At 74.1% G+C, this 57,671-nt stretch carries 45 protein-coding genes (1 of these 45 running past the window's edge); 25 read left to right on the forward strand and 20 right to left on the reverse strand.

Annotation, left to right across the window (positions count from 1 at the left end; translation table 11 throughout):
* Positions 1-446 precede the first annotated feature (446 nt).
* The 3 genes from ACFYVJ_RS32295 to sucB all read left to right on the forward strand — a co-directional run bounded on the left by ACFYVJ_RS32295 (position 447) and on the right by sucB (position 5,499).
* Positions 447-2,030, forward strand: coding sequence for a leucyl aminopeptidase (locus ACFYVJ_RS32295; RefSeq protein WP_388899212.1), 1,584 nt, complete (start codon positions 447-449; stop codon positions 2,028-2,030).
* A 188-nt stretch (positions 2,031-2,218) separates the two neighbouring features.
* Positions 2,219-3,607, forward strand: a complete 1,389-nt coding sequence (gene lpdA / locus ACFYVJ_RS32300; RefSeq protein WP_388899214.1) for a dihydrolipoyl dehydrogenase — start codon at positions 2,219-2,221, stop codon at positions 3,605-3,607.
* 53 nt (positions 3,608-3,660) lie between these two features.
* Positions 3,661-5,499, forward strand: coding sequence for a 2-oxoglutarate dehydrogenase, E2 component, dihydrolipoamide succinyltransferase (sucB, locus tag ACFYVJ_RS32305; protein ID WP_388899217.1), 1,839 nt, complete (start codon positions 3,661-3,663; stop codon positions 5,497-5,499).
* A gap of 111 nt (positions 5,500-5,610) precedes the next feature.
* On the opposite strand, the gene ACFYVJ_RS32310 is transcribed toward sucB, so the two are convergent.
* Positions 5,611-9,519 carry a DNA-binding protein gene (locus tag ACFYVJ_RS32310; RefSeq protein ID WP_388899219.1) on the reverse strand — a complete coding sequence of 1,303 codons (3,909 nt, stop codon included), beginning with the start codon at positions 9,517-9,519 and terminating at the stop codon, positions 5,611-5,613.
* Between the two features lie 236 nt (positions 9,520-9,755).
* On the opposite strand from ACFYVJ_RS32310, the gene ACFYVJ_RS32315 reads away from it, so the two are divergent.
* The 4 genes from ACFYVJ_RS32315 (at position 9,756) to aceE (ending at position 15,835) form a co-directional block, all read left to right on the forward strand.
* Positions 9,756-10,508, forward strand: coding sequence for a hypothetical protein (locus ACFYVJ_RS32315; protein ID WP_388899357.1), 753 nt, complete (start codon positions 9,756-9,758; stop codon positions 10,506-10,508).
* The gene (locus tag ACFYVJ_RS32320) at positions 10,501-11,883 is read left to right on the forward strand and encodes a copper amine oxidase (RefSeq protein WP_388899221.1); all 1,383 of its coding nucleotides are present in this window, start codon (positions 10,501-10,503) and stop codon (positions 11,881-11,883) included. Before ACFYVJ_RS32315 ends, ACFYVJ_RS32320 begins: the two co-directional genes overlap by 8 nt.
* A 135-nt stretch (positions 11,884-12,018) precedes the next feature.
* Positions 12,019-12,642, forward strand: coding sequence for a GntR family transcriptional regulator (locus tag ACFYVJ_RS32325; RefSeq protein ID WP_388899224.1), 624 nt, complete (start codon positions 12,019-12,021; stop codon positions 12,640-12,642).
* Between the two features lie 466 nt (positions 12,643-13,108).
* Positions 13,109-15,835, forward strand: coding sequence for a pyruvate dehydrogenase (acetyl-transferring), homodimeric type (aceE, locus tag ACFYVJ_RS32330; RefSeq protein ID WP_388899227.1), 2,727 nt, complete (start codon positions 13,109-13,111; stop codon positions 15,833-15,835).
* 88 nt (positions 15,836-15,923) lie between these two features.
* Here the strand turns inward: aceE and ACFYVJ_RS32335 are convergent, their stop codons facing one another.
* Positions 15,924-16,031 (reverse strand): methionine/alanine import family NSS transporter small subunit, encoded by a 108-nt coding sequence (locus ACFYVJ_RS32335; protein WP_078563802.1) that lies wholly within the window; start codon positions 16,029-16,031, stop codon positions 15,924-15,926.
* Positions 16,031-17,578: a sodium-dependent transporter gene (locus tag ACFYVJ_RS32340; RefSeq protein ID WP_388899230.1), complete on the reverse strand. Its 1,548-nt coding sequence runs from the start codon at positions 17,576-17,578 to the stop codon at positions 16,031-16,033. The genes ACFYVJ_RS32335 and ACFYVJ_RS32340 overlap by 1 nt, the downstream gene beginning before the upstream one ends.
* Before the next feature lie 66 nt (positions 17,579-17,644).
* On the opposite strand from ACFYVJ_RS32340, the gene ACFYVJ_RS32345 reads away from it, so the two are divergent.
* Positions 17,645-18,724 carry a helix-turn-helix transcriptional regulator gene (locus tag ACFYVJ_RS32345; protein ID WP_388899233.1) on the forward strand — a complete coding sequence of 360 codons (1,080 nt, stop codon included), beginning with the start codon at positions 17,645-17,647 and terminating at the stop codon, positions 18,722-18,724.
* Here ACFYVJ_RS32345 and ACFYVJ_RS32350 read toward each other — a convergent pair.
* The 3 genes from ACFYVJ_RS32350 to ACFYVJ_RS32360 all read right to left on the reverse strand — a co-directional run bounded on the left by ACFYVJ_RS32350 (position 18,706) and on the right by ACFYVJ_RS32360 (position 20,949).
* Complete coding sequence (locus ACFYVJ_RS32350; RefSeq protein WP_388899236.1) at positions 18,706-19,671, reverse strand: SDR family oxidoreductase; 966 nt, start codon at positions 19,669-19,671, stop codon at positions 18,706-18,708. The genes ACFYVJ_RS32345 and ACFYVJ_RS32350 overlap by 19 nt on opposite strands.
* A gap of 90 nt (positions 19,672-19,761) precedes the next feature.
* Positions 19,762-20,283, reverse strand: a complete 522-nt coding sequence (locus ACFYVJ_RS32355; RefSeq protein ID WP_388899359.1) for a DUF4240 domain-containing protein — start codon at positions 20,281-20,283, stop codon at positions 19,762-19,764.
* Between the two features lie 123 nt (positions 20,284-20,406).
* Positions 20,407-20,949, reverse strand: a complete 543-nt coding sequence (locus tag ACFYVJ_RS32360) for a GNAT family N-acetyltransferase (RefSeq protein WP_388899239.1) — start codon at positions 20,947-20,949, stop codon at positions 20,407-20,409.
* A 55-nt stretch (positions 20,950-21,004) separates the two neighbouring features.
* Between ACFYVJ_RS32360 and ACFYVJ_RS32365 the strand changes: the two genes are divergently transcribed.
* Entirely contained in the window at positions 21,005-21,898 is an 894-nt protein-coding gene (locus ACFYVJ_RS32365; protein ID WP_388899242.1) for a TIGR01777 family oxidoreductase, read from the forward strand.
* Between the two features lie 286 nt (positions 21,899-22,184).
* Positions 22,185-23,621, forward strand: a complete 1,437-nt coding sequence (locus ACFYVJ_RS32370) for an NAD(P)/FAD-dependent oxidoreductase (protein WP_388899244.1) — start codon at positions 22,185-22,187, stop codon at positions 23,619-23,621.
* Positions 23,622-23,792: 171 nt separating this feature from the next.
* On the opposite strand, the gene ACFYVJ_RS32375 is transcribed toward ACFYVJ_RS32370, so the two are convergent.
* Positions 23,793-25,430: a regulator gene (locus tag ACFYVJ_RS32375; protein WP_388899246.1), complete on the reverse strand. Its 1,638-nt coding sequence runs from the start codon at positions 25,428-25,430 to the stop codon at positions 23,793-23,795.
* A gap of 237 nt (positions 25,431-25,667) precedes the next feature.
* Between ACFYVJ_RS32375 and lipB the strand changes: the two genes are divergently transcribed.
* From lipB to ACFYVJ_RS32395, 4 genes are all read left to right on the forward strand, one after another.
* Positions 25,668-26,450, forward strand: a complete 783-nt coding sequence (gene lipB, locus ACFYVJ_RS32380; protein WP_388899362.1) for a lipoyl(octanoyl) transferase LipB — start codon at positions 25,668-25,670, stop codon at positions 26,448-26,450.
* A gap of 61 nt (positions 26,451-26,511) precedes the next feature.
* Positions 26,512-27,450, forward strand: a complete 939-nt coding sequence (lipA, locus tag ACFYVJ_RS32385; protein ID WP_101424929.1) for a lipoyl synthase — start codon at positions 26,512-26,514, stop codon at positions 27,448-27,450.
* 206 nt (positions 27,451-27,656) lie between these two features.
* Complete coding sequence (locus ACFYVJ_RS32390; protein WP_199850541.1) at positions 27,657-27,830, forward strand: hypothetical protein; 174 nt, start codon at positions 27,657-27,659, stop codon at positions 27,828-27,830.
* A gap of 115 nt (positions 27,831-27,945) precedes the next feature.
* The gene (locus ACFYVJ_RS32395; RefSeq protein WP_388899248.1) at positions 27,946-28,641 is read left to right on the forward strand and encodes a DUF4191 domain-containing protein; all 696 of its coding nucleotides are present in this window, start codon (positions 27,946-27,948) and stop codon (positions 28,639-28,641) included.
* Between the two features lie 162 nt (positions 28,642-28,803).
* Here ACFYVJ_RS32395 and ACFYVJ_RS32400 read toward each other — a convergent pair whose 3' ends face one another.
* Entirely contained in the window at positions 28,804-29,280 is a 477-nt protein-coding gene (locus ACFYVJ_RS32400) for an RDD family protein (protein ID WP_388899250.1), read from the reverse strand.
* A 273-nt stretch (positions 29,281-29,553) separates the two neighbouring features.
* Between ACFYVJ_RS32400 and glnA the strand changes: the two genes are divergently transcribed.
* Positions 29,554-30,969 (forward strand): type I glutamate--ammonia ligase, encoded by a 1,416-nt coding sequence (glnA, locus tag ACFYVJ_RS32405; RefSeq protein ID WP_388899252.1) that lies wholly within the window; start codon positions 29,554-29,556, stop codon positions 30,967-30,969.
* A gap of 152 nt (positions 30,970-31,121) precedes the next feature.
* On the opposite strand, the gene ACFYVJ_RS32410 is transcribed toward glnA, so the two are convergent.
* Both ACFYVJ_RS32410 and ACFYVJ_RS32415 read right to left on the reverse strand, forming a co-directional pair.
* Positions 31,122-32,153: an alpha/beta hydrolase gene (locus ACFYVJ_RS32410; protein WP_388899365.1), complete on the reverse strand. Its 1,032-nt coding sequence runs from the start codon at positions 32,151-32,153 to the stop codon at positions 31,122-31,124.
* Positions 32,154-32,263: 110 nt separating this feature from the next.
* Complete coding sequence (locus ACFYVJ_RS32415) at positions 32,264-32,797, reverse strand: MarR family winged helix-turn-helix transcriptional regulator (protein ID WP_388899254.1); 534 nt, start codon at positions 32,795-32,797, stop codon at positions 32,264-32,266.
* Positions 32,798-32,913: 116 nt separating this feature from the next.
* Here ACFYVJ_RS32415 and ACFYVJ_RS32420 point away from each other — a divergent pair, with 116 nt between their 5' ends.
* Both ACFYVJ_RS32420 and ACFYVJ_RS32425 read left to right on the forward strand, forming a co-directional pair.
* Entirely contained in the window at positions 32,914-33,885 is a 972-nt protein-coding gene (locus tag ACFYVJ_RS32420) for an aldo/keto reductase (protein ID WP_388899257.1), read from the forward strand.
* 89 nt (positions 33,886-33,974) lie between these two features.
* Entirely contained in the window at positions 33,975-35,066 is a 1,092-nt protein-coding gene (locus tag ACFYVJ_RS32425; RefSeq protein ID WP_388899260.1) for a Gfo/Idh/MocA family protein, read from the forward strand.
* A gap of 3 nt (positions 35,067-35,069) precedes the next feature.
* On the opposite strand, the gene ACFYVJ_RS32430 is transcribed toward ACFYVJ_RS32425, so the two are convergent.
* A complete protein-coding gene (locus tag ACFYVJ_RS32430) occupies positions 35,070-36,458 on the reverse strand; it encodes an LVIVD repeat-containing protein (RefSeq protein WP_388899263.1) in 1,389 nt (462 codons plus the stop codon).
* Positions 36,459-36,566: 108 nt separating this feature from the next.
* Between ACFYVJ_RS32430 and ACFYVJ_RS32435 the strand changes: the two genes are divergently transcribed.
* Positions 36,567-37,496, forward strand: a complete 930-nt coding sequence (locus ACFYVJ_RS32435; RefSeq protein WP_388899266.1) for a LysR family transcriptional regulator — start codon at positions 36,567-36,569, stop codon at positions 37,494-37,496.
* A 142-nt stretch (positions 37,497-37,638) separates the two neighbouring features.
* Here ACFYVJ_RS32435 and ACFYVJ_RS32440 read toward each other — a convergent pair whose 3' ends face one another.
* A complete protein-coding gene (locus ACFYVJ_RS32440) occupies positions 37,639-38,538 on the reverse strand; it encodes an SGNH/GDSL hydrolase family protein (RefSeq protein ID WP_388899269.1) in 900 nt (299 codons plus the stop codon).
* A gap of 114 nt (positions 38,539-38,652) precedes the next feature.
* On the opposite strand from ACFYVJ_RS32440, the gene ACFYVJ_RS32445 reads away from it, so the two are divergent.
* A complete protein-coding gene (locus tag ACFYVJ_RS32445) occupies positions 38,653-39,876 on the forward strand; it encodes a PucR family transcriptional regulator (RefSeq protein ID WP_388899272.1) in 1,224 nt (407 codons plus the stop codon).
* Between the two features lie 110 nt (positions 39,877-39,986).
* On the opposite strand, the gene ACFYVJ_RS32450 is transcribed toward ACFYVJ_RS32445, so the two are convergent.
* The 4 genes from ACFYVJ_RS32450 to ACFYVJ_RS32465 form a co-directional block, all read right to left on the reverse strand.
* A complete protein-coding gene (locus ACFYVJ_RS32450) occupies positions 39,987-40,826 on the reverse strand; it encodes a class I SAM-dependent methyltransferase (protein WP_388899274.1) in 840 nt (279 codons plus the stop codon).
* Between the two features lie 88 nt (positions 40,827-40,914).
* Positions 40,915-42,840 (reverse strand): hypothetical protein, encoded by a 1,926-nt coding sequence (locus ACFYVJ_RS32455; protein WP_388899277.1) that lies wholly within the window; start codon positions 42,838-42,840, stop codon positions 40,915-40,917.
* Positions 42,837-43,898: an ATP-binding protein gene (locus ACFYVJ_RS32460; RefSeq protein WP_388899280.1), complete on the reverse strand. Its 1,062-nt coding sequence runs from the start codon at positions 43,896-43,898 to the stop codon at positions 42,837-42,839. Before ACFYVJ_RS32460 ends, ACFYVJ_RS32455 begins: the two co-directional genes overlap by 4 nt.
* A gap of 279 nt (positions 43,899-44,177) precedes the next feature.
* Positions 44,178-44,429 (reverse strand): hypothetical protein, encoded by a 252-nt coding sequence (locus ACFYVJ_RS32465; protein ID WP_047015375.1) that lies wholly within the window; start codon positions 44,427-44,429, stop codon positions 44,178-44,180.
* Between the two features lie 170 nt (positions 44,430-44,599).
* On the opposite strand from ACFYVJ_RS32465, the gene ACFYVJ_RS32470 reads away from it, so the two are divergent.
* Complete coding sequence (locus ACFYVJ_RS32470; RefSeq protein WP_388899283.1) at positions 44,600-45,346, forward strand: uracil-DNA glycosylase; 747 nt, start codon at positions 44,600-44,602, stop codon at positions 45,344-45,346.
* An 87-nt stretch (positions 45,347-45,433) separates the two neighbouring features.
* Positions 45,434-45,826: an MmcQ/YjbR family DNA-binding protein gene (locus tag ACFYVJ_RS32475; RefSeq protein ID WP_388899285.1), complete on the forward strand. Its 393-nt coding sequence runs from the start codon at positions 45,434-45,436 to the stop codon at positions 45,824-45,826.
* A gap of 36 nt (positions 45,827-45,862) precedes the next feature.
* Here ACFYVJ_RS32475 and ACFYVJ_RS32480 read toward each other — a convergent pair whose 3' ends face one another.
* Together ACFYVJ_RS32480 and ACFYVJ_RS32485 are read right to left on the reverse strand one after the other, a co-directional pair.
* The gene (locus tag ACFYVJ_RS32480; protein ID WP_388899288.1) at positions 45,863-47,302 is read right to left on the reverse strand and encodes an FG-GAP-like repeat-containing protein; all 1,440 of its coding nucleotides are present in this window, start codon (positions 47,300-47,302) and stop codon (positions 45,863-45,865) included.
* Positions 47,303-47,413: 111 nt separating this feature from the next.
* A complete protein-coding gene (locus ACFYVJ_RS32485; RefSeq protein ID WP_388899291.1) occupies positions 47,414-48,241 on the reverse strand; it encodes an ABC transporter ATP-binding protein in 828 nt (275 codons plus the stop codon).
* 110 nt (positions 48,242-48,351) lie between these two features.
* Between ACFYVJ_RS32485 and ACFYVJ_RS32490 the strand changes: the two genes are divergently transcribed.
* Entirely contained in the window at positions 48,352-50,034 is a 1,683-nt protein-coding gene (locus ACFYVJ_RS32490; RefSeq protein ID WP_388899294.1) for an alpha/beta hydrolase, read from the forward strand.
* Between the two features lie 52 nt (positions 50,035-50,086).
* Here the strand turns inward: ACFYVJ_RS32490 and ACFYVJ_RS32495 are convergent, their stop codons facing one another.
* Together ACFYVJ_RS32495 and glnII are read right to left on the reverse strand one after the other, a co-directional pair.
* Positions 50,087-52,849, reverse strand: a complete 2,763-nt coding sequence (locus ACFYVJ_RS32495; RefSeq protein ID WP_388899297.1) for a hypothetical protein — start codon at positions 52,847-52,849, stop codon at positions 50,087-50,089.
* Between the two features lie 161 nt (positions 52,850-53,010).
* The gene (gene glnII / locus ACFYVJ_RS32500; RefSeq protein WP_388899299.1) at positions 53,011-54,030 is read right to left on the reverse strand and encodes a glutamine synthetase; all 1,020 of its coding nucleotides are present in this window, start codon (positions 54,028-54,030) and stop codon (positions 53,011-53,013) included.
* Positions 54,031-54,337: 307 nt separating this feature from the next.
* On the opposite strand from glnII, the gene ACFYVJ_RS32505 reads away from it, so the two are divergent.
* The 3 genes from ACFYVJ_RS32505 to ACFYVJ_RS32515 form a co-directional block, all read left to right on the forward strand.
* Positions 54,338-55,630, forward strand: a complete 1,293-nt coding sequence (locus ACFYVJ_RS32505; protein WP_388899302.1) for a sensor histidine kinase — start codon at positions 54,338-54,340, stop codon at positions 55,628-55,630.
* Positions 55,594-56,244, forward strand: coding sequence for a LuxR C-terminal-related transcriptional regulator (locus ACFYVJ_RS32510; RefSeq protein WP_388899305.1), 651 nt, complete (start codon positions 55,594-55,596; stop codon positions 56,242-56,244). Before ACFYVJ_RS32505 ends, ACFYVJ_RS32510 begins: the two co-directional genes overlap by 37 nt.
* A gap of 156 nt (positions 56,245-56,400) precedes the next feature.
* Positions 56,401-57,671: the beginning of an alpha-N-acetylglucosaminidase gene (locus tag ACFYVJ_RS32515; protein WP_388899308.1), read on the forward strand. 1,849 nt of this gene lie beyond the right edge of the window; 1,271 of the gene's 3,120 nt are visible here — the first part of the coding sequence; its start codon is at positions 56,401-56,403; its stop codon lies beyond the right edge, outside the window.

The following is a 57,671-nucleotide window of genomic DNA, read 5'->3' on the forward strand; positions in this document are numbered from 1 at the left end:
ACAACTACAACCACCACCGATGCCACACCGCACTCGACGGCCAACCACCCATCACCCGCGTCAACAACGCTTCAGGGCAATACACCTAGGCCCTGTCCGGCACCGCCCGCCGCACCCGCGCCCCGTCCCCGCCGCCCGCCGCGCTTCCCAAGACCGCCGCGCGCACCCCCTGTTCACCGCCGTACCGCCCCCGGCGGGCACCCGGCGTCAACCTGCCGCCGTCCGCACTTCGGGCGAACGGCGGGGGCCGGCGCGGGATCCGCGCGGGAATCGGCGCCCGGCCCGCAGGCGCCCGCAGACCCGCCGTGGCGCCCCGCGGCGGGTCCCCGCCACCTGCCCGTACGCGGGGAAACCCGCCGTCAACCCGCCGCCCTGCACCGGCGCCGTACCGCATACGATGCCGCGTACACCCCCCGAAACCGCACCGAGAATGGATCACCACCACCGTGACTGCTCTGACTCTCAGTTCCTCGTCCGCCACCGGCCTGCGTGCGGACGCCGTCGTCGTGGGCGTGGCCAAGAGCCCCAAGGGGCCCGTGCCGGCCCCCGGCGCCGAGGCCGTCGACGAGGCGTACGGCGGGAAGCTGGGCGCCGTGCTGGAGGCCCTCGGGGCGTCCGGCGGCGAGGGCGAGATCACGAAGCTGCCCGCCCCCGACGGCCTCAAGGCACCCGTCGTCGTCGCCGTCGGCCTCGGCGCCGTACCCGAGAAGGGCACCGGCTACGACACGGAGACCCTGCGCCGCGCCGCGGGCAGCGCCGCCCGCGCGCTGGCCGGCGCGAAGAAGGCCGCGTTCGCGCTGCCGCTGGACGTCGCCGACGACACCGCCGCCGTGGCGGAGGGCGCGCTGCTGGGCGCGTACGCCTTCAACGCCTACCGCGACGGCGGCGCGGCCGCCGACGACAAGGACGACAAGGGTGCCAAGGGCACCAAGGCCGGCAAGGCCGCGAAGGGCAAGGCGAACGGCGGCGCCAAGGCGGCGCTCGGCGAGATCGCCCTCCTCGGCGGCAAGCGCGACAAGGCCCACCGCGCCGCCGTCGAGCGCGCCGTCGTCCTCGCCGACGAGGTCAACCGGGCCCGCGACCTGATCAACATCCCGTCCAACGACCTGGACCCCACCGGCTTCGCCGCCGCCGCCCAGCAGGCCGGCAAGGAGCACGGCTTCAAGGTCACGGTGACCGATGAGAAGGCGCTCGCCAAGGGTGGCTACGGCGGCCTGCTCGGCGTCGGCCAGGGCTCGCAGACCCCGCCCCGGCTGGTCCGCCTGGAGCACCGGCACCCGAAGGCCGAGCAGACGATCGCGCTGGTCGGCAAGGGCATCACGTACGACTCGGGCGGCATCTCGCTCAAGCCCGCGGGCCACAACGAGACGATGAAGTGCGACATGAGCGGCGCCGCCGCCGTGCTCGCCGCCGTCTCCGCGGCCGCCCGGCTGGAGCTGCCGGTGAACGTCACCGGCTGGCTGGCGCTCGCCGAGAACATGCCCTCCGGCTCCGCCACCCGCCCGGGCGACGTGCTGCGGATGTACAGCGGCAAGACCGTCGAGGTGCTGAACACCGACGCCGAGGGCCGGCTGGTCCTCGCCGACGCGCTGACGAAGGCGTCGGAGGAGAAGCCCGACTACATGATCGACGTGGCGACCCTCACCGGTGCCATGGTGCTGGCGCTGGGCAACCGCACCTTCGGGATCATGGCCAACGACGACGCCTTCAGGACCCGGATCCACGTCCTCGCCGAGGCGGCGGGCGAGCAGTCCTGGCCGATGCCGATGCCGCCGGAGCTGAAGAAGGGCATGGAGTCCCCGATCGCCGACATCGCCAACATGGGCGAGCGGATGGGCGGCGGGCTGGTGGCCGGGCTCTTCCTGGAGGAGTTCGTCGGCGACGGCATCACCTGGGCGCACCTGGACATCGCGGGCCCGGCCTTCAACACCTCGGGTCCTTTCGGCTACACCCCGAAGGGCGGCACCGGCTCCGCGGTCCGCACCCTGGTCGCGATCGCCGAGGAGGCGGCGCACGGCGACCTGGTCTGACGTGCACCGCAGCCCGCCGGTGACCGGTCCCGGGACCGGCGGGGTGCGGCCCGCGTCTCCGTCTTCCGTCGACAAGTGCGAAGATGGCTGGTGGCAGGACAGGGCCTCAGTAGTAGAGCGGCCGATAAGGAGCCGCCGCCCGGCCGCACCACGGCCGGCCACCGGCGCACATGCATGGAGGACGTGACGTGGCGAACGACGCCAGCACCGTTTTCGACCTGGTGATCCTCGGAGGCGGCAGCGGTGGCTATGCCGCCGCCCTGCGAGGCGCTCAGCTTGGTCTTGACGTCGCCCTGATCGAGAAGGACAAGGTGGGCGGCACCTGCCTGCACCGAGGATGCATCCCGACGAAGGCGCTGCTGCACGCCGGGGAGCTCGCCGACCAGGCGCGCGAAGGCGCATCCTTCGGGGTGAACACCTCGCTCGACGGCATCGACATGGCCGGCGTGCACAAGTACAAGGACGGCGTGGTCGCCGGCCTCTACAAGGGGCTCCAGGGACTCATCGCCTCCCGCAAGGTCACCGTCGTGGAGGGCGAGGGCCGGCTGTCCTCGCCGACCTCGGTGGACGTGAACGGCCAGCGGTACACCGGGCGGCACGTACTGCTCGCCACCGGTTCCTACTCGAAGTCCCTGCCGGGCCTGGAGATCGACGGCAACCGCATCATCGCCTCCGAGCACGCGCTGACCCTGGACCGGGTGCCGAAGTCGGCGATCGTGCTGGGCGGCGGCGTCATCGGCGTGGAGTTCGCCTCCGCGTGGAAGTCCTTCGGCGCCGACGTGACGATCATCGAGGGCCTCAAGCACCTGGTGCCGGCCGAGGACGAGAACAGCTCCAAGCTGCTGGAGCGGGCCTTCCGCAAGCGCGGCATCAAGTTCAACCTGGGCACCTTCTTCGAGAAGGCGGAGTACACCCAGGACGGCGTCAAGGTCACCCTCGCCGACGGCAAGGAGTTCGAGGCCGAGCTGCTGCTGGTCGCGGTCGGCCGCGGCCCGGTGTCGCAGGGCCTGGGCTACGAGGAGCAGGGCGTGGCCATGGACCGCGGCTTCGTCCTGACGGACCCGTACAAGCGCACCAACGTGCCCACGATCTCCGCCGTCGGCGACCTGACCCCGGTCCTCCAGCTCGCGCACGTCGGCTTCGGCGAGGGCATCCTCATCGCGGAGCGGCTGGCCGGGCTCGACGTGGTGCCGATCGACTACGACGGCGTGCCGCGGGTGACGTACTGCCACCCCGAGGTCGCGTCCGTGGGCATCACGGAGGAGAAGGCCAAGGAGAAGTACGGTGCCGACAAGGTCGTGGCGCTGAAGTACAACCTGGGGGGCAACGGCAAGAGCAAGATCCTCAAGACCTCGGGCGAGATCAAGCTCGTCCAGGTCAAGGACGGCCCCGTGGTCGGCGTGCACATGGTCGGCGACCGCATGGGCGAGCAGGTCGGCGAGGCGCAGCTCATCTACAACTGGGAGGCGCTGCCGGCCGAGGTGGCCCAGCTCGTCCACGCACACCCGACGCAGAACGAAGCGCTCGGCGAGGCCCATCTGGCGCTGGCCGGCAAGCCGCTCCACGCTCACGACTGAGCCACGGACACACGCCCACCATCCCCCAAAGATCGTTAGGAGCAACCGAAACCATGGCGGTTTCCGTAACCCTGCCGGCGCTCGGTGAGAGCGTCACCGAGGGCACCGTCACGCGCTGGCTCAAGGCCGAGGGCGAGAGCGTCGAGGCCGACGAGCCGTTGCTCGAGGTCTCCACCGACAAGGTCGACACCGAGATCCCCTCCCCCGCCGCCGGAGTGCTGTCCTCCATCAAGGTGGCCGAGGACGAGACCGTCGAGATCGGCGCTGAACTGGCCGTGATCGACGACGGCACCGGCGGTGCCGCGGCGGCGCCCGCGCCGGCCGCGGCGCAGGCCGCGGCCCCCCCGGCCCCGCCCGCCGCACCGGCCCAGGAGCCCGCCCCGGCTCCGGCGCAGGCTCAGGCTCCGGCTCCGGTCGAGGCCCCGCCCGCGCCCGCGGCGCCCCAGCAGCCCGCGCCCGCACAGGCCGGGGGTGCCCAGGGCACCGACGTCACGCTGCCCGAGCTGGGCGAGTCGGTCACGGAGGGCACCGTGACCCGCTGGCTGAAGCAGGTCGGCGAGCAGGTCGAGGCCGACGAGCCGCTGCTGGAGATCTCCACCGACAAGGTCGACACCGAGATCCCCTCCCCGGCGTCCGGCACGCTGCTGGAGATCGTGGTCCAGGAGGACGAGACGGCGGAGGTCGGCGCGAAGCTGGCGGTCATCGGCAGCGGCGCGGCCGCTCCGGCGGCTGCCGCGCCCGCCGCCCCGGCCCCGGCTCCGGCTCCTGCGCCCGCACCCGCCGCCGCGGCGCCCGCCCCGGCCGCGGCACCCGCCGCTCCGCCGGCTCCGGCTCCCGCGCCGGCACAGCCGGCCCCGCCCGCGCCGCCGGCGCAGCCCGCTCCGGCGCCCACCCCGGCGCCGGCCGCTCCGGCTCCCGCCGCCGCGGCTCCGGCGCCCGTACCCGCCGCCGAGGGCGCGTACGTCACCCCCCTGGTGCGCAAGCTCGCCGCCGAGTCCGGCGTCGACCTGGCCACCGTCAAGGGCTCCGGCGTCGGCGGCCGGATCCGCAAGCAGGACGTCGTCGCCGCCGCCGAGCAGGCCGCCCGCGCCGCCGCCTCCGCCCCGGCCGCCGCCACCGCGGCGCCCTCGGCGGGCCGGCCCGCGGCGCCCGTGCTGGAGGCGTCGCCGCTGCGCGGCCAGACCGTGAAGATGCCGCGCATCCGCAAGCTCATCGGCGACAACATGATGCGCGCCCTGCACGAGCAGGCCCAGTTGTCCACCGTGGTCGAGGTGGACGTCACCCGCATCATGCGGATGCGGGCCCGGGCCAAGGACGCGTTCGCCCAGCGCGAGGGCGTGAAGCTCTCGCCGATGCCGTTCTTCGTCAAGGCCGCCGTCCAGGCGCTGAAGGCCCACCCGGTCGTCAACGCCCGTATCAACGAGGACGAGGGCACGATCAGCTACTTCGACACCGAGAACGTCGGTATCGCGGTGGACACGGAGAAGGGCCTGATGACCCCGGTCATCAAGGGCGCGGGCGACCTCAACATCGCCGGCATCGCCAGGAAGACGGCGGAGCTGGCGGACAAGGTCCGCAGCAACAAGATCACCCCGGACGAGGTGTCCGGCGCGACCTTCACCATCAGCAACACCGGCTCGCGCGGCGCGCTGTTCGACACGATCATCGTGCCGCCGAACCAGGTCGCCATCCTGGGCCTCGGCGCCACCGTCAAGCGTCCGACGGTCGTCGACCACCCGGAGCTGGGCGAGACGATCGCCGTGCGGCACATGACGTATCTGACGCTCTCCTACGACCACCGCCTGGTGGACGGCGCCGACGCCGCCCGCTACCTGGGGGCGGTCAAGGGCCTGCTGGAGGCGGGCGAGTTCGAGAGCGAGATCGGCCTGTGAGGCGAGCGCTCCGGTAGTTCCGTACGCACCGGCCGCGCCCCCGTTCCGAGCAGCAGCCCGGGCGGGGGCGCGGTCGTGTTCCCGGTGGGTGGGGGCCTGGGCCGAGCCGGCTCAGCAGGTGTCCCGGTACGGCGTCCCCGGCAGGTACGCCTCCCAGTCCGCCCGTGACAGACCGCCGCCCGCGCGGGCGCACACCGCCTGCCGCGCCCGCTCCGGATCCGCCGGGTAGGCGCGCGGCGCGGTGTGCCGCCCGACCGCGTAGATCTCGCTGCCGTCGGGGCTGAAGGAGACCGCCAGCAGCTCGTCTCCCGCGGTCGGCAGATTGCCGCCCAGCGACTGGTTCGACGCGGTGTCCCACAGCCGCAGCGTCCCCGAGTGCCCCGCGACCGCCAGCGTCCGCCCGTCCGGCGAGAACGCCAGCGCCGTCGCCGGCTCCGCCGCACCCGTCTGCATCCCCCGGTACGTACCGGGCAGGACCCCGAGGCGGCGCCGGCCCTCGCCGTCCCACAGCGTGATGCGGCCGGAGTCGTCGCCCGCGGCGAGGAAGCGCCCGTCCGGGCTGAACTCCACGGAGCGCACCCCGTCCTGCGCCAGCGGCCGCGGCGTCACCCGCCCCCCGCGCAGCGCGACGAGCTGGTCGTCGCCCGTGGCGAGCAGCCTGCCGCCGGGGTGCAGGGCCAGCGGATCGCCGCCGGTGTCGCGCAGCCGCCGCACGCGCTCGCCGCGCGAGACGTCCCACACCTCCAGGGACTCCCGGTCGGGTATCCGGGAGAGGATCAGCTTGCCGCCCGCCCCGTACGCCAGGCTGTCGAGCGGGTTGGCCCGCGCCGGGTCCGGCGTGACGACCAGCGTCCGTACGATCCGGCCCTTCGCCGTGTCCCACACGTGCACCCGCTCCGGCTCGTCGCCCAGCACGCTCGGCAGCGCGTACGCCAGCCGCCGGCCGTCCGGGCTGAACGCCATCAGCGGAATGCAGAAGTCCGCGACCGGATCCAGCCCCTCCGGCACCCGGCAGGGCAGCGGGGGCGGCGTCTGCGGCGTCCGGCCGCCGCGCATGTCGCGTACCTCGAAGACGCCGCGCGCCCCCGAGCGGCGGGCGGTGACCAGCTTGCCGCCGTCCGGGCTGAACGCCGCGCCCTCCAGCCGCCGTTCGTGCCAGCCGGCGCCCGCGATGCCGTCCAGCCGCACGGTACGGACGACGTGCCCGGACAGGCCGCTGAGATACCGCAGCTCCCTGTTGCCCGGCGTCACCCGCAGCTCCGTCGCGTACTCGCTGACCAGCGGATGGCGCAGCACCGGCGCCGAGGCGTCGGCGGTGCGCCACACGATCAGCTCGTCCGGGCCCACGGCGGCGACCAGCGAGCCGTCCCTGCTGAACTCGATCTCCGACAGCCCCTCGCGCTCCACCTCCAGCCGCTTCCGCCCCGTGGCCACGTCCAGCACGCGGAAGCCGGAGTCGTTCATCACGACGATCCCGCGGCTGTCGGGCGTGAACTCCAGCGCCGTCGTGTCGGCGCCGCAGGCGTCGCGGGCGGCGGGGTACGCGCGCAGCACGCGCTGCCGCGCGCCCGTGTGCCACACCTCGGGCACGCCGCTGTCCGGGCACACGACGACGAGCCGGTCGTCGGGGCTGACGTGGCTGAACCAGCCGGTGTCGCCGGTGACCGCCTCATAGGAGAAGAGCTTCTTGCGGCTGCCGACGTCGTAGAGCGCGAGACGCGTCCGCTCGCCGTCGAAGGACCAGGTGTTCGACACGTACGTCCGGCCGCTGGGCCCGAACCAGCCCGTCGAGCCGGGGATTTCGCCGCGGCGGCCGGGGCGCAGCCGCACGCCGCCGTCGTCGTCGGCGACGGCGAGGGTGCGGCCGTCGGGCGAGACGTCGAAGTCGGACTCGTCGACGGGGTGGCCGAGGCCGGGCCCCGAGTCGAGCCGGCGGTGGGTGGCGACGTCCCAGCGCTCGGTACGGTCCTTGCCGACGCTGGTGACGGTGCGGCCGTCGGCGCTGAGGAAGCGCTGCGCGCGCGGCTCGCCGTCCTGGGGGAGCGCGAACGAGTCGGACTCGCGCTGGTGCAGCGCGCCGAGCAGGGCGCCGCGGGTCTCCGGGGTGTCGGCGAGCCGCCAGGCGGCGACGCTGAGCTGCATGGCCCGTACGGGATCGGTGAACCGCAGGCTCCCGGCGACGGCGGCGACGCGGCGGGCCTCGGCGCGGCGGTGCTCGGCGTCGGCGGCGCGGTCCTGCTGCCAGGCGAACGAGCCGGCGACCAGGGCGAGGACGACCAGCGCGACCAGCGTGGTGAGCAGGCCGCGGAACCGGCGCCGCTCCCGGCCGCGGGCGGCCCGGCTGGCGGCGAGGAACGCGGCCTCGCCGCCGGTCAGCTCCTGCGGCCGGTCCGCGAACAACTCCTCGGCCTGCGCGAGCCGGCTGCCCCGGTACAGCGCCCCGGGATCGCGGTCCAGCTCCTCCCAGCCGTGGGCTGCCTCGGTGAGCCGGCGCAGGGCGCGCATGCGCTCGCGGTCCTCCTCGATCCAGCCGCGCAGGCGGGGCCAGGCGGTGAGGAGGGCTTCGTGGGCGAGGTCGACGATGTCGTCGTCGAGGGTCAGCAGCCGGGCCTCGACCAGCCGTTCGAGCACGTACCCGACGTCGGCGGCGGCATCGTCCCGGGCGGGGCGGTGGTCGGCGCGGGGGGCGGGGTCGGTGCCGGGGTGAGCCGTGCCGGGGTCGGCGCGCGTATCCCGCCCGCTCCCGCCGGGGGCACCCGCGTGCGCCGCTATCTCCGCCAGCTCCGACCGCGGTGCCGGGCGGCGGGTGTCCTGGGAACCCTCGCCCGGCGAGACCAGGCGGAGCAGTGCCCGGCGGGCGACCTGCCGCTGCGGCGGCGTCAGCTCTCCGTAGACCCGCTCCGCCGTCCGCGCGATGGCGCCGCGGACGCCTCCCGCCGCCTCGTACGCCTCCTCCGTCAGCGACCGGCCGCGCCGCCGGTGCCACGTCTCCAGCAGGACGTGCGACATCAGCGGGAGCGCGCCGGGTTCGCCGTCGACGTCCTTGAGGATGCGCGCCGTCAGGGCGCGTTCGACGATCAGGCCCTCCGCCGCCGCGGGCTTGACCACCGCCTCGCGCAGCTCCGCGGGCGACATCGGGCCGACGAGCAACTGGGCGTCGCGCAGCGCCTCGGTGAGCGCGCGGTGCTCGGCGCAGCGGCCGTAGAAGTCGGCCCGTACGGCGATGACCACCCGCAGGCGGCGCGCCGGGTCGCGGGCGGCGAGGAGGCGGTCGAGGAAGGCGGCGCGCTCCCCGGGGTCCTGGCAGAGGGTGAAGACCTCCTCGAACTGGTCGACGAGGAGGTACGTGTCCCCCTCGCCCGGCGCCGCGTCGAGCACGTCCGCGTGCGCACGCGCGGGGTGCTCGCCGGGCGTGAGGATCCGCAGCGCGGCGGGCGGCGGACAGGCCGGCTCCCGGCCGCCCCCGTCCGGCTCCCCCGGCGTCTGCTCTCCGTGCTCGGCCTCCTCCGCGTCCTCGCCGTCCCGTCCCCGTACGCCCCCCGACTGCAGCGCCGGTACGAGCCCCGCGCGCAGCAGCGACGACTTCCCGCTCCCCGACGGGCCGAAGACCGCCGCGAAGCGGCGGGCGCGGACCAGCTCCACGAGGTCCGCCGTGAGCCGGTCGCGGCCGAAGAACCGGTCGCGGTCGCCCGGTTCGAAGCGCGCCAGGCCCCGGTACGGCGGCGCCGTGTCGCCGTACCGGAGCGGCTGCTCCGCGTCCTCCGCCGCCGCCTGCCGCCAGCGCCACTCCCACTCGCCGCGGTCGCCGCCGCAGGCTTCGGCGTACGCCAGCGCCACCGGCAGCGACGGCAGCCGGTCGCCGGCGGCGGCCTGCGACAGCGCCGTCACCGAGTACGGCCCGCGCGCGGCGAGCTGCCGGTAGGTCGGTCCCCCTGCTTCGGCCCGCAGCTTGCGCAGCTCGTACGCGAAACGCTGGACCGGGCCCGCGGACGGATCCACGGGCTTCTCGCGCCGCCCCATGGGCGGACCCCCCTTGCTGCCCTGCTCCCCTGCTCCCCCGGGTCGCTCCCCACGATAAACCGCGCCGCCGGCGCCGTACGACGGCCCTCGGGGATTGTTCAGAAGGGCCGAAACGGGGTGCTGAACAACGATCCTGCCGATCTAATCGGTCCAGACCGAACAATATGAAGGGACTTCCCATGAGCACTTCGGGGGGAGGCCGCCGCCGCATGCGACAGCGCATCGTATGGGGGGCGTTGACGGCCGTCGCGGGCACCGCGGCCGCCGTCGTCGTGGCCCTGCCGCTCGGCGCGGCGGGCGACGACCGACAGGACGGGGATCCGGGGGTGGCCGCATCGTCCCCGGCACCCGGCGCGCTGGGGACGCCGGGCACCGGGGGACCGGGCACCGCTCCGCTGCCGAGCGAGAAGACGGGCACCGGCAGCGACCCGCTGACGCCGGACGAGGAGCAGCGCGCCGAGGAGCTGGCGCTCGCCGGGGACCGGCCGCTGCGTACGGAGAGCGAGGGGGTCAGGGGCCGCGAGGGCGTGCCGCAGCTCGTCAACACCGACCTCGCCGACTCCTCGGTGACCGCCGGCGACGACCGGATCGCCGACGTGTACTTCTACGACTACGCGCGGGACACGCTCGTCCAGAAGAGCGTCAACCTCAGCAGCAACGAGGTCGTGGACACCGTCGAGTCCACCGGCGCGCAGCCCCCGCCGGCCGCGCCGGAGGCGGAGGCCGCCGCCGACCTGCTGGTGGACAGCCCCGCCGGGGCCGGACTGCGGCAGGACTACAAGGCGGCGACCGGCAAGGAGCTGACCGGCGCCGGGCAGTTGCAGGTCCAGGGGATGACGTACGAGGCGCGGCCGGGCGACTCCGGCGGCCTGGAAAAGTGCGGCGAGCACCGCTGCGTGCGGCTCTTCACCCGGGTCAAGGACGGCCCGTGGATCGACACCCGCGACTTCGTCATCGACCTGAGCGAGCGGAAGGTGCACCATGCGTAACCCCACGACCCACGGGCCACAAGCGCCGGACGCCGGCTCCGGCGCACCCGCCGGCCGGCGCGGGGGCGCGTTCTGGCGCCGCCCCTCGACCTGGCGCGGGGGCGCCGTCGCCGCCCTGGTCCTGCTGCTCCCGGCCGCCGGGCCCGCGGCGCTGCCCACGGCCGGCGCCGCGACGCCGAAGGCGCCGCAGGCGGCGGCGCCGGACTGCAGCGAGGAGTACCGGATCACGCACAAGCTGCCCAACGGCACCGAGTGGCAGATGTGTTACCGGAACAACGACTACGCGGGCCTGGTCCTGGAGGACATCTCGTACAAGCCGAAGGGCGCCAACAACGCCGTCCCGGTGCTCAACAGCGCCCGGCTGGGCCAGATACACGTGCCGTACGACGACGGCGGCATCGAGTACTACGACGTCACCGACATCTCGCTCGGCACGTCGCCCGTGTCGCTGAAGGAGAAGGACTGCCCCGGCGGCACCCGCCGCCCGGTGAAGGTCGGCGGCGAGGCGTACGACGCGGTGTGCGTCACCCAGCAGCCGCGCGGCTTCGCGCACTTCGGCAACAGCTTCGACGTCGGCGAGGAGAACGGCCGCAACGACAGCGCGCAGGGCGACGACCTCGTCGTCTACACGATCCACTCGGCGGGGTACTACTACTACATCACCCAGTGGAACTTCTCCGACGACGGCACCATCACCGCCAAGGAGGGCGCCACCGGCAACCTCTCCCCCGGTGACTTCGACGCCTCGGACAAGCAGGGCTGGCCGATCGGCAAGGAGTCGCGCGACCGCGCGACCAGCCACCAGCACAACATCTTCTGGCGGCTGGACTTCCAGACGGACAGTGCCCGCCCGGCGAAGATCCAGCAGTACGACACGGACCGCAGCGGCACCGGCGAGGGCGGCTACCCGGCCCAGGAGACGACCCGCAAGAACGTCACCAAGGAGACGTCGGGCAACTCCGACCAGCACCGCTGGTGGCGCGTGAGCGGCACGGCGGGCAAGAACGGCGACGGGCACACCCGGTCCTGGGAGCTGGTGCACAACAACAGCGCGCGCTACACGGGGCGCAAGTTCACCAGCAAGGACGTGTACTTCACGCAGTACAAGAAGTGCGAGAAGTTCCCGAACCACAACCGGCGGTGGGACTCCAACTGCTCGAAGGACATCGTCGCCGCCACCAACGGCGAGCAGCTCAAGCACCCGATCGTCTGGGTGAACGTCGGCTTCCACCACATCGCCCGCGACGAGGACCAGACGCCGATGCCGGTGCACTGGCAGGGCTTCCAGCTCTCGCCGCGCGACGTGACGGACATGAGCCCGCTCACGCCCGACCGGCTGCGCAAGCCGCAGTACAACGGTGATCCCTTCGACTGAGCGAGGGCACCTCGCGCGCTGACGCACGCTGACGCGCACCTCCGCGGCGTCCCCGTCCGGCTCCGGTCCGGGCGGGGGCGCCGTATTCTCGTCTGCACCCCCTGCGCGTATGTGTGAGCACCCGAGGAGATGCCGATGCCCCCTACCGTCGTCCACCCGTCGCTGCGCGAGCAGATCCGCGAGCACATCGTGGAGGGCGTCGTCAGCGGCCGGTGGAAGCCGGGCGAGCGGATCGTGGAGCGGCGGATCGCGGTCGAGCTGGAGGTCAGCCAGACGCCGGTGCGCGAGGCGCTGCGCGAGCTGGAGAGCATGCGGCTGATCGAGTCGGCGCCGAACAAGGGCGTACGGGTCCGCGACCTGACGGCGGCGGATCTGGAGGAGATCTATCCGGTACGGGCCGGCCTGGAGCAGATCGCGGCGGAGCTGGCGGCGCCGCGGCTGGCCACGGACGTCTCGGCGCTGGAGCCGCACGTGGCGGCGCTGCGGGAGGCGGACGCGAAGGGCGACGGCGGGTCGCAGGTCAGGCACACGGTGGCGTTCCACCGGGAGCTGGTACGGGCGTCGGGGAACAGCGTGCTGCTGCACACGTGGGAGTCGCTGGGGATCGAGATCTACACGTCGCTGGCGATCCGCTGGCTGGGCACGCGCCAGCAGTCGTACGCGGAGGAGCACGCGGACATCGTCGAAGCCTTCCGCCGCCGCGACCCGGCAATCGCAGAACTGGTCAAATCCCACGTCCTGGGCTGCGCCCCCGCATAACCGCCCCCCGCCCGACCCCGGGGGCGCCACCCTCTCCCGGGGCCCCGCCACGGCCCCGGGGACTGCACCCCGACCCCCGGGTGCCGTACCCCGACCACGACGGGGCTCCGCCCCCAGCCCCAGTCGGTGGCTCCGCCCGCACCCCCTCGGTGCCACGCACCGACCCCCGGGTTCTGCACGCCGACCGCGACGGGGCTCCGCCCCCTGCCCCAGCCCGTGGCTCCGCCCGCACCCCCGGTGGCACGCACCGAACACGACCGGTCGCCAAGCCCCCGAGCCCCCGGCGCTCTGCTCAGCCCGTACGAGCCGCCGCCCGCGCCGGAGGCGACCCGCGCCGGCCGCAGGCACCGCGTGCACGGCGGGATGGCACGGCATGCCTACTTTTTGGTTTCGGAAGTATTTTGCCGTCCAACCTTTGATCGATCATCGATCGGAGACTTACAGTTCGGTCGAGGAGGTAGTTGCCATGCAGAGTCAGCTCGACCAGCTCCCCGACCGCGACCCGCAGGAGACCGCCGAGTGGCGGGAGTCCCTGGACGCGGTGGTGCGGCACGCCGGGCCCGACCGGGCCGCGCAGGTGCTGCGCCGTACCGTCGCGCACGCCGGGGATGCCGGTCTGGACGTGCCCGCGTTGCTGGAGACGCCGTACGTCAACACCATCCCCACCGCCGCCGAGCCCGAGCTGCCCGGTGACCCCGGGCTGGAGCGGCGCATCGCCGCGTGGAACCGCTGGAACGCCGCCGCGATGGTGACCCGCGGGTCCCGGTTCGGGCTCGGGGGGCACATCGCCACCTTCGCCTCCGCGGCCTGGCTCTACGAGACCGGCTTCAACCACTTCTTCCGCGGCAAGGACGACCCCCGCGCCCCCGGCTCCGGCGACCAGCTCTACATCCAGGGCCACGCCTCCCCCGGCATCTACGCCCGCGCCTTCCTCGACGGCCGGCTCACCGAGGCCCACCTCGACCGGTTCCGCCAGGAGGCCGCGCCCGGCGCCGTCGAGGGGCTGCCCTCGTACCCGCACCCGCGGCGGCTGCCGTGGCTGTGGGAGTTCCCGACGGTCTCCATGGGCCTCGGCCCGATCTCCGCGATCTACCAGGCGCGGTTCAACCGCTACCTCGCCAACCGCGGCATCAAGGACACCTCCGCCAGCCACGTGTGGGCCTTCCTCGGCGACGGCGAGATGGACGAGCCCGAGTCGACCGCCGCGCTCGCCCTCGCCGCCCGCGAGCAGCTCGACAACCTCACCTTCGTCATCAACTGCAACCTCCAGCGCCTCGACGGCCCCGTACGCGCCAACTTCAAGGTCGTACAGGAGCTGGAGGCCCAGTTCCGCGGCGCCGGCTGGAACGTCGTCAAGTCGCTGTGGGGCTCCGCCTGGGACGAGCTGCTCGCGCTCGACACCACCGGCGCGCTCGCCCGCCGGCTGCGGGCCGTGCCGGACGCGCAGTTCCAGACGTACGCCACCCGCGACGCCGCGTACATCCGCGAGCACTTCTTCGGCGCCGAGCCCGCGCTCGCCGAGCTGGCGAAGCTGCTGAGCGACGACAAGATCCTCGACTGCTTCCGCCTCTCCCGCGGCGGCCACGAGCCGCGGAAGGTCTACGCCGCGTACCGTGCCGCCGTCGCGCACGAGGGCGCGCCGACCGTGATCCTGGCGCAGACCGTCAAGGGCCACACCCTCGGCAAGGGCTTCGAGTCGCGCAACGCCAACCACCAGATGAAGAAGCTGACCGGCGCCGAGTTCCGCGACATGCGGGACCTGCTGGAGCTGCCCATCCCGGACAGCGCGCTGGACGGCGACCTCGTGCCGTACGCGCACCCCGGCCCCGACTCCCCCGAGGTGCGCTACCTCCAGGAGCGCCGCGCAGCCCTCGGCGGCCCCGCGCCGGCCCGCCGGGTGCACCCGGTGGCGCTGCCGGAGCCGTCGGCGAAGCCGTTCGACGCGCTCGCGAAGGGCTCGGGCAGCCAGGAGATCGCGACGACCATGGCGTTCGTCCGCCTGGTCAAGGACCTCATGCGGGACAAGGAGACCGGCCGCCGCTGGGTGCCGGTGGTGCCGGACGAGGCCCGTACGTTCGGCATGGAATCGCTCTTCCCGAGCGCCGGGATCTACTCCCCGCGCGGGCAGGGCTACGACCCCGTCGACCGCGACCAGCTCCTCTACTACAAGGAGGCGGCGAACGGGCAGATCCTCAACGAGGGCATCACGGAGGCCGGTTCGCTGGCGTCCTTCACGGCCGCGGCCACGTCGTACGCGACGCACGGCGAGCCGATGATCCCCTTCTACATCTTCTACGCGATGTTCGGCTTCCAGCGCACCGGCGACCAGTTCTGGGCGCTCGCCGACCAGTTGGGCCGCGGCTTCGTCATCGGCGCCACCGCAGGACGCACCACCATGACCGGCGAGGGCCTCCAGCACGCCGACGGCCACTCCCCGCTGCTCGCCTCCACCAACCCCGCGGCGCTGATCTACGACCCGGCGTTCGCGTACGAGGTGGCGGTCATCGTCAAGGACGGGCTGCGCCGCATGTACGGGGAGGCAGCCCCCGGCGAGGACCCGGACGTCTTCTACTACCTCACCGTCTACAACGAGCCGAAGGTCCAGCCCCCGATGCCCGCGGGCGTCGAGGAGGGCATCGTCCGCGGCCTCTACCGCTACCGGACCGCCGACTCCCCCGCCGGCTCCCCCGCCGGCTCCACTGCCGGCTCCACTGCCGAGGCCACCGAGGACGCCCCGCGCGCCCAGGTGCTCGCCTCCGGCACCGCCATCCACTGGGCGCTCGACGCCCAGCGACTGCTCGCCGAGGACTGGGGTGTCGCGGCCGACGTCTGGTCCGCCACCTCCTGGAGCGAGCTGCGCCGTGACGCCCTGTCCTGTGACGCGGCGCAGCTTCGCGGCGAGGACCGGGTCCCCTACGTCACCCGTGCTCTGGAAGGCGCACCGGGCCCGGTTCTCGCCGTCAGCGACTGGATGCGGCAGGTGCCCGACCAGATCGCGCAGTGGGTCCCGCAGGAGTACACCTCGCTGGGCACGGACGGCTTCGGCCTCTCCGACACCCGCGAGGCGGCCCGCCGGCATTTCGGGGTCGACCCGGAGTCGATCGTCGTGGCGGTGCTGGACCGGCTCGCGCGGCGGGGCGAGGTGAAGAAGGAGACGGTCGCCGCGGCGGCGGCGAAGTACGGGCTGGCCTGAGGCCGCCCGGGCGCTGCGGCGTACGACGTACGGGCCCGGTCTGCGGGGATGCAGGCCGGGCCCGTGCCGGCCGCGCGTCCTTACCGGCCTAGTCCGGCTGGTCCGGGAAGCTGCGCAGCTTCAGCAGCGCCGCGACCAGGCCGCCCCAGACGATCACGATCGCGACGACAAGCATGACGATGGCGCTCGCCGACATCAGGTGCCCTCCTTCACCGGTTCCGGGTCCTCCACGGGCCGTGCCTCCGGCGCCCGGCCACCGATGTCGCCGTGGTGCCGCCACGGGATCAGCGCGGCCAGCACGCCGACGAGCAGCGCACCCGCGGCGACGCCCCAGCCGGCCCAGCCGAGGAACGAGCCGGGGTAGCCGCCGTAGTTCTCGTCCAGCTCGGTGCGCAGGCTGTCGACCATCATCCAGCCGAGCACCAGCGGCGTGACGACCCCCAGGCATATCAGCCACACCCGCCCCATCCGCACCGCGGACGTGGCGTTGGCGTCCCGCTGGAGCAGCGGCAGCCGGCGCAGCACCCAGGCCACGACGACGACCGACACCAGGCCGGCGAGCACGATGCCGTACTGGTTGATGAAGTGGTCGGCGGCGTCGAGCAGCGTGAGCCCGCCGTCGTTGGCGAACGCCAGCACGGACACCGCGGTGAGCACGCCGCCGACGATCGCGACGGCCGCCCTGCGGGACAGGCCCGTACGGTCCTCGACCGCGGCGACCTGCACCTGCACGATGCTCACCAGCGAGGTCAGGCCGGCGATCACCAGCGACAGGAAGAACATCACGCCGAAGAACGCGCCCCCCGGCATGCTGGAGATGATCGCCGGGAACGCCACGAAGGCCAGCCCGACGCCCGAGGTCGCCAGCTCGTTCACGCCCACGCCCTGCTGCGCTGCCATGAAGCCGAGCACCGAGAACACGCCGATGCCGGCCAGAATCTCGAACGAGCTGTTGGCGAAGCCGGCGACGAGCGCGGAGCCGGACAGGTCCGACTTGCGGCCCAGGTACGAGGCGTACGTGATCATGATGCCGAAGCCGATGGACAGCGAGAAGAAGATCTGCCCGTACGCGGCGACCCACACGCTGCCCTCGCCCAGCGCCCCCCAGTCCGGCTTGAAGAGGGCGTCCAGGCCCTCGCCGGCGCCGTCCAGGGTGACCGCGCGGACCACGAGGATGCCGAAGAAGACCAGCAGTGCCGGGATGAAGACGCGGTTGGCCCACTCGATGCCGCGGCGCACGCCGAGCCAGAGGATGACGAGTGTGACCAGCCACACCCCGAGCAGCGGCCACATCACGCCGGGCACGAAGGTGGAGACGGTGCCCGGTTCGCCGGACTTGAGGAAGTCCTCGGCGAAGAAGGCGTTGGGGTCGTCGCCCCACGACTCGTCGATCGAGAAGCCGACGTAGCGGACGGCCCAGGCCAGGATCACCGCGTAGTACGCGGAGATCACGAAGCAGATCGCCACCTGCCACCAGCCGATGGCCTCGGCGGGGCGGGCGAGCTGGCGGTAGGCGCCGGGCGGGGAGGAGCGGTAGCGGCGGCCGATGACGTATTCCATGATCAGGAGCGGGAGTCCCGCCGTCAGCAGGGCCACGAGATACGGCAGAAGGAAGGCGCCGCCGCCGTTGTCGTAGGCGACGTAGGGAAAGCGCCAGATATTGCCGAGACCGACCGCGGATCCGATCGCGGCGAAGAGGAAGCCTGCCCGGTTTCCCCAACGCTCACGAGGCTCGTTGGACATATGAAACTCTCATGTTCTTTGGTGCAGTACCGAAGGACGGTATCAGGGCGCTGCATGATGGCTGGCATGCGTGCCGCCCGTCTGATCCACCTGGTCCTGCTGCTCCAGTCCCGTCCGTCCATGACCGCCGCCGAGCTGGCGGAGCGGCTGGAGGTCTCCGAGCGGACGGTCGCCCGGGACGTGCAGGCGCTCGGGGAGGCGGGGGTGCCGGTCTACGCCGACCGCGGGCGGACCGGCGGCTACCGGCTCGTCGGCGGCTACCGCACCCGGCTCACGGGGCTCGGCCGCACGGAGGCGGAGGCGCTGTTCCTGTCCGGGGTGCCGGGCGCGCTGCGGGACATGGGGCTGGCCGACGCGGGGTCCGCGGCGCGGCTGAAGGTGTCGGCGGCGCTGCTGCCGGAGCTGCGCGGCGCCCCGGAGAGCGCGGCGCAGCGGTTCCACCTCGACGCACCGGGGTGGTGGCGGGAGCCGGACGCGCCGGAGCTGCTGCCGGCGGTGGCGGAGGCGGTGTGGGCGGACCGGACGCTGGCGGTGACGTACCGGCGGCGGCCGGGGGCGGAGGCGGTGGAGCGGGAGGTGGAGCCGTACGGGCTGGTGCTGAAGGCGGGCGTCTGGTACCTGGTCGCGCGGGTGCCGGAGGCGGGTGGCGCGTACCGGGTCTACCGCGTGGAGCGCTTCGAGCGGGCCTCGGCCGTCGGTGGCGGGGCGGGGGGCGCCGAGGGCCGAGCGGAGGCAGTCGGCGGCGGGGCGGGGGCCATCGGTGGCGGGGCGGGGGCCATCGGTGGCGGGGCGGGCTTCGAGCGGGACGAGGAGTTCGACCTGCCCGGCTTCTGGGCGGAGCGGGCCGCGGCGTTCGCCCGGTCGATCCTGCGGGACGAGGTGACGCTGCGGCTCTCCCCCGACGGCCTGCGGCGGCTGCCGCACGTCACGGACCGGCTCGCCGCCGAGGACGCCGTGGCCGGGGCCGGCGAGCCCGACGAGCGGGGCTGGACGGCCGTCCGGCTGCGGGTGGAGTCCGCGGACGTCGCGTACACCCAGCTCCTCGCCCTCGGGCCGGACGCGGAGCTGCTGGGGCCGCCGGAGCTGCGCGCGCGGTTCGCGGCGGCGGCGGCCCGCAGCGCCGAGCTCTACGGGCGCAGCCGGTAGCCCTCCGGGTCGCCGGGGTCCTCGCCGGCCATGACGCGCTGGAAGTAGGGCCAACTGTCCGGCACCGTGCCGTCGGTGTCGGTGAACCCGTACTCCTTGGCGACCTGCCCGCTGTACAGCGACGCGCCGTTCCAGCGCGCCTTGTCCGGGTCCGCCGCCAGGGCCGCCACCGCACGGCCGACGAGGACGGGGGTCTCGGAGAGCGCGAAGTGCTTGTCCTTGGCGATCGCGTCGCGCCAGTTCTCCTCGGTCACCCCGAAGTGGTCGAGCATCTGCTCGGAGCGCAGGAAGCCGGGGGTGAGGGAGAGGGCGGTGGCGCCGGCGTCCTTCAGCTCGTGGCTGAGGCCGAAGGCCATCCGGATCGGGGCGTTCTTGGTCAGGTCGTAGAAGAACGCCTCGCGGTACGGCTTGTTGGCCTCCGCGGTGCCGTCGGTGATCTCGACCACGAGACCGCCGCCGGTGCGCAGCAGCAGCGGCAGCGCGCAGTGGCTGGTGATGATGTGGGTCTTGACGCCGAGTTCCAGCATCCTGAGGCCGCGGTCGAGGTCGGTCTCCCACATCTTCTTGTCGAACTCGACGAGGTGCTCCCCGCCCCAGATGTCGTTCACCAGCACGTCGAGCCGGCCGTGGTCGCGCTCGATGCGGGCGACCAGGTCCCGTACCTGACCGGCTTCGAGGTGGTCGACGCGAACCCAGACGCCCTCGCCGCCGGCGGCGGTGGCCAGCTCGGCGGTCTCCTCGATGGTCTCGGTGGTGCGGCCGACCTCGCTGACGTGCTGCCGGGTCGTACGGCCGGTGGCGTACACGGTGGCGCCCATGGCGCCCAGGGCCACGGCCATGGCCCGGCCCGCGCCCCGCGTGGCGCCCGCGACCAGGGCGACCTTCCCGCGCAGGGGCTTGTCCGCGGTGTGGGGTACGGGCTTGTCTCGGTTCTGCTCTTCGCTCATGCGGACCACCGTGGCAGCGAATCCGGACACCTTCTGTCTGGTTTTCCGGCCGGTCCTGCGGGTCGGTCCCGCCGGCCGGTCACGCGCAGGTCAGTCCTCGCGGTACAGCGCCCACAGCTTCGGGTACCGGCGCGCGAGCACCCCGACGTCCTCGAAGTCGATCGCCTCTCCCACCGGCTCCGCCGGGCCCTCGGGCAGCCCCAGCTCCGGCAGCTTCAGCCCGGTCAGCCGCTCGTACGCCTCGTCCGCCACGTACGCCAGGTCCTCCGCCTCGCCGTCCGCCTCCTCGTCGAAGTCCTCCAGCAGGTCCGCGAGGTCGTCCGGCTCGTGCAGCGCCCCCTCGAAGACCGTCCGGCCCTGGCCGACGAGCCAGCCGCGGAAGGAGTCGAAGGCGTCGTCGCTGACCCCGTCGAGCAGCACCCACGCGGCACCCCACAGGTCCATGCGGTACGCGCGGTTCATCCGCGACTCGAAATGGCAGGCGAAGTCGGTCACGGCGTCGGGTTCTAGGCCGGTGAGCCGGTCCACGAGCAGGTCCGCCTGCTCCGCGGGGTCGCCCTCGGCGGCCTCGCGGGTGGCGTCGATCAGCTCCCAGAACTCCGACTCCTCCATCACGGAACCAGCATCGGCCCTCCGCCGCGTGCACGCACGCGGAGCGACGGAATCGGGAGGCCCGGAAGGGCCGGCGCGGGGCGGGGGCGGGGCTCGTACCGGATCGTCGTGGGGGCGCGCGGGTCAGAGAAGCGTGCGCCCCATCAGGACGTCGTCCACGTACGTGCCGTCCAGCAGGAACTCCTCCGGCAGCACCCCCTCCACCGCGAACCCCTCCGACTCGTACAGCCGCCGCGCGGGTGCGTTGTGCCCCAGGACGCGCAGCGTCAGCCGCCGCGCACCGGCCGCGCGGGCGTGCTCCGCGCCCGCCCGCAGCAGCGCCCGCGCGACGCCCGCGCCGCGCGCCTCGGGGACGACGACGAGGCCCTGGATCTGGCGTACGTGCCCGTTGACCGCCAGGGACGTCGGACGGACGACGCAGATGTAGCCGACGACGCGGGCGGGCGCGGCGCGGGTCGCGCCGGGCAGCTCGCCGACGAGGTAGTCGTCGGGGTTGTGACGCTCGTCGAAGAACGGTGCGCCGGCGTCGGGCGGCGCCGTCACCGCGTGCATATGCGACCAGGTCGCGGCGTCGAGCTGGCGGAGCAGATCCCCGTCGGCGGCGCTCGCGGGACGTATGCGCAGCTCGCCGCCGCCGACCGCCCCGCCGCCGTGCGCGTCAATCATGCGCTCACTGTGGCACGTGCTGCCGGGGCACGGCACATGAGGGCAGGATGGGCCCATGCGCATCGCGGTCTCCGGCTCCTCCGGACTCATCGGCTCCGCCCTCGTCGGCTCGCTGCGAGCCGACCGGCACGACGTCCTGCGGCTGGTGCGGCGGGAGGCGAGCGCGCCGGACGAGGTGCGGTGGGATCCCGGGAAGGGGTACGTCGACGCCGGCCGGCTCGACGGCTGCGACGCCGTCGTGCACCTCGCCGGCGCCGGCATCGCCGACCGGCGCTGGACCGAGAGCTACAAGCGGGTGCTGCGCGACAGCCGGGTGCTGGGCACCGCGGCCGTGGCCGACGCCGTCGCCTCCCTCGACCGGCCGCCGTCCGTCTTCGTCTGCGGCACCGCGATCGGCATCTACGGCGACACGGGCGACCGCCGCGTCGACGAGACCGCACCGCCGGGGCGGGGCTTCCTCGCCGACCTGTGCCAGGAGTGGGAGGCGGCGACGAACGCGGCGGAGGAGGCGGGGATCCGTACGGTCCACGCGCGTACGGGGCTGGTGGTCTCCCGCAAGGGCGGCGCGTGGGGACGGCTGTTCCCGATCTTCCGCGCGGGTCTGGGCGGGCGGCTCGGCAACGGGCGGCAGTACTGGAGCTTCATCGCCCTGCACGACCACATCGCGGCGCTGCGCCACCTCATCGACACGGAGTCGCTCGCCGGGCCGGTGAACCTCACGGGCCCGGAGCCGCTGACCAACCGCGAGGTGACGGCGGCGATGGGGCGGGTGCTGCACCGGCCGACACCGTTCCCGGTGCCGGCGGCGGCGCTGCGGGCGGCGCTCGGCGGGTTCGCGGAGGACGTGATCGGCAGCCAGCGGGTGGTGCCGCGGAAGCTGCTCGACTCGGGGTTCGCGTTCGCGTTCCCGGAGATCGATGAGGCGCTGCGGGCGGCCCTGCGGGGCTGAGGGCGCGGGGGCCGACGGGGATCCGGCCGGGGGCCCGGCCCGGGTTTGCCGGAGGCTGGGCAAGGGCTCGGCGAGGGCGCTGCGGGGGCGGCATCGCGGCTGGTTGCGCCGGGTGTGCGTCAGTGCACTTGTGGTGCGCACCTGGCCGGCGTCACCATCCGGCCTATCGTCATCGGAACGCGTCCACGGGGGAACGCGGATACGGCCATGCCCAGTTGGGCATCAAACAGGCGTCCGGCGGCATGAGAGAGCGCGCGCCGCGGACGCACAACCCCGGGAGGCACCCGTGCCCCATGCCGCAGGAAGCACGGACCCCGTCGACGTCGTCGTCGTAGGCGCAGGACTCGCCGGTCTCTCCGCGGCCCAGCACCTGGTCGGAGCGGGCCTCGACGTGACCGTGGTGGAGGCGGACGAGCAGGTCGGCGGGCGGATGACCACCGACCACGTCGACGGATTCCGGCTGGACCGCTCGCTGCAGTTGCTCAACACCTCGTACCCGGAACTGCGTCGCCTGCCGGGGCTCGTGGAAGTGCCGCTGTGCCCGCTCGACGGGGACGTGGTGGTCTGCGCGGGCGGGCGGCGGCAGCGTATCGGCGGATCGAGGAGCACGGGGGGCGCGTTCACGACGGCAAGCGCGTTCGCCAGCGCCGCGCGTGCGCCCCGGGGCGCCGTCATCGACCAGACGTGGCTCGCCACGGCGCTGGCCCGGCTGGCGACCGTACCCACGGGGCGGCTGCTGGCCCGGCCGGAGCGGCGGGCCGCGGACGCGCTGGCGGCGCGCGGGCTCCCGCCGCGGATGGCGGCGGGATTCCTGCGGCCGCTGCTGGTGGCGCTGCTCAACGACCCGGCGCTGACGACGTCGAGCCGCTCGGCGGACCTGGCGCTGCGGGCGTTCGCGCGGGGGCGGCTGTGCCTGCCGGCGGGCGGGGCGGGGACGGTGCCGCGGAAGCTGGCGGCGGCGCTGCCGCGCGGGACGGTGCGGACGGGGGTACGGGCGGTGTCGGTGTCGACGACCGCGGTGCGGACGGAGGGGCACGGGGTGCTGCGGTGCCGGTCGGTGCTGGTGGCCACGGGCGCGCGGGCGGCGGCGGGGCTGCTGCCGGGGCTGCGGCTGCCGGGATTCCACCCGGTGACCGTGCTGCACCACAGCGCCCCGGTGGAGTCGGTGCCGGGCGGGAACGGGCCGGCGGTGGGGGAGGCCGGTGCGGACGGTGTGCCGGCGGGTGACGGCGAGGCGCGTCAGGCGGGGGTACGGGGCCCGGTCCCGGGCGGCGTGCGGCAGGCGGCGCTGCTGGTGGACGCGGAGGGGGCGCGGGGTCCTGTGTCGCACACGGCGGTGGTCAGCGGCGCGGACTCGTCACGGGCACCGCGAGGGCGGGCGCTGGTCAGCTCGGTGGTGCTGGGGGAGGACGCGGGCCGTCCCGCGCGGGTGCTGGACAAGTCGGCGCGGCGGCAGTTGAGCGAGCTGTACGGGACGTCGGCGTTCGACTGGGAGCTGGTGGGAGCGCACCACGACCCGGAGGCGATACCGGCGATGCCGGCACCGCACGACCTGCGCCGGCCGGTGCGGGTGCTGTGCGGCCTCTACGTCTGCGGCGACCACCGCGACACGAGCACCCCTCAAGGCGCCCTGCACTCGGGCCGCCGCGCCGCCCGGGCCCTCCTCCGCGACTTCGGCCTCACCCCGGCAACTGCCACGACGGCCGTCCCGGCAGTCGCCTAGCAGGAACGGTTCTCCACCCCGGATCGGCACCCGCCCCCGAGAGCACCGCTCCGGGTCGCGCGCACCGATCCGCGCCGGCAACGTGCCGCACGGAGAGCAGTGCTCCAAAGCGAGAGCACCCGCCGGCCCCGCTGCCGCCCCGCGCAGGGGCGGCCGCGGGGCCGGGCCGCCTCACACCGCCAGGGCCGCGACCCGCTCCCGGTACGCCCGCACCGGAGGTGCGTCGCGGTACGGCTCCAGGCGGCGTTCGAAGTCGCGGACGTACTCCGCCGCCCGGGCCGAGCGCATCTCCGCCGCCTGCTGCGCCGCCTCCGCGCCCAGCACGCACGCCTGCTCCACCTCGCCGAGCCCCAGCCGGGCCGTCGCCAGCACCAGCCGGCAGAAGACCCGGCTGCGCGCGAATCCCGCCGCCCGAAGCTGCAGCGAGCGCTCCGCGTGCTGCGCCGCCGCCCGGAACTGCTGGAGGTCGCGGTGGCAGTGCCCGAACTCGTCCGCGAGCTGCGCCTCGTCGAAGAAGCGCGCCCAGTGCGGCGCCTCCTCCCCCGGCCGCGCCGACTCCAGCGCCCGCTCGGCCCGCGCCAGCGACGTCGTGCAGGCCCGCACCTCGCCCAGCAGCCCGTGCCCGCGCGCCTCCGCGGCGTGCAGCAGCGCCTGCACCACCGGCGGCGCGCCCCCGCCGACGCCCTGCTGCGCGACCCGGGTCAACTGCACCGCCTCCCGGCCGTGCCCCAGGTAGACCGCCTGGCGGCTCATCGTCACCAGCACGTAGCTGCCGTACGCCCGGTCCCCAGACGCCTGCGCCAGCCGCAGCGCCTGGACGAAGTACCGCTGGGCCAGCCCGTGGGCCGCGATGTCGTACGACGTCCAGCCCGCCAGCCGCGTCAGGTCCGCGGCGGCGGAGAACAGCCGCCGCCCCGTCGCCTCGTTGTACGTGCCGCGCAGCATCGGCTCGACCTCGTGCTCCAGGTACCGCACGAGGGCCTGCCGGGCGTGCCCGCCGCCGTAGGCGTTGTCCAGCGCCCGGAACATCTCGGCGACCGACCGCATCGCCCCGATGTCCCCCTGGGTCACCCGCTGGCCCGGCGCCCGCGCTCCCGGCCCGCCCCAGCCCGGCCCCGGATCGCCGCGCCCGGCGGCCACACCGCCGGCAGCGCCGACACCTCCGGCACCGCCCACGCCCGCCAGGCCACCGGGCCCGCCCGAAGCACCCGTACCCGGGCCGGCACCGACGCCGACGGCGACACCGCCGCCGAGGCCCACTCCGGGACCGCGTCCCTGCGCCGGCACCCGCACCGCGCCGGGCGCTCCCGGCGGCACCGCGGAACCGGGCGCACCGCGCTGCTGCTGCAGCTCGCGCGCCACCTTCTCGTCCGGCCTGCCGATGAGCCAATCCCGGCTCGGCACAACTAGACCCGCAGGAGTGAACGCGATCTTCCGCAGCTCCGCCTGACTGCCCGTGTCCTTGCGCCACAGTCCACTCACGATGTCGATCGCCTCGGTGGGCGTCGCGGCGAACTCGAGTCCGGCGTACACAGGTGCGCACGCGTCGAGTCCGAGGTCCTGCGCGGTCAGCCGGCGGCCGAGCCGCCGGGTGAACACCTCGGCGATCAGGGCCGGTGTCGTGCCGCGCGGCTGCTGGCCGCGTAGCCACCGGGTCACCGATGTCTTGTCGTATCGCAAGTCGAGGCCGTGTTCGAGCCCTAGCTGATCGACTCTGCGGGCGAGCCCCGCGTTGGAGAACCCGGCCTCGGAGATGAGGGCCGCGAGCTGGCGGTTGGGGGGCCGCTGTGAAGGTCGTTCCGTCGTCACCTGTGGGGTCTCCTGCCTGGCCTCCGGGAACGGCGCGAATGTAGCGGCGAAACAAGCCTCACTCGCCGCTTTCGTCCCAGCTTCATTCGATCGTGTGAGGAGACCTGGGTGCGGGGCGGGAACGTATACCGCCGTACAGTGGCAGAGGGTCGGCTGGAATACCGCCAGCCGCATATGCCGGGCGGAGGCACACACGCCGCCCGGCGCGAACTGCGCGAACAGCGCGAGGAGGGCACCGTGGGCGAGCTGTGCTTCGTTCACCTGGGGTTCGGCGAGAACGCCGTGGAGTACCTGGAGGCTTGGCAGGAGCAACGGCGCGTGCACGCCGCCCGCTTCGCCGAGGAGATCCCCGACACCTGTCTGCTGCTGGAGCACCCGCCGGTCTACACCGCGGGCCGCCGCACGGCCGAGGACGAGCGCCCGCTCGACGGCACCCCGGTGGTGGACGTCGACCGCGGCGGGAAGATCACCTGGCACGGTCCCGGCCAGCTCGTCGGCTATCCGATCCTGAAGCTGCCGCGCCCCGTGGACGTCGTGGCGCACGTCCGCCGGCTGGAGGAGGCCCTGATCCGCACCTGTGCCGACTTCGGCCTGGCGACCACCAGGATCGAGGGCCGCAGCGGCGTCTGGGTGCTGGGCGACCCCGTCGAGCAGCGCGCGGAGCTGGGCGGGCTGGCGCTCGACTTCGACCCCCGCCTCTCGGACGAGGAGTACGACCCGCGCCTGGCCGGTCCCGAGTACGCGCCGTCCAACGCCGGCCAGCGCCGCGAGGACCGCAAGCTGGCCGCGATCGGCATCCGCGTCGCCAAGGGCGTGACCATGCACGGCTTCTCGCTGAACTGCAACCCGGACAACACCTGGTTCGACCGGATCGTGCCGTGCGGCATCCGCGACGCGGGTGTGGCCTCGCTCTCCGGGGAGCTGGGAAGAGACGTACCGGTGTCGGAGGTTCTCCCCGTCGTGGAGAAGCATCTGCGCGAGATCCTGGAGACGGCCGAGCCGCTCCCCCGCGCGGTCTGACTCCCCATTTCAGAGGCGTACGCTGGAGAACGCCGAGGAATCGAAAGCTAGGAGCCCGGACGTGTCCGCTGTCGCACCCGACGGTCGCAAGCTGCTCCGCCTGGAAGTCCGCAACAGCCAGACCCCCATCGAGCGCAAGCCCGAGTGGATCAAGACCCGCGCGAAGATGGGGCCCGAGTACAACGCGCTGCAGAAGCTCGTCAAGGACGAGGGCCTGCACACGGTCTGCCAGGAAGCCGGCTGTCCCAACATCTTCGAGTGCTGGGAGGACCGCGAGGCGACGTTCCTGATCGGCGGCGGGCAGTGCACCCGGCGCTGCGACTTCTGCCAGATCGACACCGGCCGCCCCGACGAGCTGGACCGCGACGAGCCGCGCCGGGTCGCCGAGTCCGTCCAGCGCATGGAGCTGCGGTACGCGACGATCACCGGCGTCGCCCGTGACGACCTGGAGGACGGCGGCGCCTGGCTGTACGCCGAGACGGTGCGCCAGATCCACGCCGTCGCCCCCGGTACGGGCGTGGAGCTGCTGATCCCCGACTTCAACGCCGAGCCGGAGCAGCTCGCGGAGGTCTTCTCCTCCCGCCCCGAGGTGCTCGCGCACAACGTCGAGACCGTCCCGCGGATCTTCAAGCGCATCCGCCCCGGCTTCCGCTACGAGCGCTCGCTCGAGGTCATCACGCGCGCCCGCGAGGCCGGTCTGGTGACGAAGTCGAACCTCATCCTGGGCATGGGCGAGGAGCGCGCGGAGGTCAGCCAGGCGCTGCGGGACCTGCACGAGGCGGGCTGCGAGCTGATCACCATCACGCAGTACCTGCGGCCGTCGCCGCGGCACCACCCGGTGGAGCGGTGGGTGAAGCCGCACGAGTTCGTGGAGCTGCAGCAGGAGGCCGAGGAGATCGGCTACGCGGGCGTCATGTCCGGGCCGCTGGTGCGGTCCTCGTACCGGGCGGGACGGCTGTACAAGCAGGCCATGGAGAGGCGCGCGCAGCCCGCGGCGTAAGCCCGCGAACCGGGCCGGCAGCGCCGCCGGCCCGGGGCGCCCCGGCGGTCTTCACCCCGCTTTGACCGCCGGGCCACGCGCTGGTAACACCGCGGGGTGAGCATGGGACCGAACTCTTGACTTCCCGACCGCCGAGGGGGGCCGTCGTGCCGTCGTCACCGTCGTCGTTACCGTCCTGGCCGCCGCACCGGCCCACCGTCTCCGGGTTGCTGCGCACGATCGAGGGAGTGCTGCTCCGCGGCGAGCAGCGCACCGCACGGCGTAACGCCTGGGACGCAGTCCTGGAGGACCGCCGCCGGGCCAGCGCCCGCCGCGAGTCGGAGTCGGCGGTGTCACAGGCGGACCCGCCCGCGGGCGGTACGTCCGCTCTGCCCCGATAGCCACCCCGCCCCGGCGCCGCCGGCACCCCGCCCGCGTCCCGGCGCCGCCCCGATCCGGCCATCCGGTGCCGGGCCCGGTCTGACCTCGGGCCCGGCTGGCCGTAGAATTCGCGGCATGGCCAGCAGTGAACCCACACCCGAGAACACCGGGCGTCTGAAGCAGATCGCCCTCACGTACAAGATGACCAGGCGGGCCGACCCCAAGGTCGGTCTGATCGTCGCGGGCGTGGGCATCCTGGTCCTCGGTGCCGCCCTGGGCATCGGCTTCCTCATCGGGCACCCGATCTACCTGGGCATCGTCGGCTTCCTGCTCGCCCTGCTCGGCATGGCGATCATCTTCGGCCGGCGGGCGGAGGCGGCGGCGTTCGGGCAGATGGAGGGCCAGCCGGGCGCGGCCGCGGCGGTGCTGGACAACATGAAGCGGGGCTGGACCGTCACCCCCGCTGTGTCCATGACGCGGCAGCAGGACGTCGTGCACCGGGCCGTGGGCAAGGCGGGCATCGTCCTGGTCGGCGAGGGCAACCCGAACCGGCTGAAGGGCCTGCTGGCGGCCGAGAAGAAGAAGATGAACCGGGTGGTCGCGGACGTGCCGGTGCACGACGTCGTCGTCGGCAACGACGAGGGCCAGGTGCCGCTGAAGAAGCTGCGGGCCACGCTGGTGAAGCTGCCGCGGGTGCTCCAGGGCCCGCAGGTCACGCAGGTCAACGACCGGCTGAAGGCCCTGGGCGACCTGATGAGCAACATGCCGATCCCGAAGGGCCCGATGCCGAAGGGCATGCGGATGCCGAAGGGCGGCGGCAAGCTGCGCTGAGCGCGGCGGATCGCGTACGGGTACATCGCGTACGGGTACGGGGAGGGCCCCCGGAAGGGGGCTTTCTGACCGCCCGGTCGCGGCGGAAGCCCGGTCGGCACGTATCGGCCGGACCCGGAGGGCATGGAGCAGGAAGGTCCCCGACCGGGGACCCGCTTTCGCTCAGAACCGCACCTCGACGGCGCGGGCGACGCGGTCGTGCAGCCCGCGGGTGTCGCGGTCGAAGACGACCGCGGGGATCAGCAGGCAGAGCAGCACGGACCGCACGACGGTGCCGACGAAGCCGAGCCGGGCGCCGTTCTCGGCGACGACGCGGATGCGCATGATCCGCTTGCCCGGCGTGAAGCCGAGGGTGCCGACCAGCAGCACGGTCATCACGAAGAAGACGACCATGGTCCACAGCCCGAGCGACCGGCTGTCGCCGCCGGCGAACAGTCCGTAGGCGATGAGCTGGCACAGCAGCCAGTCGACGACCAGCGCCGCGATCCGCCGGCCGACCGGCGCGACCGAGCCGGGCCCGGTCTCGGGCATCCCGAGGCGCTGGCCCCGGTAGCCGAAGTCGACGCCCATGTCCTCGGCCGCCGAGCGGGGGCCGGAGAGCCACGAACCTATTGCCTGCCGCTTCTCCGCGTCATCCACGTATCCACGGTACTGCCCGGCGCGCGCGGCCCCTCCTCACCCCCTGCCGACGGCCCGGGACCGCATACGATTCCGGCCACCCGGGGGGCCGCCGGGGCCGGGTTCCCGGGCCTGACCGGGGGCCGTGGTTAACATCGGCGAAACAAACGGGTCATGCCCGAGAAATCCCGGGTGCCTAGGCTCGGGCGAGCATGCCGGCACGCCGGCAGGCGCACCTCGCGCAGGCTCTGCAGGCTTACCCGTCCCCTCGCGGCGGGACATAGGAGGAGTGGGATGTTCCAGAACGCCGACGAGGTCCAGCAGTACATCGCGGACAACGACGTGAAGTTCGTCGACGTGCGTTTCTGCGATCTGCCGGGCGTCATGCAGCACTTCACGGTGCCCGTGGACGTCTTCGAGCCCGACGGCCAGCTCATGTTCGACGGCTCGTCGATCCGTGGCTTCCAGGCCATCCACGAATCCGACATGGCGCTCGTGCCGGACCTCACCACGTCCCGCCTCGACCCGTTCCGCAAGGACAAGACGCTCAACGTCAACTTCTTCATCCACGACCCGATCACCGGCGAGCAGTACAGCCGCGACCCGCGGAACGTGGCCAAAAAGGCTGAGGCGTACCTGGCCTCGTCCGGGATCGCCGACACCGCGTACTTCGGCCCCGAGGCGGAGTTCTACGTCTTCGACGACGTCCGCTTCGAGACCAAGGCGAACGCCGGGTACTACCACATCGACTCCGAGGCCGGCGCCTGGAACACCGGCGCGGTCGAGGACGGCGGCAACCGCGGCTACAAGGTCCGCTACAAGGGCGGCTACTTCCCGGCCCCGCCGGTCGACCACTTCGCCGACCTGCGCGCGGAGATCTCCCTCGAACTCGCCGCGTCCGGCCTCAAGGTCGAGCGCCAGCACCACGAGGTGGGCACCGCGGGCCAGGCGGAGATCAACTACAAGTTCAACACGCTGCTGGCCGCGGCGGACGACCTGATGCTCTTCAAGTACATCGTGAAGAACGTCGCCTGGCGCAACGGCAAGACCGCGACCTTCATGCCCAAGCCGATCTTCGGCGACAACGGCTCCGGCATGCACTGCCACCAGTCGCTCTGGACCGGCGGCGAGCCGCTCTTCTACGACGAGCAGGGCTACGCGGGGCTGTCGGACACCGCCCGCTACTACATCGGCGGCATCCTGCGCCACGCCCCGGCGCTGCTGGCCTTCACGAACCCGACGGTGAACTCGTACCACCGCCTGGTCCCCGGCTTCGAGGCCCCGGTCAACCTGGTCTACTCCCAGCGCAACCGCTCGGCGGCGATCCGCATCCCGATCACCGGCGCCAGCGCGAAGGCCAAGCGCATCGAGTTCCGCGCCCCGGACTCCTCGGGCAACCCGTACCTGGCCTTCTCCGCGATGCTGCTGGCGGGCCTGGACGGCATCAAGAACAAGATCGAGCCCGCCGAGCCGGTCGACAAGGACCTCTACGAACTGGCCCCCGAGGAGCACGCCGCGGTCCCCCAGGTCCCGACGAACCTCCCGGCCGTTCTCGAAGCCCTGGAATCCGACCACGAGTTCCTCCTCCAGGGCGGCGTCTTCACGTCCGACCTGATCGAGACGTGGGTCGACTTCAAGCGCACCCAGGAGATCGAGCCGATCCAGCTCCGCCCGCACCCGCACGAGTTCGAGCTGTACTTCGACATCTAAAGAGCGGGCTCGGTGACCGGGGTGGAACCCCCTCGTGCACCGAGTGCGCACCGCCCGGCCGACTCTGAGATGACGCCGGAGACGCTACGAGGGCCGCGACCCCACCCCGGGTGGGGTCGCGGCCCTCGTCGTGGCCGTTGCGGCGGGCCGCGTCAGCGGAGCGGCAGTCCGTGCAGGGCATCGGTCACGGGGGCGGGATCGGCCGGGCCGAGGTGGCCGGCGTCCGGGAAGTCGCGGACCGTGAAGCGGTTGTGCGGGGTGAGTGCGTCGGCCTCCGCGATCATGCGGTCCTGGAGCCCGGTGGCCACGGTCCTGTCCTTGCCGAACCGCAGATACGTGCGGGGAATCCGCCCCCACGTGTGCGCCCGCCCCACCGCCCGCCCGGCGTACGCCGTCAGCGACTCGTCCGTCTGCATGCCCTCCAGCACCCGCAGGAACGCGGCGTCCGAGTAGTTCGCGCAGATCATCTCCCTGAAGACCGCGAGGTCACGGGGGTTCGCGCTGCGCCAGTTCAGCCGCAGTGCGCCCAGCTTCTCCGGGTCGCCGACGACCTGCTCCACCGGGCTGATGGCGTCCCGCCCCTCGGGGGAGGTGGCGCAGGCGTCCAGGGACGGCATGGTACGGCTCGGGCAGAAGGCGGCCATGTAGCAGATGTGGTCGAGGAGTTCGGGTACGGCGTTCCCGACGCGGCTCACCGACAGGCCGCCCATGCTGTGCCCGACCAGTACCACCGGCCCGCCGAGGCGCGCGGCCCGGCGGACGGCGCCGGTGACGCGCGCCTCGAAGTCGTCCAGGCTCAGCGCGGCGACCGGCGAGGGCTCCGTCGCGAGAGCCGCGAGATCCTGCGTCTGGTACGCCTGCGGTACGAAGCGCTCGGTGCCGTGCAGCGGCTGGTCCACGGCGACGACGCGGTGCCCGCGCAGCGCCAGTTCCCGCCCGATCTCCGTCCAGAACGCGCCGGCGCTGTGCGTGCCGTGGACGAGGACGTACGTGCGCACGCCCCGCTGCCGCCGCCGCGCGCCGGCGGCCCGCGCGGTCCCCGTACCGGCGCCGGCGGCGAGCACCGCGCCGCCCGCCGAGGCCGCGAGCCCTCGCAGGGCGAACCGCCGCGAGGTACTCCGAGGGCCGGACGTGCCCGTACCGCCCGAGGGCCCGGCGCTGTGCTGTCGTCCGTGGTCAACCATGTCTTCCATGCCGACAACGCTAGGAACGGCCGGGACGCCCCGCCATGGCCCTGCGCGCCCGGCGAACGGTGTACCTACCGACACCACCGTCGCGTGGCACCGCTCCTCCGTCAGTCCGCGGCACGCCTCTGTCCGCCGCGGTTCTTCGATGTCCCGGGCGGAGTCGGGGCCGCAGGCACCGCGTCGGGTCGCTCGCGCTTGACGGCGGCCTCGACCGCGGCGCCGATGCGGCGCAGTGCCGCCAGCTCCTGGGGCTCGAGCTCATCGATCAGGTACTCGCGTACGGCGGCGACATGTCCCGGCGCCGCCGCCACGACCACCTCGTAACCGGCCTCGGTCAGCGTCGCGTTGGTCCGTCTCCCGGAACCGGGGATCCGGGTCCGCGCGAGCAGCCCGCGCTTCTCCAGCCGTCCGACGACATGCGACAGCCGCGACAGCGACGCCGCCGTTCGTGCGGCCAGGGCGCTCATCTGCAGCGTGCGAGCCGGCTGTTCGGAGAGGACCGAGAGCACCATGTACTCGAAGAAGGTCAGCCCGGCCTCGCGCTGCATCCGCGCGTCCAGCGCGGCCGGCAGGCTGATCATGATCGCGGAGTTCGCCAGCCATGCCTCCCGCTCCTCGTCGTTCAGCCATCGCGTCGCCATGGGGCCATCCTAGACCCACTTCTTGACGCATCAAGTTAGCTCCTGTAGTTATTGACGCATCAAGTTCCGCTCACCTCGGGGCGCGGGCCCCGGCTGGACACAGGAAGGACAAACGGATGCAGTTCACGTCGCTCGGGGGGCTCCAGGTCTCCCGCATCGGCCTGGGCGCCATGGGCATGTCCGCGTTCTACACCGGCGCAGGACGGGACGACGCCCGGTCGATCCGCACCGTTCAGCGCGCGCTGGATCTCGGCGTCACGCATCTCGACACCGCCGAGGTGTACGGGCCGTACGTCAACGAGGAACTGGTGGGTCGCGCGGTCGGAAACCGCCGGGACGAGGTCGTCATCGCCACCAAGTTCGGCCTCGTCTCCCACACGGGGCGACCGGGCCCGGACAGCACCCCCGCCAACATCCGCGCGGCCGTCGACGGGTCGCTGCGGCGGCTCGGAACCGACCGCATCGACCTGTACTACCAGCACCGGGTCGACCCCGGCACTCCCGTCGAGGAGACGGTGGGAGCGCTGAGCGAACTGGTGGATGCGGGCAAGGTCCGCCACATCGGGCTGTCGGAGGCGGCCGCGGCGACGATCCGCCGGGCCCATGCGGTTCACCCGGTGGCCGCCGTCCAGACCGAGTACTCGCTGTGGACACGGGACCCCGAGGCCGACGTGCTGCCCACGCTGCGCGAACTGGGCATCGGGCTGGTTCCGTACGCACCGCTGGGGCACGGCTTTCTCACCGGCGGCATCCGCACCCTGGACGGCCTGGACGCCGCCGACTGGCGTCGAACCAATCCCCGGTTCACCGGCGGCAACCTCACGCGCAACCTGCGCATCGTCGACCAGGTGCACGCGGTCGCGGCTGACATGGGGGCCACGCCCGCGCAGGTCGCGCTGGCCTGGCTGCTCGCCCAGGGAGACGGCATCGCGCCCATTCCGGGGACCAAGCACGTCGCCCGGCTCGAGGAGAACAGCGCCGCCGACGGAATCCGGCTCACCGCAGGCCAGATCAGCCGTCTGAACAACCTCACACCGGCGTCGGGCGAACGTCATTCCGAGCCCGACATGGCCGCCATCGACCGGTGAGACAAGTACGGCGCCGGCCGGGCCGTAAGCATGCGAACCGGCTGATTCAGCTCATTCCCCCTGCAACGAAAGAAGTGGAGCAATACGTCATGTCAAGCAGCGTGATTCGTGTCGGCATCATCGGCGCAGACACCAAGGCGAGCTGGGCCGGGGCGTCACACATCCCCGCGCTGGCGGCGCAGCCGGACTTCCACATGGCGGGCGTGGCGACGCGGCACGAGGAGAGTGCCCGCGCCGCGGCCGAGGCGTTCGGCGCCGAGCGCTGGTTCGCCGATCCGTACGAGCTGATCCGCGATCCGTCGGTCGACCTGGTCACCGTGGCCGTCAAGGTCCCGGCGCACCGCGAACTCGTCCTGGCGGCCCTCGCGGCGGACAAGGCCGTGTACGCGGAATCCCCGCTGGGCGCGACCGTCGCCCAGACGGAGGAGATGGCCGACGCGGCCGGCTCGCTCCACACGGCGATCGGTCTGCAGGGCCGGCTCAATCCCTCGGTGCGCCGCGCGGCGGAGATCATCGCGCAGGGCCGGCTCGGGCGGCTGCTCTCGGCACGCGTCGCCGCGACGACGTTCGGCAACGGCCCGGAGTCGGTGAGCGCGTACGCGTACTTCGACAAGGCGGCGGCGGGAGCGAGCTTCCTGACCATCGCGGCGGGCCACGTGCTGGACGTCATCGAAACCGTTCTCGGTGACATCACCGAAGTCGACGCGCGTACGGAACTCCTCTGGCCGCAGGTGAAGCTGGTGGACACCGGTGCGATCTCCGTCCGGGAAGTCCCGGATCACCTCGACGCCATCGCCAAGACCTCCTCGGGGGCGCCGGTCGGGGTGCAGATCCTGGCGGGAGTGCCCGCGTCCGACGCGCACTTCAGCCTCGAAGTACGCGGGTCGGACGGCTGGCTGAAGCTGACCGGCGATCACCCCGCGGGCGTGCAGGTCGGCGACCTCGCGCTCTCGTCGAGCGTGGACTTCGCCGCGCCCGACAGCCCCGTCGCCACCGGTACCGGCCCGACCGCCGCCGAGATCTGGAGGGGCGCCTCCGTCAACGTGGGCGAGGTGTACGCCAGCCTGGCGCGCGACATCGCGAACGGGACCCACCACACCCCGGGATTCGACCACGCCGTCCACAACAGCCGCCTGATCGCCCGGGTCGAAGAGGCCGCGCGCACCGGTCTCCGGCGGTGAAGGTCAGGGGCGGGGGCCCGTGTAGCGGAGGATCCACAGGCCCTGGTTCTTGTCGGTGACGTAGATGTACCCGCGGCGGTCCACCACCACGTCCTCCGTCTGCAGGGCGAGTTCGCCTTCGGGCATCGGGCCGTAGCGGCGGGTCGGTTCCGGGGGCATGAAGTGGCCCGTCTCGTGGGGGAGGCGGGGGTTGGAGACGTCGTAGACGCGGAGGCCGGCGTTGAAGTGGGCGACGTAGAGCAGGCCGTCGTGGCGTTGGACGTCGGGGTGGTGCTGGTGGTGGTTGATGTTGTGCGGGCCGCTCCAGCCGCCGCGGGTGGAGAAGTCGGGGTAGCCGGCGCCCCGCGGGGGTGCGGGCACGGGCAGCAGGGAGAGCAGGAAGGGCTCCCGCGGGTCCGAGATGTCGACTATCGAGGCATGGTGCGCGGGGCCCGTGCCGTACGAGACGTCCTCGGAGTTGGCGAAGGCGATGTCCTGGCCGGGGACCGGCAGGACGCCGTGTACGCCGAAGCGGCTGTGGAACGGCGGGCTGAACGGCAGGCGTCCCACCTGCCGGGGCCGCGCCGGGTCCGCGATGTCCAGCACCACCAGGCCCGCGCCGCCGTACGGCAGGTAGACCAGGTTCCCCACCGGGTACGGCGGTCCGTGCAGGGATACGTCGTGGCCGGCGGAGCAGCAGAAGCCGGCCGGGGCGGTCGCTTCGCCGGCCCCGCCCGGCGCCGAGCCCGCCGGGGCGGGTTCGTCCTCCCGCTGGCCCGGTACCCACCAGCGGCCCGCCTCCCGGGGGCGGGAGCGGTCGGAGATGTCGAGGATGACGTAGATGTTGCCGCTGAAGCCCGGTGCGCCGGCGGCCAGATGGACGTAGCGGCCGCCCGGGTAGAGGTTGCGGTGCGTGCCGGTGCCGCCGGTGCGGTGGTGGCCGAGCCGGCGCGGGCGCACGGGATCGGCGATGTCCCAGATCAGCACGCCCTCCTCGAAGGGCGCCGCCGGGTCGCCGCCGAAGTTGGGGAAGACCTGCTCCAGTGCCGTGACCATGGTGTCGCCGTGCAGGTCGACCTGGAGGGTCCAGGTGTTCTCCGGCCCCGGTACGTAGGCGACGACCTCCGGCCGCGCCGGGTCGGTCACGTCGACGACGCTCCAGCCGGAGTCCCAGAAGTGCCCGGTGTAGAGGTACCACCGGCCGCGCTTCTGCCGTACGGCCATCTTGAACGCCGGCCGGTGCTCCAAGTCGCTGTACCCGACCGCCTCGACGTTGCGCGCCCGGCCGGCCGGCGGGGCCGCCCCCGCACCCCCGGCGGCCGCCGCCGTCCCCGGCGCCGCGACTCCCGCCGCCGCGCCCGCGAGCGACGCCCGCAGCGCCCCCCGCCGCGATATCCCCTGCCTGTCCTTCATCGGCCCCTCCGCATCGTCGGTGACATGGTGTGGCACCAGCGTCCGGGCCGGAACCAAGCCGGGTCCAATACCCGTTTCACGGGCTCTGAGACAGAACGGATATGACACGTGGTCGACCTCAGACAGATGCGGTACTTCATCGCCGTCGCCGAGGAGTTGCACTTCGGCCGCGCCGCCGCCCGGCTGCACATGGCGCAGCCCCCGCTCAGCCGGCAGATCCGCCTGCTGGAGGGGGCCGTCGGCGCCCGGCTGCTGGACCGCAGCCGCCGCAGCGTCGCGCTGACCGCCGCCGGGCGGGTGTTCCTCGCGGAGGCACGGGCGACCGTCCGGCAGGCGGACCGCGCGGTCGAGCAGACCCTGCGGGCCGCCCGCGGCGAGACGGGGCAACTGGCCGTGGCGTTCATCGACGCGGCCATCTACAGCGTCATCCCGCCCGTGGTGCGCCGGTTCTCGCAGGTCCGCCCCGGCGTCGAGGTGAGCGTGACGGAGCTGCGCATCCCCGACCAGATCCGCGAGGTGGCGGAGGGCCGGCTGCAGGCGGGGTTCGTCCACCCGCCGGTGCCCGATCCGCGGCTGGCGGTGGAGACGGTGTTCACGGAGGAGCTGGCGGTCGCGCTGCCCGCGGGGCACCCGCTGGCCGTACGGGCGCGGGTCGACGTCGCGGAGCTGGCGGGGACGCCGCTCATCCAGTTCCCTCGGGAGATCAACCCGCCGCTCTTCGACGACATCGTCGCCCTCTGCCGCGCCGCCGGTTACACCCCGCCCTCCCTGCGCGAAGCCTCGCCCAAGCAGACCGTCATCGGTCTCGTGGCCGCCGGGCTCGGGGCGTCCCTGCTGCCCGCCTCGCTGGAGAACCTGCGCCGCGACGGCGTGGTCTACCGGCCCCTCGCCGGTCCTGGCCTGACCGTCGACACCTCGGTCATCTGGCGGCGTACGGACCGTGATCCCGTGCTCCACGCCTTCCTGCGCGTCGTACGGGACGTGTGCCGCACCGGGGACGCCGGGCCCGCGGATCCCGTCCCCGCCCCGGACGGCTGACCTCGCCACCCGGCCGCGGGCCGACACGGCCGGCCCGGCGCGGAGAGTCCCGCGCCGGGCCGGCGTGTGTGCGTCCCCTCGGGGGGTGGGGGACGTCGGTGGCCGGCCCGTCCCCGCCGGTCGGGCCGGCCGGGGACGGGGGTCAGCCGGTCAACTGGGCGTGGATGATGCCCGCGTACGCCTCCTCGCCCCGGGCGTTGGGGTGCAGCGGTGCGGCCGGGGCGGTGGGGACGTAGCCCTCGACCCACTTCTTGTCCGGCGACTGGCAGGAGTCGTGGCCGCGGCTCGGGGTGAAGACGTCGACGTACTCGGCGCCGTGGGCCGCCGCGCGGTCGGCGATGACGCGGTTCATATGGTTGACGCTGCCCTGCAGCCAGTCGGCGTCGGGGGCGAGCACCGGCTGGTACGGCCAGCAGCCGCCCGGCTTGATGTAGTCGCCGTAGCCGGTGACCAGGACGCGGGCCTGCGGGGCGCGGGCGTGGATGCCGTCGAGTACGGCGCCGAGCTTGGGGCCCATGGCCTCGATCCGCTGGGCGACGGTGTCGACGCCGCCCTCCATGAAGCCGTCCTTGCACAGGTCGCCGAGCGGGTTGAGCTGCATGCAGTCCTGCGCGACGCCGACGAGCCCGGCGTCGTTGCCGCCGATCGTCAGCGTGACCAGGGTGGTGTCCGCGCTCAGCGCGTCGAACTGCGGCGGCGCCTCGCCCATGTCGACGTCGAGCAGCGACAGCGACTGCGGCTGCGTCATGTGGTCGGTCTTGGCGCCGCTGCACGTGACGTCGCGCAGTTCGGCGACGCCGAGCCCGTCGGCCAGTTCGTGCGCGTAGTTCTCGGTGGAGCGGCCGCAGGCCAGCGGCCCGGTGGGCAGCGGGATGAGCGGGCCCGAGGCCATCGAGTCGCCGAGGGCGACGTAGACCTCGCCGGCGGCTTCCGCGGTGGCGGCGGAGTCCGCGGCCGCGGGGGCGGCCGTGCCGGCGACGGCGAGGCCGGTCACCGCGGCGGCGCCCAGCGCGCCCTTGAGGAGTTTCGGCACCACGTTCATCGGCGGCTCCCGGCGGTGGGGGTGGGTGGGGCGGAAAGTTGTGTCGTGCACATGATGCAGACGGGCCGGGCTGCGCTTAACTGGTCAGTAACGCAGACTTCTCCGGGAGCCGTTGTGACGCGTGACAACACACCGCTGTGTATCGGCGGCAGCCCGGTCGACGCGCGGCTGCGGGCCCGGGTGCCCGCGCTCACCCACCGCGTCGTCGACCGGCTGCTCACCGACCTGCCCGTGTACGCCACCCTGCCGCCGGAGGAGGTCGCGGGCGACATCGCCGACATCGTGCAGCGCAGCCTGCGGCTCTTCGCCGACGTGCTGCAGCGCCGCGGCCCGGCGCGCGACGACGAGCTGGTACGCCAGCGGGAGTCGGCCGCGCAGCGCGCCGAGGAGGGCGTGCCGCTGGACGCGATCCTCAGCGCGTACCAGATCGGCACGGCGATGGGCTGGGAGGAGATCTCGGCGGAGGCGCGGCCCGCGGACTTCGCGGACGCGCAGGAGGTGCTGCGGCATCTCTTCGTGCTGCAGCGGCAGTTGGTGGCGGCGGTCAGCGCCGCGTATCTGGAGGCCAGGCAGGTGCTCGACGTCCAGGAGCACGCGCCGCGGCACGCGCTGCTGGCCGCGCTGCTCGCCGGGGAGCCGCTGGAGGGCATCGCCCGCCGCACGGGGCTGCGGCCGGCGCCGCGGTACGTCGCGATGACGCTGTACGTCGCCGCGCACCCCGACGAGCACTCCCCCGGGCCGCGGTCCCGCATCGCGGCCAGGCGCAAGATCCGCCGGCTGCAGACGGCGCTGAACGGCTTCGCCGGCGAACCGGCGCTCACCGCGCTCGACGCCGGCGGCGGCACCGCGCTGCTGCCGGTGGCGGAGGAGCCGCCGTGGGCGGCGCTGTGCGGGCTGATCGACCGTACGGAAACGGCGGTCGGTGCGCCGGTGACGGCGGCAGCGGCCGGGGCGGCGCCGGACGGGCTGCCGGCGGCGGTGGCGCAGACGGCGGACATCGTCGAGCTGGTACGGCGTACGGACCGGCCACCGGGCCTGTACCGGCTGGCCGACGTGCTGCTCGACTACCAGCTCAGCCGACCGAGCGAGGCGCTGACCGGGCTCGCCGACCTGCTGCAACCGCTGGCCGGCCGCCCGGAGTTGCTGCACACCCTGGAGACGTACCTGGCCCGCGACCTCGACCGCCGCGGCACGGCCGCGGCGCTGCACGTGCACCCCAACACGGTCGACTACCGCATCCGCCGCATCGCCCTCCTCACGGGCCTGACCCCCACCGCCCCGGCGGACGCCCGCCGCCTGAGCGCGGCGCTGGTGGCCCGCCGCACGTTACGGGCCTGAGGGCCCGGGGCCGGGGGCCCCGGCGGCCCGAGAGGGTCGGTCTGGGAGCACACACGCGGCACGCGGCTGCTCCCGGTCAGGGCCCCGTCCGGGCCGCTGACCCCCGCCCCCTACGCCGCGTTGTGGGCCGTTACCAGCCAGGCCGGGGCCCGGAGCAGGACTCCCTCCGGGGTCGCGTACCGGGTCAGGGCCTCGCGCAGGGACTCGGTCGCCTCTGCCTTCGTCGTCTCGTCGAGGTCCGCCATCGCCCCCTGCACATGCGGCCGGTTGAGGACGAAGTCCAGCGCCTCCTCGACGCCCGCCCCCAGGTCCATCGGCTCGTTCTCCGCCTCCAGCCGCACGTCGACGAAGCCCGCCCCGCCCAGCACCTCCCGCACCCGGTCGGGGTCGGCCAGCGAGTTCGGGCCCGGCTCGTTCACGCCGCCGGACTTCGGCACCGTGACATACCGGCCGAGGGCCGCGCGCGGCACCGCCGAGTACTCGCTCTCCTCCGGCGCCCGCCAGCACACGAACGCCAGCCGCCCCGCAGGCCGCAGCGCGCGCCGTACGTTGGCGAACGCCGCCACCGGGTCCGCGAAGAACATCACGCCGTGCCGGCTGATCGCCACGTCGTACGCCCCGCCCTCGAAGTCGTGCACCTCCGCGTCCGCCTGCTCGAAGCGCACGTTCCCGACGCCCTCCTCGGCCGCCCGGGCGCGCGCCTGCGCAAGCATCGCCGCCGACAGGTCGACGCCCAGCGCCGAGCCCTCGGCGGCGAGCGCGGCGGCCACCCGGGTCGTCTGGCCGCACCCGCAGCCGATGTCGAGGACCCGGTCGTCCGGGTGCACGTCCGCGCCCGCGAACAGCCGCTCGCCGTAGCGCAGCATCGCCGCGTTGTACTTCTCCTCGTACGCGACCCAGTGGTCGCCGTTCGCCCCGTTCCAGTCCAGGGTCCGCGTGCTCTCCGCCACGTCCGCCGTCTCCCGCCGTTTCGCCCTGCTGTCCGTGCCGCCCGCTTCCGACGGTCACCGTACGCCCGTACCGGGCCCGCCGAGGCCGTCACCTCACACGGAACACCGGCCCCCGCGCGACGAACGGCAGCGACGCCCCCGCCGGGATCAGATAGGCGTGCTCCCTGCGCACCCGCAGCACGTCGCACATGCCGTCGGTGATCACCAGCACGGGCGCGGCGGGCGGGAAGTCGTCCGCCCGTTCCAGCAGGTCGAGCCCCGGCTGGAGCACGGTCCCGCCGCGCCCCTTGACCCGCACCCGGCCGGCGATCTCCGTCGGCGGCAGATAGCCCGCGTCGTACGGCGAGGCGTCGCAGAAGACGACCCGCGCCCCCGGCACGTCACGCGCTTCGGCGTACGACGCGATGGCCCCCAGCGCCTTGCCGAGCAGCGTGCGGCTCATGGAGCCGGAGGTGTCGAGGACGACGCCGAAGGTGCAGCGGGCGACCTCCTCAGGCGGGAAGTAGCGGCCCGCGCGCGGGATGTCGGGGGTGGCGGCCTGCCGGCGGGCGGGGCGCGCGAAGGTGCGCACCGGCTCGGCCCGGGGCACGAACTCGTCGAACCAGCGGGCCAGCAGCGCGTCCCAGGGCAGCGGCGGCTGCGCGAGCGCGCGGATCTCCTCGATCAGCCCGGCCGGCAGCAGCCCGCGGCCCTGGCCGCGCTCGTGGAGGTCGAGGCCGCGCTGCAGCCCGCGGCGGTAGAACTCGTCGAGGTCGACGTACGCGGCCGCCGGATCCCGCGGCACCAGCGGCTCGCCGAGTACGTCGCCGAGCCCCCGGCCGCGCGGCGTCGCGAGCCGGCGGCGCTGGATCCTGAGGTCGGCGGCGAGGCGGTCGTAGACCTCCTCGGTGGACAGGCCGGCGAGCCGCGGGTCGTGCAGCAGCCCGGACGGCATCTCGCCGACGCGCATCTCCAGCAGCCAGCCGTTGACGACGAAGTCGGCGGCGATGTTGAAGAGATACGGATCCCGCGCCCCCCGGCGCTCGCCGTGGCGCAGCGCGGCGTGCAGCATCTCGTGGCCGAGGATGAAGCGCCACTCCTCGTCGGAGTGGTCCTTCAGCGGGTTGACGTAGATCTCGCCCGCGGCCGCGTCGACGGCGGCGACGGAGATGTCGTGCGCGCGGGCGAGTTCGGCGTCGGCGACGACGGTCATGCCCGCGGCGACCCCGCCGAGCAGCGGGTAGGACGAGACGAACCACTCCAGCGCCCGCTCCCACGGCCGCCGCGGCGCCCGCACGCCGGTGAGCGAGTCGCGCCGGCCGCCGGCGACCTCCATGGCGGCGGACACCGTACGGGCGAGGGCGTGCGCGAAGTCCTGCTGCCAGTCCGGCGGTGTGGTGCCGGGCCAGCCCTCCCACGGCAGCAGCAGCACGTCGGGCTCGTCGCCGGCGGCGCCGCAGCGCTCGTACTCCGGCGGGATGCCGTCGCGCCGCCAGCGGGCGGCGAGTTCCTCCTCGCCGCCGCCGGGATAGTGCGCGGGCAGGTCGGCGGGCGGGCGGCCGGTGCCGAAGGAGACGAGGAAGCGGTTGACGACGGTGCAGCGGGCGGCCTGTTCGTACCGGTCGGGCTGGGTGCGCTCGCCGCGGGCGGCGGGGGCGTGGCCGAAGCCGAGGTGCAGCAGGCAGTGGGCCAGCGCCCAGGTCCACTCGGCGGGCTCGGCGCGGCGGGTGGGGTGGGCGTGGACGGTGCCGTCGGAGTCGACGCGGGCGAGGCCGTGGGCGGGGCCGGTCCCGGCGCCCCAGACGACCGTGCCCGGGACGCCCCCCGCGCCCCCCGCGCCCGCCGCGCCCGCCGCGCCTGCCGTCCCTCCGGCGCCCGTCGTGCCCTTGCGGACGACCTGCGCGCCGAGGGCGCGCAGCGCCGGGTTCTGCATGGCCTTCGCGAGCCCGGCGGAGAAGGCGCGGGTGGCCGGGTCGTCGCGCTGCTGCGGCTTGGCCTTGCCGCGCCGGCCCGCCGCCCGGTTCGTCCTGCTCATCTGCGTGCTTCCACCAGGCGCGGCATGTCCCGGGCGGCCTCGACGAGGAACCAGGCGGGCAGCACCGGCTGCCCGTCCGCGTCCTCGGCGATGACGGTCTGCGCCACCTCCACCGATATCTCGGCCAGTTGGACCAGGAGCGCCTTCGCCCGGTACGCGGTCTCGCGCACGGCAGGCGAGGCGTGCTCCTTGCTCGCGGGCAGCTCCTTGACGAGCCGGCCGCGGAACGCCTCGGCGAGGTAGTAGAGCAGGTCGCGGTCCTCGGTGCGGCGGGGCCAGGAGGCGTCGCCCTTGAGGATGGCCTCGACGCCGTACCGGTGCCGGACGATCTTGACGTACCCGCAGAAGGAGACGGCGTGCGCGGGCGTGAGCGTCCCGTGCGCGACGGTCTTGAGGGTGGCGTCGTCGAGGGCCGGGCCGAAGGAGTGCAGCGCGTCGGAGAGCATGTGCCACGAACGCGGCGTGGAGAACGGCTCCTCGGTCTTCGGCGGCTTGGCCCACAGGTGGTCGGGGCGGTCGGTCAGGTAGTCGGTCACCCAGGAGTGGATGCCGTGCTCGCCGGCCCAGCCGAGCCAGTCGGCCGCGGACGCCTCCAGGTGCACGTGGGCGAGGCGGTTGACGAGGGCGGAGGCCATGGGGCGGGCGAGCGCGTTGTCCGTGGCGCGGTTGCCGGCGCCGATGACGATGCTGCCCTCGGGCAGCTCGTAGTTGCCGATGCGGCGGTCGAGGATGAGGGAGTAGAACGCCTTCTGCACGTCGGGGGTGGCGGCGTTCAGCTCGTCGAGGAAGAGGCAGTACGCCTCGTCGCGGGCGATGGCCTCCGGCGGGCAGAAGACGCTGCGCCCGTCGCGGATCTGCGGGACGCCGATGAGGTCCTCGGGGGCGAGCTGGGTGCCGATGAGGCTGACGCAGTCCAGGCCGAGGGAGGCGGCGAACTTCCGTACCAGCGACGACTTTCCGATGCCGGGGGCGCCCCAGAGGAAGACCGGGCGCACGGTGGCGAGCCCGAGCAGCAGCTCGGGGATCCGGGCGGGGGTGACGGTGACGGCTGCCTGCACGCGGCGGGCTCCTGATTCTGGTCGGGTGCGGCGCGCGCAGGGTGTGTGCGCCGTGTCGGGACCTCCAGTGTGGGCGGTGGACGGGACGCGGCGCAGCCGATTTTCCGGGGGCGGGGACGCGTGTGCGCGGGCGCGGGGCGTACGGCCCGAAGGCTTGCGCCTGCGGGCCGCGCCCCGCGCCCGATACGCGGTCGGGGCCGGGTCAGCGCGGAGTCAGCGGGAAGTCAGCGGGAACCGGCCGGAGTCGGCGCGGAATCAGGGCGGGTCGGGAGCGCGCGGTCAGATGAGCGGGAGCAGGCTGCGCACCAGCCGGCAGGTCGTCAGCGAGGGCGGGTGGACGCCGATGCGCTCGGCGGTGTGGCGTATCACCTCGTTGCGTGCGCGCTGCGGGGTGTAGACCCCGGTGTCGAGCAGGGCGATGGCGATGCGCATGGCCTTCAGCATGCGGTTGTGCGCGACATACCACTCACGCGGCATACCTGCCGGAAGCGGCTTCTTGGGCAGGGGTGTCGGGGCGTACGCCACTGGCATGGGCGACCTCCTCGGCCTCGTCTTGGCCCGTCTTCACTCCCTCTATTCTACCGCCTCCGACTGACAAACTCCCCTGGTCAAAGGTCATTTCGGGATACCAGTTCGAATGCACAGAGGTGTACTGGGGCCCCGTTCGGCACCGGCCGCCGCCTTGCGGCATGCTGGCACCGATGACCACCACAGAACCCCCGCTCCCCGCCGCCACCGCCCCCCGCACCCGTACCGTCGCCGAGCTGGACGGGCGGCTGTGCGAGTGCCGCGCCTGCCCGCGGCTCGTCGCCTGGCGCGAGGAGGTCGCGGCGACCAAGCGCAAGGCGTTCGCCGACTGGGACTACTGGGGCCGCCCCGTGCCCGGCTTCGGCCCCGCGGACGCCGCGATGCTGATCATCGGCCTCGCGCCGGCCGCCCACGGCGCCAACCGCACCGGGCGGATGTTCACCGGCGACCGCTCAGGCGACGTCCTGTACGCCGCCCTGCACGCCACCGGCCTCGCCAGCCAGCCCACCGCCACCCACCGCGGCGACGGCCTGACCCTGCGCGGCGTCCGCATCACGGCCCCCGTCCACTGCGCCCCGCCCGAGAACAAGCCGACGCCCACCGAACGCGACACCTGCCGCCCCTGGCTGGTCCGCGAGATCGAGCTGCTGCGCCCGACGCTGCGCTCCGCGGTGGTGCTCGGGTCGTTCGGCTGGCAGGCGGCGCTGCCGGTGCTGGCCGCGGCGGGCTGGGAAGTGCCGCGGCCGCGGCCGGCGTTCGGCCACGGGGCGCACACGACGCTGCGGCGGCCGGACGGGGGCGCGCCCCTGGAGCTGTACGGCTGCTACCACGTCAGCCAGCAGAACACCTTCACCGGGCGGCTGACGCCGGCGATGCTGCGGGAGGTGCTGGCGGCGGCGGGGACGTCGGCCGGGCTGTAGACGGGGGGCCGGCTCACAGGGAGGCACCGGGCCGGGGCGGGCGGGCGCTCGCCGTGCGGTGTCAGTGGGGGCTCCCATACTGGGCGCATGACACCTGACCAGCTTCGCGCCGCCTGCCTGGAGCCGAACGGGGCCGTCGAGGAGTGGCCCTTCGACCGGCACCAGGCGGTCTCCGTCTTCAAGGTCGGCGGCAAGATGTTCGCGCTGAGCGAGCTGGCCGCCACGCCGCTGTCGGTGAGCCTGAAGTGCGAGCCGGACCTGGCGGTGCAACTCCGCGCCACGCACCCGGAGATCGTCGGCGGGTACCACCTGAACAAGCGCCACTGGAACACCGTCCGCCTCGACGGCGCCGTGCCCGAGGAGCTGGTGCTGGAGATGATCGAGGACTCGTACGACCTGGTGGTGGCCAAACTCCCCCGCGCCCACCGCCTCACCCTGGACTGGCCGGGCGAACGCCACCGCCCGCCCCCGGGCGCGTAGCCGGGGGCGCGCACCGGGCGGCGGCGGGCCGCCGGGCTAGCGGGCGATCACCTCGCCGAAGCCCGGGAACTCGCGGCCGAACCCGGCGCGAGCGGCGGTGACGTTGTAGGAGCCGGTGGCCGTGATGCCGTCGGCGGTGCCCCGGGCGTGCCAGACGAAGCCCCCGGCGGCCCGCCACGGAGCGCCCACCGTCAGGTCGGCCCTGCCGTCGCGGTTGCGGTCGCCGAGCGCGACCTCGTCGCCGAACCCGTCGCCCGTCGCGGCAGTCCCCGGCACCCCCGCGGTGTTCCGGTGGAGCAGCCGGGCTCCGGCGCCGCTCAGCCCGTTCGCGGTGCCCCGCAGCAGCGTGACGGTCCCCGCGAACGACTTGCCGTCGAAGTCCTCGCCGGGTACGCCGATGGCCACCTCGGCGCGGCCGTCGGCGTCCGTGTCCGCGACCCCGACCGACGCGCCGAACTGGTCGTACGGCTCGCCGCCGCCCGGGACGCCCGCGGTGCCCTGGTGGATCCGCTGCGGCCGCTGCGTTTCGTCGATGCCGTCCGGGCCGCCGTACCAGACCTGGACCGTGCCGCCGACGGCCCACGGCTGCCCGCTGTTCCGCGGCTCGTCCGGGTATCCCGTCACCAGATCGCCGTAGCCGTCGCCGTCGACGTCCCCGACCTCGCCCGTCAGGCCGCCGGCGTCGGTGAGGCGGGTGCGGGTGTAGCCGTCGCCGGTCCAGTCGTCGACGTAGATGCGGCCGCCGGGGTTGCCGCTGATCAGACCGACGAACACGATGCGCTCGGCCTGCGGGTCGGCGTCCACGTTCCCGTAGGCGCCGCCGCGGGTGGTGCCGAACAGGGGGTCGCGCCGCTGGCTCTGCGGCCGTCCTTCACGGGTGAAGGGGCCCAGGAGGTGGAAGGCCGCGCAGCGGGCGGCCACGCTGATCTCGGGCGCGCCGTCGCCGTCGAAGTCGCCGGCATACAGGCCCTCGGCGAGGTTGCAGCCGGTGCCCGGGACGTTCGCCACCTTCACCGCGGCGCCGCCGCTCAGCCCCCGGGGCCCGCCCCAGAGCAGGGTCAGGGTGCCGCGGTCGACGTCCCCGCTCACGTTCTCGCGCGACGCGCCGACGAGCAGGTCGGCGTAGCCGTCGCGGTCGAAGTCGTCGACGGCCACGGTCTCGCCGAAGTAGTCGTCCTCCTCCGGCGAGCCGGGGACGCCGGCGGTGCCCTGGTGGTACACCGCGCGCCGGCTCGCGTCCGGGCCCGCCGCGGAGCCGTAGAGCACGGCCACGGCCCCGGCGTAGGACTTGCCGGACACGGTGGCCGCGGGGTTTCCGATCACCACGTCGCGGTAGCCGTCGCCGTCGAAGTCGCCCTTGAGCCCGCTCGGGGCCGCCGCGGCGGGTGGCGCGGCCACCGCCGTCAGGCCGCCGCCGGCGAGGGCGACGGCGGTGGCGAGCGCCACGAGGGCACGGCGGCGGGGCTGAGTGGTCACCTGGGGCCTCCCGGTCGGTGTCGGACGATGTCCGCGGTGTGGGGAAGACCAGCGTGGCGGGGTGAAGGTTGTACGGCCGTAAGGCAGTTGGGACGCGCGCTGGATGCCCGGCTACGGACGGGGGGAGCGGGCCTGCCAGCGGCCCCCGTGGTGATGGACCTCGATGGGGCGGCCGAAGCAGTGCGTCAGGTGGGCGCCCGTGAGCACCGCCGCCGCCGGGCCCGCCGCCGCCACGCGGCCGTCGCGCAGCAGCAGCGCGTGGCTCGTCGTGGGCGGCAGTTCCTCCAGGTGGTGGGTGACCATGACGGTGGCCAGGGCCGGGCGGGTCCCGGCGAGGCGTTGCAGGGCGTCGACCAGGTCCTCGCGGGAGGGCAGGTCGAGCGCGTTGAACGGCTCGTCGAGCAGCAGCAGCCCCGGGTCCGCCATCAGCGCGCGGGCGATGAGCAGCCGGGCGCGCTGGCCGCCGGAGCAGACGCCGTACGGGCGGTCGGCCAGCTCCTTGCAGTCCAGCTCCGCCAGCAGTTCGTCCGCGCGCTCGCGGACGGCCGCGTCGTACGTGCGCCACAGCGGCTGCACGGTGCCGCTGTGACCGGTGAGTACCACGGTGTGCCCGGGGGCGTCCTGCGGCACCTTCTGCGCCGCCGAGACCAGGCCGATCGCGGCGCGCAACTCCCGCATGTCGACCCGCCCGATGCGGTGGCCGAGGACGTCCACGGTGCCGGTCGTCGGGTGCGTCAGCGCGCCGAGCAGCCGCAGCACGGTGGTCTTGCCCGCGCCGTTGGGGCCGAGCAGCGCCCAGTGGTCCCCGGCCCGTACGGTCCAGTCGACGTCGTCGAGGATGACCTGCCCGGTGGTGTGGCGGCGGATGCCGACGGCATCGAGCGCGGCGACGACGCGCGGGGCGCCGCGGTGGTCGTGATCAGCCATGCGGGCCAGCATCGCAGCCGCCGGGCCCGCGGCGCGTCCCCTTTTGCCCGGCGCCGCGGCGGGGTGCCCGGCGGTCCGCGCCGCGGGTGCGGAGGTACGGGGCCGCCCGTAGCGTGTGCCCTATGGGAGCGAAATACCACATATCGCCCGCCGGCCGCCGACGTTCCGCGTCCCGCCGCGCCGCCCTCGTCGTCGCGGTCCTGCCGGTCGCCGGCGCCCTCGCGCTGACCGCCGCGAGCCCGGCCGGCGCCCCCGCGAAGCGACCCGCCGCCGACGGCGACGGGTCGCTCGCCTCGTACTACGACCAGTCCGTGGACTGGACCGACTGCGGCCGCAAGGTCGCGGAGGCGGCGAAGGAGTCCGGCCGCAAGCCCCCCGGCTACCTCAAACGGCTGCAGTGCAGCCGCATGCGGGTCCCGCGCGACTACGCGGCCACCGACCGCGGCAACCTGCGCCTCGCCGTCGCCCGCCTGCCCGCGACCGGCGCCAAGGGCGACCGGATCGGCTCCCTCGTGCTCAACTTCGGCGGCCCGGGCGAGTCGGGCGTCGAGGGCCTCGCCGGCCTCGGCGCGAAGTTCACGAAGCTCAACGAGCGCTACGACATCGTCGCCCCCGACCCGCGCGGCGTCGGCGACAGCACCCCTCCCGTCCAGTGCGCGAACCCGTCCGCGCGGCAGGCCAAGAGCCTGGACCGCTCCCCCGACGAGCGCACGGAGATCGACAAGCTCGCCGCGTTCCGCGAACTCCAGGGCAAGCTGTGCGAGGAGGACTCCGGAAAGCTCCTGCCCTGGGTCGGCACCGTCGACTCCGCCCGCGACCTCGACGTGCTGCGGGGGGTGCTGGGCGAGGACAAGCTCACGTACATGGGCTTCTCCTACGGCACCAAGCTGGGCGCCAACTACCTGCACCTCTTCCCGCGCAAGACGGGCCGGGTCGTCCTCGACGGCGTCGAGAACCCGATGAAGAACAGCGAGCAGACCTACCTCGCCAACGCGCACGCCTTCCAGCGCGCGCTGGACGACTTCACGAAGGACTGCACGAAGCGCGGGGCGTCAGACTGCCCGCTGGGCGGCGACACGGCGAAGGCGAAGAAGGAGACGCGGCAGTTGTTCAACCTGCTCGACAAGCGGGAGATCGACACCGCGGCGGGGGAGCTGGACCAGTCGACGTTCGTCGACGCGCTGAAGAACGCGATGTACTCGGAGAAGATGTGGCCGGACCTGCGGCACGCGCTGAGCGCGCTCGGTGACGGCAACGGGGCGCCGATGGTCCGCCTGGCGGGCGGCAGCGGCGGTGCGGCCGTACGGGGCGCGGGAGTGCCGGGTGCGGGAGTGCCGGGTGCGGGGCCGCTGCCGGGTGCAGGGGTGTCCGTCATGGCCGCCGAGGGCAACCCGGACGCTGCCTTCACCGCCGTCACCTGCCGCGACACCAGCGACCGCTACACCGCGGCGGACGTCGAGCAGGCCAAGGGCGAGTTCACCAAGGCGTCCCCGATCTTCGGCACGTTCATGGCCGGCCAGATGCTGACCTGCACGGGCTGGCCCGTACCGGGTGACAACGAATCACGCCAGGTACGCGCCACGAAGGCCCCCGCCGCGCTGCTGGTCGCCACCACCGGCGACCCCGCGACCCCGTACAAGGGCGGGGCGGACATGGCGAAGGAACTCGACAACGACTCCGTGGTGCTGACCTTCGAGAGCGTCGGGCACACCGGCTACATCACCGGGGACGCGTGCGTCGACGGGAACGTCAACGACTTCCTGCTCGACGGCAAGCGCCCGAAGAAGGGCACGCGCTGCGACTGACGGCGGCCGCTCGGGGGGCGGGTCTCGGGGGCCGGGGCCCGGGGCTCGGTGCTCAGGGCGTCTCGGAGTTGAGGCGCTGTACGGCACCGACGGCGTCGCCGAGGGTCATGTGGTTCACGGCGATGATGGTGGGCATCCGGCCGCGCAGCAGCGCGCACGTCCTGGCGCGGTGGACGATGGCGTCGGCGTTGTTGACGGCGGCGGCCTCGGCCCGGGGGGCGCCCATCCCGTGGGTGACGAAGTGGTTGAGGAGGAAGAGCCTCTTGCGGGGGTCGCTGCCGCCGCGGTGGGGCGCGCAGCTCATGTCGCCTGGTTCGCGGGCGCGGTACGGGGTCTCGACGGCGTACTCGTAGAAGTTGCGGTACCAGGGCGCGGGCCCGTCGGCCTCCTCGGCGAAGACCACGAGCCGCCGCCCGGAGTCAGCCATCTCGCCGAGAGTCGGCCAGGGCGCGGCGGGATCGGGGGCGGGGCTGTGCAGATACGGCCCGAGGCCGGCGGCGCGGAAGGCGCGGGCGGTGTCGCGGGGGGTGATGGCGTCCTGGAGGATCAGGGTCACCACGTCCCGGGGGTGCTCCTCCAGCCAGTCGCGCAGCTCGCGCAGTTGCGCGGTGAGGGGCGTGGCACCCATCCGGCACGGACCGTGGCACAGCCAGGTGCCGGGTCGCGGGCGCACGACCGAGTCCACGGCCCGTACGAGGGTCGCCCGGGCGGGGGCATCGAGTCCCCCGGTGCCGGCGGGCGGCACGAGCCGTTCGGCGGTCTCCCAGTAGTGGGTGTCGAGGAGGAGGGCGCGGGCACCGCGGTCGAGTTGCCCGGTGAGGGAGACGTCCTGGTGCGCGCCGAGGAACCCGTCGGGCACGGTGGCCATGGCGTTGTGCGCCCCGACCTGCACGACCTGGTCGTACGGCCGGCCGCAGAGGGCGACGTCACCGTTGCAGGCGAGCGAATCCCCGGACGGCACCCCGACGAGCATCCACACCTGGGCGAGCGCGGCGAACCCGGCGACCCCGAGCCCGAGCCCCCGCGCCCAGCGGGCGCGGAGGGTGGCCGGCGGGGGTGGGGCGGGGCCGGAGGGCGGCGGGGTGGCGCCGGCGCCCGGGTGGCGGGGCGTCCTGGGCGCGGCGGTGGCCGTACGGCTCGGCGGGGGCGGTGTCGCGGAGCGCTGCGGGTCGGCGGCCGTCTCGCAGTCGGCTGGGGTTGGCGCGGGGGTGCCGGGGGCGCGGTGCGCGTTCGCCCGTACGACACCGGCGGCAGCCGCCGGCGAGCCCGCGGTGCGGGTCAGAGTGCGGTGGAGGGCCTTGCGGGCCGTCTCGGAGGTGGTGAGGGCCGCGGCGGTGAGGGTCAGGGTGAGCAGGGCCCCCGCCCACGCCAGGGCCGCCTCGCGGTAGAGGCCCGCCACCACGTCCGCGAGCAGCGCCGCCACGCTCGGCGGCAGCCCGTCCGGCACCAGCCCCGCCGACGCCGGCAGCGCCGCCCACACCGCCGCCCCCGCGGCGGCGGTCAGCACCGCGGCACCCGCGCACGCCGCCGCGGCCGTACGCGCCCGGAGTCGCCCGCCACGCGCCGCCGCGCGCAGCGCCAGCACCCCGGCCCCGGCCGCCGCGGCGGCCACCCCCGCGACGGCCCACCACGACGCGGACGCGGCCAGCACGGTCCGTACCACCACGCCCCGCTCAGGGCCCCACCCCGGCAGTTCCGACGCGGCCCCGGACGCCGGATCCGTACCGCCCCCGGCCCGGTCCTCCACCACCAACGGCACCCGCCCCTCCCCCACCGCCGGGGCCACCCCGCCGGCACCGACGGGCGCTCCCCGCCCGTCCCCCGGGGCACCCCCCGACGCCACGAGCGGCGGACGCGCCCCCGCGGCGTACGGCCCACGCCGCTTCGTGCCCGGCCCCACCGATGCCCCGGAACCCGGAGCCCCGGCTGCGGGCGGGCGCACCTCCGCGCCACCCCCCGGCGCCACCGGCCCCGGGTCCGCCCGGCCCACCGGCGGCGGCCGCACCCCCGCCTCCTGCCCGCCCACCATCAGCGGCTCGCGTGGCTCCCCTCCGCGACCCGCCGTCCCGGCGCCCGTCGCGCCGCCTCTCCCCGTCACCGGCCACAGGCCCGGCCGCCCCACCGCGTCCCCCCGCTCCACCAGCGGCGGCCGCGCCTCCGAAACCGGCCCCCGGTCCACCGCACCCGCCCTCCGTGCAGGCGGTGCTTCGGCTCCCGGCAGGACCTCGTCCAGCGCCGTCATGATGCGGCGTGCCGTGCTCGGCGGCCATGTGTCGTGGACGAACGCGGCCACCGCTTCCCGCAGCGCCGACGTCGGGGTCGGCGACTGGTGGCCGGGGGTGACGTACTCGCGGAGGCGGGTGATGAGGTGGGTGAGGCCGCGGGCCGCGGCCGGGTCCGCGTCCTCGCGCAGCGCGCGCAGTTGGTCGCTGCCCGCCTCCGTCGCGCTCTCCGTGACCGGCCCGCGCCAGTCGTTGCCGGCCGCCGCCCTGCCGGTGCCCGTCAGCGCCGCGACCAGGGCCCGCGCCTGCCGGTCCGCCGCCTGCTCCAGCGCGGGGCGCGGGACCAGCAGCGGCAGGTTGTCGACCACCGCGTCGCTGCGCAGCGGGATGCCGAGCGCACCCGTGCGCAGCGCCTGGCGGACGGCGGGGTCGGGCAGCACTTCGTCGTAGACGCGCTGGTAGCCGTCGGCCTCCCGGACCGCGCCCGTGTAGTACGCCGGGTCGGCCACGGTGTACCGGCACAGCAGCAGCACCGTCAGCGCGCTCAGCAGGGCGGCGGCGACCGCCGTCCAGACCCGCCGCGCCCCTGACATGCATTCAGCGTCGGCATCTCCCCGGCCCCAGGCCAGCGCGACGCGGCCGATAGGGCGAGCGAAAGAGCCGGTTGCACCAACCCGCGGAGCGGCACGGGTGGTGTCCGGTCACGTTCCCCGAACGCCGGGAACCCGGCCCCGTACGACCCCGCGGCCCGGGCTCAGTCCAGGCCCGCCTTCTCCAGCGCCGCGCAGCACGTGTCCACCATCAGCCGCGTCACCACGTACGGGTCGACGTTCGCGTTCGGCCGCCGGTCCTCGATGTACCCCTTGCCGTCCTTCTCCACCTGCCACGGGATCCGCACCGACGCCCCGCGGTCCGACACCCCGTACGAGTACTCGTCCCACGGCGCCGTCTCGTGCGCCCCGGTCAGCCGGGTCTCCACGCCCGCGCCGTACGCGCGCACGTGCGTCAGCGGCTTGTCGCCCTCGCCCAGCGCCTCGCAGGCGGCGACGATCGCCTCGTAGCCCTCGCGCATCCGCCGGGTGGAGAAGTTGGTGTGCGCGCCCGCGCCGTTCCAGTCGCCCTTCGCCGGCTTGGGGTCGAGGGTGGCGGAGACGCCGAAGTCCTCGGCCGTGCGGTAGAGCAGCCAGCGCGCGACCCAGAGCTGGTCCGCGACCTCCAGCGGGCCGAGCGGCCCGACCTGGAACTCCCACTGGCCCGGCATGACCTCGGCGTTGATGCCGGAGAGGCCGAGGCCCGCCTTGAGGCAGTTGTCGAGGTGGGCCTCGACGACCTCGCGGCCGAAGATCTCGTCGGCGCCGACGCCGCAGTAGTAGCCGCCCTGCGGGGCCGGGAAGCCGTTCTCGGGGAAGCCGAGAGGACGGGAGCCGCGGAAGAAGGTGTACTCCTGCTCGATGCCGAAGACCGGCTCCTGGGCGGCGAAGCGCTCGGCGGCCTCGCGCAGCTCGGCGCGGGTGTTGGAGGCGTGCGGGCTGAGGTCGGTGTCGAGGACCTCGCAGAGTACGAGCACGTCGGCACCGCCGCGCAGCGGGTCGGGGCAGGTGAAGACGGGCTTGAGGACGCGGTCGGAGGAGTTGCCCTCGGCCTGGTTGGTGCTGGACCCGTCGAAGCCCCACAGGGGCGGCTCGGCGCCCGTCTCCACGATCTTGGTCTTCGAGCGCAGCCTGGCGGTGGGCAGGGTGCCGTCGATCCAGATGTACTCGGCCTTGTAGCTCACGGTCGCCGTCCTTCGTTCGTACAGGTGCGGTGCGGGGCGGCGGGCGGCACGCACGCCCACCGTGGGCAGCGTCGCAAGCCGCGGTTTCCCGTCCGTTGCCCGGATGTAAACCCGGTGTGTCCCTTCGTCCCGTACGGCGTGGTGGTGCTAGCTACACCCCGGCCCGGGGGTACGGCCCCGTGCCCCCGTCCGGGCCGCGCGGCAGACTGTGACGTGCGGCCGGAGAAGCGGGCCGCGCGAGCCGGGACCCGCGCAGGAACGGGCGCGGGAGCGGCAGGGAGCGGCGGGAACAGAGGGGAACACGGAGATGATCTTCCGGAACTGGGCGCTGGCCGGGGTGCGGGCGCTGGCGCTGACGGTGCTGTGCACCGCGGCCTCGATCACGCTCTTCGTGCTGACCCTCGTCTCCGTCGTGCTCATCCCCGTGCTCGGCATCGGCCTGGTCACCACGCCCTGGGTGCTGGAGGGCGTGCGGATGCAGGCCAACCTGCGCCGGCTGCTCGCCGCGCAGTGGTCGGACGTGCGCATCCCCGCCACGTACCGCCCCTGGCCGCCGAACCTGCACGGCGGGCTCTTCGGCCAGGCGCAGCGCACCCGCCACATGCTGACCGACCCGGCGACCTGGCGCGATCTGCGCTGGCTGTTCACCGACATGATCGCGGGCACGGTCCTCGCCGTCGTCACGGTCGCGGTGACCTTCTACCCGCTGGAGGGGTACGTGCTCGCCGCCGGCGTCTGGGACCCGATCACCAGCGGCGGCGCCCACACCTACTGGTACGGCTTCGTGCCGGTGTCCTCGCAGAGCACCGCGCTCATGGCCGCCGGGCTCGGCACCGCGCTGTTCGCCGTCGGCCTCTTCGCCAGCCACCGCCTGCTGGGCCTGCACTTCCAGATGACCAAGGGCGTGCTGGCGCCGCGCGAGGTCGAGCTGGCCGAGCGGGTCGCGCGGCTGACCGAGACCCGCTCGGACGCCGTCGACAACTCCGCCGCCGAGCTGCGCCGCATCGAGCGCGACCTGCACGACGGCGCGCAGGCCCGGCTGGTCGCGATGGGCATGAGCCTGGGCACCATCGAGGCGCTGATCGAGAAGGACCCGGCCAAGGCGAAGGAGCTGGTGTCGCGGGCGCGCGGCGAGTCCGCCGAGGCGCTGACGGAGCTGCGGGACCTGGTACGGGGCATCCACCCGCCGGTGCTGGCCGAGCGCGGCCTCGCGGACGCGGTGCGGGCGCTGGCGCTGCGCATGCCGGTGCCGGTCGAGGTGGACATCGACCTGGGTACGCCGCCGGGGCGGGCGGCGGAGCCGGTGGAGTCGGCGGCGTACTTCGCGGTGAGCGAGGTGCTGACGAACGCGGTCAAGCACGCGGAGGCGCAGCGCGTGTGGCTGGACATGGGGCACCGCGACGGCATGCTGCGGATCGCGATCACGGACGACGGCCGCGGCGGCGCGTCGCTGGACAAGGGCTCCGGGCTGGCCGGGGTGGAGCGCAGGCTCGGTACATTCGACGGCGTACTGGCCGTCAACAGCCCGGTCGGCGGCCCCACGATGGTGACCCTGGAGATTCCGTGCGCGCTGTCATCGCCGAAGACCTCTTCCTTCTGAGGGACGGTCTCGTCCGCATGCTCGAAGCGTATGACTTCGAGATCCTGGCCGCGGTGGACAACGGCCCCGAACTGGCGCGGGCGCTGGACGAGCTGGAGCCGGACGTCGCGGTGGTCGACGTCCGGCTGCCGCCGTCGTTCTCGGACGAGGGCCTGCAGTGCGCGCTGCAGGCCCGGGCGAAGCGGCCGGGGCTGCCGGTGCTGGTGCTCTCGCAGCACGTGGAGCAGTTGTACGCGCGCGAGCTGCTGGCGGACGAGCGCGGCGGCGTGGGGTACCTGCTCAAGGACCGGGTGTTCGACGCGGACCAGTTCATCGACGCGGTACGGCGGGTGGCGGCCGGCGGTACGGCGATGGACCCGCAGGTCATCTCGCAGTTGCTGAGCCGGCGGGCGGCACAGGACCAGCCGGTGAACACGCTGACGCCGCGGGAGCGCGAGGTGATGGAGCTGATGGCGCAGGGCCGGTCCAACGCGGCGATCGCGGAGAAGCTGGTGGTCACCGAGCGGGCGGTGGCCAAGCACACGTCGAACATCTTCGGCAAGCTGGGGCTGCCGCCGTCGGACGACGACAACCGCCGGGTGCTGGCGGTGCTGGCGTACCTGGACCGCGGCTGACGGAGCCGGGGCGGGCCGCGCGCGGGTCTGCACGCGGGTCTGCAGGCTCCCGTACGGGCCCCGAAGACAGCGCTTGCGGTGCCGGCCCGTACGCGGTCGCTTTTCGCCCGTTTCCCTCCGTTGCCCCCTCGCCCCGCGCGTGGCTACGGTCCGCTGATGACGGACATGACGCGACGCACGATCCTGGGCACGGCCGGCGCGCTCGGCGCCGGCGCGGCACTCGTCGGCGGGCAGGCGCAGGCCCGTAGCGTGACGGCCGGAGGCGGCACGGCGGCGGCCGCGGGCAGGGGGTTCGAGGTGGCGGCGGCCCGGGAGGCGCTGGAGCGGCTGCTGCCCGACCACGCCGGGCAGTTCGCGCTCACCGCGCTCGACGGCGAGGAGCGGTTCACCGTACGCGGCCGGACCGGCCGGATCGAAGTCGGCGGCACCAGCCCCGCGGTGCTCCTCACCGGCGTGCACTGGTACCTGAAGTACACCTGCCGCGCCGTCGTCTCCTGGTCCGGCAGCCAGACCCGGCTCCCCCGCCGCCTGCCCGCGCCCGCGGCGCCCGTGGAGCGCCGCGCCACCGTCCCGGCCCGGTTCGCGCTCAACGACACGCACGACGGCTACACCGGCCCGTACCACGACTGGGCGCGCTGGGAGCGGTTCGTCGACGTGCTCGCCCTGCACGGCTGCAACCAGGTGCTCGTCACCCCCGGCACCGAGGCCGTCTACCACCGGCTGCTCCAGGACTTCGGCTACTCCGACGCCGAGGCCCGCGCCTGGCTGCCCGCGCCCAGCCACCAGCCGTGGTGGCTGCTGCAGAACATGAGCGACTACGGCGGCCCCGTCTCCCCCGCGCTGCTCGCCGAGCGCACCGAACTCGGCCGCCGCGTCACCGCCCGCATGCGCGAGCTGGGCATCTCCCCCGTCCTGCCCGGCTACTTCGGCACCGTCCCCGGCGGCTTCGCCGACCGCAACCCCGGCGCCCGCACCGTCCCCCAGGGCACCTGGGCGGGCCTGCCCCGCCCGGACTGGCTGGACCCGCGCACCGACGTCTTCCGCGACGTCGCCGCCGCGTTCTACCGCCACCAGGAAGACCTCTTCGGGCCCGTGGGGCACCTGAAGATGGACCTGCTGCACGAGGGCGGCGACCCCGGCGACGTCCCCGTGCCGGAGGCCGCGCGCGCCGTCGAGACCGCGCTGCAGACCGCCCGCCCCGGCGCGACGTGGGTCATCCTCGGCTGGCAGGAGAACCCGCGGCGCGAACTCCTCGAAGGACTCGCCCACCCCGACCGGATGCTCGTCGTCGACGGCCTGTCCGACCTGGAGCGGGTCACCGACCGCGAGGCGGACTGGGGCGGCGTGCCGTACGCCTTCGGCACCATCCCCAACTTCGGCGGCCGCACCACGATCGGCGCCAAGACCCACATGTGGGCGGAGCGCTT

This window comes from Streptomyces sp. NPDC004134, assembly GCF_042874195.1.
Classification (GTDB): Bacteria; Actinomycetota; Actinomycetes; order Streptomycetales; family Streptomycetaceae; genus Streptomyces.

What these genes read in the sequence shown, in the direction of transcription:
- sucB (WP_388899217.1), top strand. Translation starts at nt 3,661, where the DNA reads ATGGCGGTTTCCGTAACCCTGCCGGCGCTCGGTGAGAGCGTCACCGAG.
- ACFYVJ_RS32485 (WP_388899291.1), bottom strand. Translation starts at nt 48,241, where the DNA reads ATGCTGGCCCGCATGGCTGATCACGACCACCGCGGCGCCCCGCGCGTC.
- ACFYVJ_RS32430 (WP_388899263.1), bottom strand. Translation starts at nt 36,458, where the DNA reads ATGAAGGACAGGCAGGGGATATCGCGGCGGGGGGCGCTGCGGGCGTCG.
- ACFYVJ_RS32320 (WP_388899221.1), top strand. Translation starts at nt 10,501, where the DNA reads ATGCGTAACCCCACGACCCACGGGCCACAAGCGCCGGACGCCGGCTCC.
- ACFYVJ_RS32350 (WP_388899236.1), bottom strand. Translation starts at nt 19,671, where the DNA reads ATGAGCGAAGAGCAGAACCGAGACAAGCCCGTACCCCACACCGCGGAC.
- ACFYVJ_RS32415 (WP_388899254.1), bottom strand. Translation starts at nt 32,797, where the DNA reads ATGGCGACGCGATGGCTGAACGACGAGGAGCGGGAGGCATGGCTGGCG.
- ACFYVJ_RS32340 (WP_388899230.1), bottom strand. Translation starts at nt 17,578, where the DNA reads ATGTCCAACGAGCCTCGTGAGCGTTGGGGAAACCGGGCAGGCTTCCTC.
- ACFYVJ_RS32505 (WP_388899302.1), top strand. Translation starts at nt 54,338, where the DNA reads ATGATCTTCCGGAACTGGGCGCTGGCCGGGGTGCGGGCGCTGGCGCTG.
- ACFYVJ_RS32310 (WP_388899219.1), bottom strand. Translation starts at nt 9,519, where the DNA reads ATGGGGCGGCGCGAGAAGCCCGTGGATCCGTCCGCGGGCCCGGTCCAG.
- ACFYVJ_RS32420 (WP_388899257.1), top strand. Translation starts at nt 32,914, where the DNA reads ATGCAGTTCACGTCGCTCGGGGGGCTCCAGGTCTCCCGCATCGGCCTG.
- ACFYVJ_RS32455 (WP_388899277.1), bottom strand. Translation starts at nt 42,840, where the DNA reads ATGAGCAGGACGAACCGGGCGGCGGGCCGGCGCGGCAAGGCCAAGCCG.
- ACFYVJ_RS32465 (WP_047015375.1), bottom strand. Translation starts at nt 44,429, where the DNA reads ATGCCAGTGGCGTACGCCCCGACACCCCTGCCCAAGAAGCCGCTTCCG.
- glnA (WP_388899252.1), top strand. Translation starts at nt 29,554, where the DNA reads ATGTTCCAGAACGCCGACGAGGTCCAGCAGTACATCGCGGACAACGAC.
- ACFYVJ_RS32360 (WP_388899239.1), bottom strand. Translation starts at nt 20,949, where the DNA reads ATGATTGACGCGCACGGCGGCGGGGCGGTCGGCGGCGGCGAGCTGCGC.
- ACFYVJ_RS32470 (WP_388899283.1), top strand. Translation starts at nt 44,600, where the DNA reads ATGACCACCACAGAACCCCCGCTCCCCGCCGCCACCGCCCCCCGCACC.
- ACFYVJ_RS32365 (WP_388899242.1), top strand. Translation starts at nt 21,005, where the DNA reads ATGCGCATCGCGGTCTCCGGCTCCTCCGGACTCATCGGCTCCGCCCTC.
- ACFYVJ_RS32355 (WP_388899359.1), bottom strand. Translation starts at nt 20,283, where the DNA reads ATGGAGGAGTCGGAGTTCTGGGAGCTGATCGACGCCACCCGCGAGGCC.
- ACFYVJ_RS32345 (WP_388899233.1), top strand. Translation starts at nt 17,645, where the DNA reads ATGCGTGCCGCCCGTCTGATCCACCTGGTCCTGCTGCTCCAGTCCCGT.
- ACFYVJ_RS32425 (WP_388899260.1), top strand. Translation starts at nt 33,975, where the DNA reads ATGTCAAGCAGCGTGATTCGTGTCGGCATCATCGGCGCAGACACCAAG.
- ACFYVJ_RS32335 (WP_078563802.1), bottom strand. Translation starts at nt 16,031, where the DNA reads ATGTCGGCGAGCGCCATCGTCATGCTTGTCGTCGCGATCGTGATCGTC.
- ACFYVJ_RS32440 (WP_388899269.1), bottom strand. Translation starts at nt 38,538, where the DNA reads ATGAACGTGGTGCCGAAACTCCTCAAGGGCGCGCTGGGCGCCGCCGCG.
- ACFYVJ_RS32410 (WP_388899365.1), bottom strand. Translation starts at nt 32,153, where the DNA reads ATGGTTGACCACGGACGACAGCACAGCGCCGGGCCCTCGGGCGGTACG.
- ACFYVJ_RS32475 (WP_388899285.1), top strand. Translation starts at nt 45,434, where the DNA reads ATGACACCTGACCAGCTTCGCGCCGCCTGCCTGGAGCCGAACGGGGCC.
- aceE (WP_388899227.1), top strand. Translation starts at nt 13,109, where the DNA reads ATGCAGAGTCAGCTCGACCAGCTCCCCGACCGCGACCCGCAGGAGACC.
- ACFYVJ_RS32325 (WP_388899224.1), top strand. Translation starts at nt 12,019, where the DNA reads ATGCCCCCTACCGTCGTCCACCCGTCGCTGCGCGAGCAGATCCGCGAG.
- ACFYVJ_RS32490 (WP_388899294.1), top strand. Translation starts at nt 48,352, where the DNA reads ATGGGAGCGAAATACCACATATCGCCCGCCGGCCGCCGACGTTCCGCG.
- ACFYVJ_RS32395 (WP_388899248.1), top strand. Translation starts at nt 27,946, where the DNA reads ATGGCCAGCAGTGAACCCACACCCGAGAACACCGGGCGTCTGAAGCAG.
- ACFYVJ_RS32495 (WP_388899297.1), bottom strand. Translation starts at nt 52,849, where the DNA reads ATGTCAGGGGCGCGGCGGGTCTGGACGGCGGTCGCCGCCGCCCTGCTG.